Below are 55,814 nucleotides of genomic sequence, written 5' to 3' on the forward strand. Positions count from 1 at the left end.
CAATGGCTAATCCAGGCAGTCCTAGGATAGAATCGATGTGGGACATCGGTATGATCTCCATTAAAAATGTTTCTTCGCAAAAACAAGTTTAATGAATACCGTTGTCCCCCGTTAATGATGTAGAGCCTGATTCGATCTGCCACGAGCCCCGCACAGTGCGGGGCTTTGCGTTGCTACCTCTTGACTGCGACCCGTGGCCGCGACACCTAAAAGTCGTCTCAAACCCGGTTTGTCTCAAAACCTCATGACTTTTTGGGCGTCGGTTCAGAGGTTGGTCGCTGGTCATTTTGGCGAGAAAGCTGTGAACCTTGGTGAACGGAAGTTGGTGGTGCGGTGTGGTTTGTGGAGAAGTCGCGTAATTCCACGAACGGTCCTTATTGAGTCTAACCGGCTGCGCGAGCCCAACGCAGCCATATCGACCGCCAATTCCAGCCAACCTCGCGAGTCCTTGCCCGGCGGTCGATAGTTTTACGTCGACGTCTTGGGATGAGTTGATGAAAAGCTATCTGAAGCTGGTGTTTCAGTATTCAGAGTGTGCTGGCAAACATGCTGCGGTAAGCGATGTCAATAAATAGGATTTAGTACTTTGGCCGCCGCGATAGTATCTGAAAGTCTGCGCTGTGGATATGGGTCGAAGTCCGCGAGCGGTTTTTACTAAACTTATAAAAATCGATGGGTAACTTGCGGACTGATCGAGCGGTTTTTTATCTGGCATTGGCAGGCTAATACCCTTTAATTGGGCAATAAAAGTAATTAGCTGTGCGAATGCCGATGATGAACGTCTGGGAAATGTGCATGCTTGTGTTTGAGTTTTGTATGCAGGTGATCATGTGTGTGAGGCTCAACGCCATCCCATTCCACATCGTGGAGATGCTGGTGGTGCTCGTCATGATGGTGAGCGTGTCTATGAGAAAGTTCCTCATGGGTATGCTCATGCGCATGACGCTCGGTCAGATGCAACCAAACGCCAACCGACATCAAACCAGTAGCAATCCAAAAGGCCGTGCTGGTGTATTCACCAAACACGGCAATAGCGATGGCAGCTCCTACAAATGGTGCCGTTGAAAAATAAGCGCCGGTTCGCGCGGTTCCCAGTTCGCGCAGTGCCAACACAAATAAAACCAAGCTCAAGCCGTAGCCGAAGAACCCGATTAGCAATGCCGACGAGAGCAGCGGCAAAGCGGGCCAGCTTGCCCCGAGCGCAAACCCGAGGCCCGTATTGACACATCCTGCAACCATGCCTTTGCTCCCTGCTATGAACAAGGCATCAGAGGCTGAAACTTTGCGCGTTAAGTTATTGTCTATCGCCCAAGCAAGGCAAGCGCCGGCCAATGCAAGCGGCCCGATGCCAGAGACAACAGCTTCACCACTGGGCCATGCTAAGACGGCTCCACCCAAGACAATCAACGCCATACCCAAAACGATTCGGCGGTCGGTACTTTCTCTAAACACCAGCCAAGCCAGTACGGCTGTCAGTACTGATTCCAGATTCAAAAAAAGTGAAGCAGTGGAAGCTGTTGTGTGAGAGAGCCCTACCATTAGCAGCAGCGGGCCCAAAACCCCACCGAAAGTAATCGCACCCAACAACCAAGGCCACTCTTGGCGTGCAATGCCTGAGGGCTTCCAGCCTCGATCACGAATCAGCCGGATCAACGCCAAGCCCAAGCCGCTGCCCAAGTAAAGTAAGCCCGCCAGCAAAAATGGAAGGGATGGGCTCTGCCCTTCCCCCAGAAGTTGTTTCGCAAAGGGCGTGCTAGCTCCGAACAAGATGGCCGCCCCCAAGGCTGGCAGTGCAGCACGGTGTAGGCCGCTCATGCAGAAGCCTTTCGACACATACAGTAAATAAATTGCTGGTCGGTGCCAAAGGGTGTGTGGTGGAGCTGCACTTCGTGCTTGAGCAAGACAAATTCATTTCCGAATTCGGCATGCAATGCTTCGGGTGCATAGCGCATGACGGGTAAACCACTGCATTGGGTCAGCCCATTGGCACCGAAGGTGGCCATGATGACATGGCCTCCGGGCTTAAGAGCGCGGAGTACTTGTTTGACATACTTTTCTCGAGCTTCGTCAGTCGTTAAAAAGTGAAAGACGGCACGGTCATACCAAATATCAAAGCTGTGGGGTTCAAAGACCGCGAGGGTTATGTCAGCCACCATCCATTGAATACTGCTGCCGCGCGAGCCAAGACGGTATTCGCTTTCAGCCAGAGCCGCAGCAGATAAATCCAGCAAAGTGATATGGTGATAGCCATCGTCTAAAAGATCATCTACCAGGGTGGATGCACCTGCACCGACATCAATGATGGCTACGTCGCGACTCAATCCGGTTTCACGAATCAGTCGCATTGACGTTTCTGCATGCGGCTCAAACCAACTGACGCTATCTGCAGCTTTGGTTGAGTAAACCTGCTCCCAATGATCTTTGCTTTTCACGCTGACCTGCTTCACGGGCTTCAACCCAAGTGGGTATGACGTTCCGGTTTTTGTGACGTTTCCATGGCTGCTAGCCCCTGCAAAATGCCGCAATCATCCACCGCTTGTTCGGTCTGGCACCGTTGGCGTAATCCGGCCAGTTGTTCCTTCAGGTGCAAAAGTTCCTGGATGCGCTCATCTACATGGGCTATGTGCTGGTCAAAGACTGTGTTGATGGCACCGCATCCTTTGGCAGGTTGATCGGATAAGTCCAACAAGGTGTGTATTTCCTCATGACTCATGTCGAGCGCCCGGCAGTTTCGAATGAAACGCAAGCGCTCCAGATGAACTGGCCCATAAACACGAAAGTTGCCAGTAGTACGCACGGCTTCAGGTAGCAAACCCTTCTTCTCGTAGTAGCGTACTGTTTCCACCGTGGTCTGAGCAACCTGGGCTAATTCGCCGATTTTCATGGCATGTTCCAAATAGTTCTTGACTCTATAGTAACTTCAGGTTGCATGATAGGACAAATTTAAATGAAAGGTCCATCATGACTAAGCATCGCAATCACAATCACGAACACGCCGCAGATGCCTGCTGCAGTGCGTCGAATATGAATATTGCCTCACAACGCCGACCAGTACACGAAAAAAATGAGAGCGTCAGCTCGGGTGTCCAGACACTCATACGGATTATGCAGATGGACTGTCCGACGGAGGAGGCGCTATTACGCAAGAAGCTAGACGGCATGGCAGCCGTCACAGGGATGGAGTTCAACCTCATGCAACGGGTGCTTACCGTCACCCATGCCCCGCAGGCGACAAAGTCAATTCTGGAAGCCGTTAGGTCCTTGGGTTTCACGCCAGAGATTGTGGACGGTGAACATGAAGAACCCAAACAGGAGCCAGTCAAGCCATGGTGGCCGCTGGCCTTGGCTTGTCTTGCCGCCATCGGTTCGGAACTCGTGCATTGGCTCGAGTTTCCTGTTGTAGTGGCAGCTGCGCTCGCACTGATTGCCGTTTTGATGTGCGGTATCAGCACTTACAAGAAAGGCTGGATAGCCATCCGCAACGGCAATCTGAACATCAACGCTTTAATGAGTATTGCTGTCACAGGCGCCTTAGTATTGGGGCAATGGCCTGAGGCCGCCATGGTGATGGTCTTATTTACGATCGCCGAGTTGATTGAAGCGAAGTCTTTGGACCGGGCGCGCAATGCGATTCGTGACCTGATGCAACTCACACCGGAGACTGCCACCGTCCTGCAGAAAAATGGTGTCTGGCAGGAGGTACCAGCAAAATCTGTTTCCGTGAATGAGCGGGTAAGGATCAAACCGGGAGAACGCATCGCCTTGGATGGCACGATCGTTAGCGGACACTCGTCAGTGAATCAAGCACCCATCACAGGGGAGAGCCTACCGATAGACAAGCAGTCGGGCGACCCGGTTTTTGCCGGGACCATCAACACATCCGGCTCTTTCGAGTACCAAGTAACGGCCGCCGCAGGCGACAGCACTTTGGCACGCATTATCCACGCAGTGGAAGCAGCTCAAAGTACGAAGGCACCCACTCAACGGTTCGTAGACAAGTTTGCCCGAATCTATACGCCTACGGTGTTTGCCTTTGCTCTGGCCATCGCCATCCTGCCACCTTTGTTGATGGATGGTGAGTGGTTCAACTGGATCTATAAAGCCCTCGTTTTGTTGGTGATTGCATGCCCCTGTGCGCTGGTTATCTCTACGCCCGTGACCATCGTCAGCGGTCTCGCTGCGGCCGCACGAATGGGAATCTTGGTTAAAGGCGGCGTATACCTTGAGCAAGGCCGTAAACTGGAATGGCTGGCGTTAGATAAAACGGGCACGATCACCCACGGCAAACCAGCACAAACGGACTTTTTTACGTTGAACGGTTGGAATGAACGCGACGTCAGAAGTCTCGCTGCCAGCTTGGCCGTGCGATCAGACCATCCTGTCTCAATCGCGTTGACAAATGCAGCCAAGCTCGAGGGGATAGAACTGCGAAACGTAGAAAATTTTGAAGCGCTACCAGGCCGAGGCAGTAAAGGAGTAATCGACGCAAAGCTTTATCACCTGGGTAATCACCGCCTGATTCATGAACAAGGACGCTGCTCAGATGATCTGGAGGCACGCCTCTCAACATTGGAAGCTCAAGGTAAAACGGTGATTATGCTGACTGATGAGCAGAGCGTGCACGGTGTATTCGCTGTAGCGGACACTGTAAAAGAAAGTAGCTACCAAGCCATTACGGAACTACATGCACTGGGTATCAAAACCATCATGCTGACCGGCGACAACGTGCATACGGCGCGAGCCATCGCTAATCAGGTTGGGATTGATGAAGCGCACGGCGACCTGCTACCAGAAGACAAGTTAAAGGCTATTGAAAGTCTTCTCGGTAAAGCAGTTACCGTTGGTATGGTGGGTGATGGTATCAATGATGCCCCTGCACTCGCCATTTCAGACATCGGTTTTGCAATGGGAGCAACAGGCACCGGCACGGCCATTGAGACGGCAGACGTTGCGTTGATGGATGATGACTTACGAAAATTGCCACGCTTTGTGCGCTTATCACGCAACACCCATTCGATACTCGTTCAAAATATTGTTTTAGCCCTTGGCATAAAAAGCATATTTTTAACTTTGACCGTACTTGGTATGGGGACGATGTGGATGGCAGTCTTTGCTGATGCAGGTGCAAGCTTGTTGGTGATTGGCAACGGCTTGCGTTTGCTACGCGTTAACAACTGACAGAAACGATTTAGATTTAAATTTCTTAAAATGCCTGCCTACACAGTTACGTATCGGCAGGCGCTAATCATCAGTTACTTCAAAGTAAAACGAACATTGACGGGCGCTTTGCCCGGTTGAGACACTGTCACTACAACCTTTGCATTCGCAATCTTGAAAGAGCCTGTAGCCTCAAACCTAAGCCCAGCCGTTTTTAACTCCACCTCCTGCTTCTCAGCACCTTGCAGGATAGTCGCCTTGGCTGTCGAACGTGAAATGTCAACGGGTTTGCCGTGATCGCTGAGATACAGCAACAAAGAATCTGCTGTTGCAACAAACTCAAAGGTGATATCTTTGACTTCTGCTACTGCACCACCATATACAGGTTTTAAATCATGCCCACTAGCGGCATAAACAATGCCTGAAAAACTCATCACCAAAAAAGTAAATAATTGTATAAGCTTCATTTGCTTTCCTTTTATTGAAAAAAATTAAAGTGCTTCAACATCTTTGCTTAACATCAAACGCTCAGAGTCTTTACGACCAAACATCCAAAACATAACGGGGGTTAAAAAGGTATCCAATAAAGTAGAACTAATTAATCCCGAGAAAATTACTACCGCAACAGGATGCAATATTTCTGTCCCCGGACGCTCTGCTTCAAAAAGTAGAGGGGCAAGCGCAAAGGCAGTCACCAGGGCAGTCATCAACACAGGCGATAAACGTTCCATCGACCCGCGCAAAATCATCTTATGATCAAAGTTTTCTCCTTCAACTCGCATTAGGTTAATGTAATGACTTACTTTTAAAATGCCGTTACGCACAGAGATTCCGGCCAGTGTTATGAAGCCGATCAGAGCGGCGATTGACATTGGTTGCCCTGAAATCCAAAGACCCAAGACCGCACCCACAAGAGCGAGTGGGATATTCGACATGATTAGCACTGATAACGTGACGGATTGATAGCGGCTATAAAGAACAAGAAACATTAGGGTTAATGAAACAAGCGATAGCAAGCCAACTAAGCGGGATGACTCTTCCTGTGCTTGAAACTGTCCACCCAACGTTATGAAATAGCCTTCGGGGAGCTTGGATTCAGCGACGACCTTTCGAACATCCTCAATAATGTCTGAAAGAGCACGTCCTTGCGCGTTAGCAGAAAGAACAATTCGTCGCTTTCCATCATCTCGACTGATCTGATTGGGGCCGTCACCATCCTCAATCGTCGCGATTTTAGTTAGGGGGATTCTTCCATTTGGTGTTTCGATAAGAATTTTTCCAAGTCCATCGAAAGAGCGAGACGACTCTGGAAGTCGCAAAACCAGAGCAAAGCTTCTACTCCCCTCTACGATTTGAGCCAACTTCTCACCTTCAACCAGGCTTTGGAGAGTGCTTAAAACCTGAGGTGTAGACAAACCGTATTGTGCTGCTGCGGCATAGTCAATTCTGATCTTAATTTGTGGTGACAAAACTTGTTTTTCAATTTCAAGATCTGTCATGCCTGATATGCTACTTAACTTTGATCGCAACAAATCGGCCTGTCCCCGCAAAGTATCCAGATCATCGCCAAAAATCTTGATTGCAATTTGAGACCGTACTCCCGAAAGCATATGATCAATTCGATGAGAAATTGGCTGCCCCACAGATATAGCTGCCGGCAAATTGATCAGCTTAGATCGAATATCTGCAGATATTTCTCCCATTGAACGAGTCAGTTCGCCAGCCGGCTTCAAACCAATATCCAACTCGCTTACATGCACTCCTTCAGCGTGTTCGTCCAGTTCAGCGCGACCGCTTCGACGGCCTACGTGAATGACCTCCGGAACTTGTTTAACGAGCGTTTCAGCCTTTCGAGCGAGAGAGGAGCTCTCTGCCAAAGTCACTCCTGGATTAAGACGCAAACCAACCAGCAAAGTGCCTTCATTAAAGGGCGGCAAAAATGTCTTTGAAAAAAAGGGTAAAGCAACCATCGATGACAATACGGCTACGGCACCCACAATAATTGCCGACCTAGGATAATTGAGCACACCCTGCAACCAAAAGTAATACTTCTTTTTCAACCAAGCAAGCAATCTGGTGTCGCCATGATTCAAATTTTTCATACTAGGCAGTAAGTAGTAGGAAAGTACAGGCGTAACCGTGACTGACACCACCAACGATGCGAGCGTGGACACAATAAATGCAATGCCAAGGGGGACAAATAAACGTCCTTCCATACCCGGGAGTGCAAACAAAGGCAAAAACACAAGAACAATAATTACGGTTGCATATAAAATTGCTGATCGAACTTCTAGCGAAGCACGCACAACTAACTCGAGAATGTTTAGTTGATTTTGCGGATGCTTTGCCCGATCTTCTTTCAGTCGGCGCATGATATTTTCGACATCCACAACAGCATCATCAACCAATCCACCAATCGCAATTGCTAGCCCTCCGAGGGTCATCGTATTAATTGAAAGTCCAAAATATTTAAATACGAGCCCCGTGACAAAAATCGAAACAGGAATTGCTGTCAGAGCAATCACCGTTGGACGTAACGTCCCTAAAAAGAAAAATAAAATAACAGCAACAAATAGCGAGGCTCCAATTAACTTTCCTTGTAAGGTGTTTATTGACGCTTCAATAAAGCTAGCTTGACGGAATGTCACCTTGGGTGAGTCCATGCCAGCAGGTAATGACTGTTTCATGTCTGCCAGAGCGGCTTCGATCAAACGGGTCACTTTAATTGTGTCAGCTGTCGGTTGTTTTTGTACGCCCAAAATAACTGCTGGCTTGCCTTCGAAACCGGCATCTCCTCGCTTGATAGCAGGAGAAAAAGTAACCTCTGCGATTTGTTGCAATAAAATTAGCTGACCATTTAGACCGGGTAACGAAAGAGTCCTAAGATCTTCAAGGCGAGAAGTACGACCAAGGTTACGGATTAAGTACTCGCGACCATTGAGTTCAAGAAATCCTCCTGAGGTATTGGATGAAAATCCCTTGAGTGCCTTTTCTAGCTGCTCATGAGAAATTCCAAGTTCAAACATGCGTACTGTGTTGGGCTGGACTTGAAATTGACGGACTTCGCCTCCGATCGGGATAACCTGAGCTACGCCAGAAATAGCCATCAATCTCGGTCTAAGTACCCAATCCGCATACTCACGAACCTGCATCGAAGATATTTTTGCAGTGTCAATTGGGATAGCGATCTGCATAATTTCTCCCATAATGGAACTGATCGGCCCCATTCTTGGCACTACGCCTGACGGCAAACTCTGTTCCATTGAAGAAAGTCGCTCAGTCACCATTTGCCTTGCGCGAAAAATTTCAGTGCTCCAGTCAAAAGTGACGTAAATGAAAGATAGGCCAGCACTAGAGACCGAGCGAATGCTTTCAACTCCAGGAAGGCCATTCATGGTGGTCTCTAATGGAAAAGTGATGAGCTGCTCAACCTCTTCAGCAGCCATGCCTCCGGCCTCGGCCATGATGGTCACAGTCGGTTTATTGAGATCTGGAAATACATCTACCGGGGTGCGCGAAAGAGTGAAAGCACCGTAGACCATAAGAACGAGACTCGCAACAAGAACGAGCAATCTATTTGAGAGACTATAGACAAGTATCCACTTAAACATGTTATGGCATCCTTATCGAATCTGATTGATGAGTGTGGCGGCTCGCACAACGACAAGCTCGCCATCATTCAGCCCAGAAGTAATTGCTACGTTCGCTCCATCCAATGGTTCAACCGTGACCGCTCTTGGTTCAAATTGTTCGGGCGTCTTTTTAATCCAAACAATATTTTGATTGGCCGGATTTTTCATCAAGGCAGTCACTGGCAAGCGATACGCCTTAACTGTCTGGGTATTTTGTGCAAATACTTTGACAGGCTGCCCAATTGCCAAGCTTGTTGAGGGTATGCTGCTTAAGCTAAAAACAATTGGTACTGCTTGCCCACGCATCACACGGCCCACACCAATAAGGTTAAGCGGAATACTTTGATCAGCAACTTTGATGTACGCGTGAGCAATATCGTTTGCAATACTTAAATCAAATGTAAGGGCTTCGATCAGCAGCCGCGCTGGATCAACGATTTCAAATAAAGTTTCTCGCGAATCCACTACCTGACCAGAGACGACGTTTGATGAAGCAATGAAGCCAGTGACTGGTGATCGCACTTCCTCATTTGCTACCGCAGCCTCAGCTTCATCAATCACCTTGCGCGGTACCGTATCCGTTAACTGGCGAAGTCGTTGCAGACGAGTTTCTGCTAAAGACTTATTTGTTTGAGTGGCCTCTGAAACGACATAAACCAGTATGTCTCCTCTTTGCACTTTCTGCCCTAGTAGAGGGAATCCTTGCGGGCCGGGAGTCACGCGACCTGCAACGATTGTTTGTGCTTTTCCACCAAAATTAGGATCCATCACAACCGAAGCATTTAGCTCAACCGCCCGTGACAAATCATCCTTTGTGACTAGGGTTGTCCTGACTCCGATTTGCCTTTGCGTTGGCTTAGGGGCAAATACAGTCCCATCAGGAAGCCGCTTTGGACCTCCAGTATTTTCAGAGATAGGGGCCGCTCCGTGGTCGTGGCCTTCTCCTGCCAATCCGATCGTCGAGAAAAACAAAAAAAACAATACTGTCAACAACTTAGGGAATTGAATTTTCATGCGATATCTCCATTGCGATCATGACGTGAATGTCGCACCCGTTGAATCATCAGTAAGAGCAGTAAACAACCTACCGCCAAGGCTCCAAACCAAAAAACATATTGTTTCCAGTACGTGCTCGCTCCTTGCGATTCCAAGGCGTCTGGCGCATGCACATCAATTGTTCCGGTTAACAGATCGCTGACTGATCCGGCGATGACGGTTGCCAAGATATTTGTTGTGCCCTGGGGTAGTTCTTTCGTTAGTAGAACTTCGAACTCACCCTCGTCAATACGAGTGACGGGAACTTGTACGCCATCAATTTCAATATTGAGCTTTGCGTTCAATACCGGGCTACCGTCTTTGTGGTGATCCAAATAAAGGATAAGTTGCTTTTGATTAACCACGCCAACGAGTTCGAAATCCTCGGATATTGCATAGAATCGCAGCATATTCATGCTCGGTACTGCGGTTGGTGTGTTTCCGTGCGAATGACCTTCACCAGAAAAAGCCAGCGGGGTAATAAAGCTTAAAAAAAGTGTGCAAGTCAGGCTATAAAAAACTTTCATTAATTGCTCCTCAGTATCATTCTGGAAGTAAGCCAAGGTTTTGACGTAGCGTAGACACAGCTGCTGCTAGATCAATTCGGGCTCGGCTTGCACCGCGTTGCGCCTCTACAGACTCAAGCTCAATTCGTAGGCGGGTAGGTAAATCTGTTTCGCCAAGGCGGAAAGATTTCTCAAAGAAAACGCGTGACTCTTGTGCTAGTCGAGCGCGTTTTTCGGCAGCCACTAATTGCAAACGCGTAGACTCGACAAGAATTTTTGATGCTTCAAGATCGGCGGCAAGTCGCTCTTGCTCTAACCGCATCTGCGACTCTGATTCCAAAGCTTCCGCTTGAGCTTGTCCTATCCTTGCCCTGTTACGACTTCCTGAGCCGAACGGTATTCGTACGCCTAGCGTGATTGACTGTTGCCACGACTCTCCGTAAACCCCTCTTTCCCGTGTCGTACCAAGGAAAACTTCAGGATTTTTCCAGTTTTGTGCACTTGCAAGATCTGCGGTGCGGCGAGCAACCTGAGCGCGATCAAATAACTCCTTAACTGCAGGATGATTCGCATCGAGTTTAGTAAAGTCAGCTGGTAGAGCAGGCATCCGCTCTGGTGTTTGCTTTACATTTGAGTTTGGCAATACGCCAGTCAATGACCGAAGATGTTGGGTTGCACTCGCTAAGCGGCTTTCTGACTCTGCTTGGGCCACCTCAGCAGAGGCAAGTGCACCACTCGCTTGATGCTGATCAGATAGTGCAAGATCACCAGCGTTCACTCGACGTCTTACGTCAGCCGCCAGTTTCTTAGCGTTTACGACTCTGGCGTTGGCTAGTGCCGTCTCATCTCTTGCGCGTTGCCAGTCCCACCATGCGGTTCTAAGGTTCTGTGAAGTGCGAAGCTGTGCAGCACTGACACGACTGCTAACTGAACGCAGTTCAGCACCTGCAAGCTCACTTGCTCGCGATTGTTCACCTGGTAACCAAAGCGGTAGAGTCACGCCCGCCACGTACTCTCTTCGACCCTGATCACCAGTCACCTGGTCGGACTGTGTAAAGAGATCTAATGAAGGTGGTTCTGCAGTCCACGAGTTGGCAACCTCTTGCCTGGCTTGTGCGGCATTACGACGAAGTGTGGCTGACTTGGCTTCAGGTTGGCGATCCCACGCCAGTTCGAAGGCTTGTTTCAGGTCAAAGGGTGTATCAGTATTGTTGAACTGTGCTTGTTGAGCCCACAAAGCAGAGTTAAAAAATATACACAATATAAACATCCTAGCGATGTATCTGCCAGGGGAAGTAACTAAAGGATTTTTTTGACGCATCCGATTCTCCATTTAAAAATGAAATAAAGAGAATCGGCAGAGCAGAGCCCAAAAAGGGCCGTGTCGTCTGCTAGCCTGAAGCTACAGACGCTTAAAAAGCGCTAGGTGATTACGCCAGCTCTGCCGATTAAGCAGAGACGAGCCAGTTGGGGCGTTCAGGTTGAAGGCCTGGTGGCGAAGTAGCGTGAATGGATCGTGAGGAGTTGACAACGAGTGTAGCAAGCACGATCGTTGATGGTGCCAAAGTACTCAATGCAGCAAGACACCCTGTATGGCAAACCGTGCAATCGCTATCGCCAGTAGAAAATTTCAACTTAGATAATGACTGTTGATCATCTTTGTGTTCATGACCATGGTGGCCAAAGTGTTGTGCATTTGTTATTTCTTCATGCTGACAATAGGTCGCCGATACTGCCCAACTGGACTGTATCGGAAAGCATATCAAAAGAAGAATGAGAAACAAAAAACGCATATGAGAAACAAAAAATAAGTATTATTATTTTATCAGATAAAGTTTATTGTTAGATCCCTGGTGGGACTTTGCATCAAAGCAGGTGGATTCGTATACGAAGTGCAACTCGACTCTTCCAGCCGAAACAGAAATAGGGACGCTGATTGAATTTCATAAATATCGAATTGACCTGGCCATAAATCTGACATGTTAGTAAGTGATCCATAAATCCCAACCTAGGCACACGATAAAAACTGCATGACGCTCTCTTGCTGCGAACATAAAGTGAGCGGAACATTGGTTGGATTCCGCACCTTTCCACAGCCGTTATCAACAGCCCTTACCTCTTGAATTACCAACTTTTTTACTCAGCCACCACCCCACCACCTATTTTTCGACAAAAAAATGCGCCACCTGCCGATCCCAATCGAGCGGGAACGGCTCCATTAGGTCTTTCAACCTCAGATGCGCTGGGTATTTTCCGTCCAGGATGGCCTCGACGATCGTCGGTGACAAGTATGCCAAGCGAAGTACGCGGCTGACATAAGAAGCTGTGATTTTTTCTGCCCTAGACAAGTCATCGATTGAAGAGTGCGTACCGTCCAACAGCATTCGCTGCCAACGATACGCTCTTGCTATAACTTTTATCATCGAATTATCAATAATTGCCTCACGGCGTGCGATGGCGCGCTCGCCGTTGGGCAGCACGATTATGGCCTTGCCACTGCGTTTTTTGAAGCTCATCGGTATATCCGTGATGAAGCCGTCTGTGCCGTCACTCATCATGCTGCCTCCCGCAACGCATTTGACTCAAGGGTATCGCGAAGCAATTTGTTCAAGCCCTCGCCGCGCCATTTGATACTGATCCCGTTAGGGGCTACGGTGATGCGCTCAATGAGGGTACGCGCGATCTGCGACTGCTCCGCTGGGAAGAGTTGATCCCATACCGATTCAATAGACTGCAAGGCCTCGATTGCCTGCGCCTCTTCTGTGCCCGGCCGTGCAATACGTACCTCGCGAACAGCTTGTGCCAGGATCTCGGGTGAGCGCAGAACATCTCGCATTTTTTCAAGGACCAAGGTCTCGATCTCGCCCGCAGGTATGCGTTGAATCTCGCAGCCATCTTTGCCAAGTTTGATTGAGTCTGTGTTGACGTAGTAACGGTAAGTCTTGTTACGTTTGCGGGTCCAGCCAGGAGTAAAGGCGCGCCCCTGGTCTGAGAAAATCAAGCCCCGCAAAAGAGATTGTGCCGAGCCGCGCCCGGCGACTCTGGCTTTGCTCAACGGGGAGCCACTTTTTAGATGGCTCTGCACTTTGTCCCATAACTCTTGGCTAATGAGCGGCTCATGCTCGCCCGGAAAAGTCTGACCTTTGTAAGCGGCGAGGCCAAGATAAACAGGGTTATGAAACATTTTGTAAATGAGACCCTTGTCGATTAGCTTTCCTTGGCGCACCACCCCCTTGGTTGTGGTCCAGCATTTTGATGTGACCCCTCGGCTGCGCAAGTCATTTACTAATGTCGCCATTGAAGGGGTGGTTGCAAATCTGTTAAACAATTCTTTAACGATTAATGCCTCTGCTTTGTTGGGTATCAGTTTGCGATCGACCACGTCATAGCCCAAGGCTGGCATGCCGCCCATCCAGATACCACGTTGCCGAGAGGCTGCGATCTTGTCGCGCACCCGCTCGCCTGCCAGCTCACGTTCAAACTGTGCAAAGGAGAGCAAAATGTTAAGCGTTAGGCGCCCCATCGACGTTGTTGTGTTGAACGACTGGGTCACCGACACAAAGGTTACTTTGTATTCGTCAAAGAGTTCAACCAGCTTGGCAAAGTCGGCAAGTGAGCGTGACAGACGATCGATTTTGTACACCACGATCGTATTGACTAAGCCTTGGCGAACATCTTCCAACAGGCGCTTAATGGCTGGCCGCTCAAGTGTGCCGCCAGAAAACCCACCGTCGTCATACCGCTCGCGCAGCATGAGCCAGCCCTCTGATTTTTGACTAGCGATGTAGTTTTCGCAGGCATCGCGTTGAGCATCCAGGGAGTTGAAGTTTTGTTCAAGCCCCTCCTCAGTGGATTTGCGTGTGTATATGGCGCAGAGCACTTTGTCTGTTGCGTTCATTTAAGACCTCGTGCGCTGGAAAACCCAAAAAAGGTCCAGCCGTTGCGGTTGGTTCCGGTAATGACTCTGGCGATGCGGGACAGCGACTTGTAGCGCTGCCCTGCATACTCAAAATCGCTGAGGTTGACGACAACCTCGTGGGGCCGACCATTCCACTCCCGAATCAGTCGGGTCCCAGCAAGGGGGCGATCATCGACCCGACGCCTACGACTCTCGTCCTTGACCTCATCAAACTGCTCACTTAGTTTTTCAAGCCGCTTGATGGTTTCGCGTTTGAGCCCGCCCAGAGCAAGCTCCTGGATTCGATACGCCAGGCGAGTTTCTAAGAAGCGGCGGTTAAAGGGTGGGGCCTCGCGTTGAAACATTTCTTGCCACATTTGCTTGAGATCTGCGACGGGTGAGTTTTTAAGCGCTGCCACACGCGCAATCATTGAGTCATTCATTGGTGTCCTCCTTGGTAATCAAGACAGGTACATGAACGCTCTCTTCAGCGCCTATAGCAAGTTGAAGAGCACGATTCTGGCGATCCAGGAGGCGAATCACGCCCTGAGCCAGAATTGAGCCAATAACGGCTACAGGGGTGGTCTTGGCGGAGGCGGTTCGGGGGCGGGGGCGAGGTTTGGTCATGTAAGTTAATACCGCCGCAGGGGGGATTTTTCTCAGGGATCTCGCTTTAAAACCAAGCATTTACAAATTGCTTGCAAACAATTACGTCGTTGCGCTATAATGCAACGACGTAATGACAATCAAGGACTTTTATGAATCCCTTCGGCACCTTTGTGCGTACCAAGCGAGAAGCGGTCGGCATGACGCTGACAGAGTTCGCTCGGCAACTGGAGATCAGTCCTGCCTACTGGTCTCGCATTGAAACCGGGCGCGAAAACCCACCAAAAGATGAGTTGATTGAAAAAGCAGCCGTCATTCTTGGGGTGAGTGAGGACGATTTGTTTATTGAAGCGTCTCGTTTACCACCAGATATGCAAGAGGAAGTCGCAGAGGTTGTGCGTCTGTACCGCTCTAAAAATCCAAAACTATAAGCACATTTGACATGGCCGCTCTCAAAATTCACTACCGACATACGCAACGTTATGAACCTGCCTACCCTCGTCATGCAGATGTCGAAAGTGTTGCAGCTGATGTCAGGCGCCAACTCGGACTCTCGAGGCAGAGAGCGTTGACAGTAAAAGATCTTGAAGCCATTCAAGAACTGAACGTTAACGGGGTTACCTTTGACGTTTGGGTGGACCTGGAACACGAAGTGCACGATGAGCATCAGAACCCAGTATTTGGTGTGTTTGAATTCACGCCTGCAAGTTCAGTTGATGCGGTGTCGGTTTGTGTTTCACCAACAGGCATTGATATGAGCGAACAATTGCAATTGTCAACACTCGCCCATGAAATGGGTCATGCGATCTTTGATGGCCCAGCCTTAGTCGCCCACCATCAAAACCAGCCGTTAGTCGATTTGACGGAAGCGGGAACGGTGCGCGCATTTAGGCTGGTGACAGAGTCACAAGCGCAATTACAAAAAGCCGATCACACATTACCAGCTCACATAAAGTTTGCAGAGCTGCGAGCCAATGAGTTCATGGGTTCTTTGCTGGTGCCACGTGATCTACTTTGGGAAGCAGTGATGGAAGAAGCACCAAAACATGCTCTCGAAATACGCTACGGGGAAGATACCCTTTTTGCAGAGACGCCGGATGGTGAGAAAAAAATTGTCTGGTCAGAGGTCACATATGACATGGATAGCTGGTCGTTTACACGGGCTCTGGCACCGCACTTTGGGGTTACCCCGGCGTTCATTGAAGTGCGCATGATGCGTTACGGAATGATTCCCTCAGAGACCAAGGCAAACTGAAACAAGGCGGAACGAATGCGGGCACCTGCGGGTGCCTTTTCTTAAATAAAGTCGTTAACTATTGACTAAACGCGCAAAGGCAAAATTAGATGAAAAAGCCATCCATTGATCAGACCTACCTCGACGCTGCTCTGGCTGCGGCAGCAACCCGAACCTATCGCCTTGCGGCGCGCCTTGGTCTGCCCAGCGCAGACAGGGAGGACATGCAGCAGGAGTTATTGCTTGACTTGCTTGAGCGCGCGCCGGGCTTTGACCCACAGCGCGCAAGCGCCAACACATTCACCGGAGTTGTTTCTGGGCACCGCGCTGTCGAGGTGCTTGATGCCTTGATGAAAGATCGCGGTCGGATGTCCTTTTTCTCAGGGGTAAGTGACGCTGCCAATGATTCAGAAATGAACGAGCCGCATCAGTTATACGACGACGATGTGGTGCCCATGTGGGCGGATGAAACTGACGAACTTAGCATGAGCATAGGGTTGAGGGACATGCAAAGAGCCTATGAATATATGACCGATGAGCAACGGGATTTTTTTGACTTTCTTGACAGTCACCTAGATCTGACCAGCGCCTGTAAAGCCTCTGGCGTGTCAAGCGCAACGTTCTATCGGCGCGTCGCTGAGATCCAAATGCACTTGCGAATGTTTGGAATTCGATCTGCTGCCTGAGCAAGTTGTCTTAGATCAGAGTGGCCTGAGAAAAATTATGACCTCGATCAGTAAGAACCTACATATCGCGTGAAAAGCTAAGGGCAACCAACTCAGCCATCAGCGCGAATGCAAGACCTGGCAGTACCACCCACTGGGGAAGTGCTGCCAATTAAACAACACGCTGATGGAGTCTGAAATTGTTAACACTTACAAAAAATATCGATATAACACCGGCCAGTTCCGGCTTAACGCCACACGTAGTAACAATCATGCAAGTCTGTGACGTCTATGTGCCCCCAATTGCCTTGAATGAGGCCAACCTCTGTGACTGGATCGCCAGCGCCTTGGACGGTCACTGTATTCAGTATCACGAAGGCCTGCTGCTGCGAGATCGATCCGAAAGCAGCAGCGGGCTACCCACCAAAGAGCGCGCCCGAATTAATTCGTTGGCCCGCCGCGCATGGATCGCCTGTGAACTTGGTCTGGTTCAGCTGTTTAGCCAGAAAGTTGACGATAACCACTACCGCTACCTCGCTATGCGTTCGCGCACCACCTTAAAGCCCGCAGAGATCCGGACCCAACTGCGCATTGCACGGCCTGCGCCCACTCGCCACAACCCCAACTGAAAAGAGAGAACTCATGAATCCCCAAACCGATGTTCTAGATGAAATTGGTCAACTGTATATGACTGAACTCGATAAGCTACCGCTGCAAGAACTTGACCGGCTGATTAAGCTGGTCACGGCTACGAAAGATGCAGCCGCGTTGTACCTCAGCACCTTGCAGTCGACGCTGCACGGCCGCTTAGGTGGTCATGCCCAGAAACTTCGCCAGGAAGCTGGCAAGTCCACTGGAACGGTGCGCTTTGAAGTCGATGGCTTTCTTGTCTCAGCAGATCTGCCTAAGCGCCCCGAGTACGACCAGCACAAACTCAAAGAAGCCGTTGAAGCCTTACGCAAGTGGGGCGAAGATCCTGACAACTATGTCGGGATCGAGATCAAGGTGTCAGAAGCCAAGTACACAGCATGGCCACCAGGCATTCGTCAATTATTTGAACCTGCCCGAACGCTCAAAACAGGTAAGCCCATTTACAAGTTAGAGCAAGTCACAGCACCTGGTAGCCAAGTCGCAACCAACGACAGCAACTTTGGCGAGGTCGCGTGATGGCAATCTCTATCTCACAACTCACCCGTGCAAATCAGCCTAAGCCACCTAGGATCACCATCCATGGCGTGGCGGGCGTTGGCAAGACCACGTTCGCAGCTCAAGCGTATAAGCCAGTATTCATCCAGACCGAAGACGGCCTAGGTACCTTGAGTGCGAACCATTTTCCCTTGGCCCGAACCTTTGAAGAAGTGCTCGACGCACTGGCTGCGCTTTATACCGAAGAGCACGACTTTAAAACCGTCGTTATCGATAGCGTGGATTGGCTTGAGCCCTTGATCTGGGGTAAGGCCTGTCGCGATAACGGTTGGGCGTCAATTGAGGATGCGGGGTATGGAAAGGGGTACGTGGCAGCGCTAAATCTTTGGCGTCAATATTTCGAGGGGCTCAATGCTTTGCGCGATGACCGGGGCATGACGGTCGTTCAAATTGCCCACACCGATATCAAGCGCTTTGATAGCCCTGAGCATGACCCCTATGACCGCTACGTGGTCAAGCTACACGCTCGCGCCTCGGCGCTGCTGCAAGAACACTCAGATGTCGTGCTCTTTGCAAATTATCGGATCAGTACCGTCAAAGCCGATGTCGGTTTTAACAAGAAGGTAAACCGCGCCATGGGTTCAGGCGAGCGGGTGATTCACACAGCGGAGCGCCCAGCCTTTCTTGCAAAAAACCGCTACGGGTTACCTGAAACCTTACCCCTGGACTGGCCAAGCTTTGTCGAAGCCATGCCCGACACACTCAAAGTAATGCTTTTACCAACCTCAACGACTAACGCTTAAACGCAGGAGAACTAACCATGGCTTCACTAGGACAAACTTTCGATGCATCTGCAGTTGAACCTTCTAACAACTATGACGTACTGCCACCCGGCAAATACCTGACTCAAGTTATCGCCAGCGAAATGCGTGCAACCAAAGACGGACTCGGTCAGTACCTTTATCTCGAGCTTGATGTGCTCGAAGGGCAATACACCGGTCGAAAATTATTTGACCGTCTGAATTTAGTTAACGCGAATCCAGATGCTGTGGAGATTGCAAAGAAAACGCTTTCGTCGCTGTGCCGAGCCGTCAATAAGCTGCAGGTCAGCCATTCTGAACAACTACATCTCATCCCCTTTATCGCTGATGTGCGCGTGCGCCCACCAAAGGGCATGTATGGCGAAAGCAATTCAATTCGCTATCAGTCACGTTCGCAAGCACCAGCAATGCCAACGACCTCGGTCGCACCGCCCATGACCACCGTGGCGCAGCCCCAAGCGCCCGCGGCTAATGGTTTGCCCTGGAAGCGTCAGGCCTGATGTGTGCGCAAAAAGGAGTCGATCATGAGTGAGCTCAATTTTGCACCAGAGGGGTTGTCGTTGCCGCAGACGGCTGACGCCTGCCGCACTCGACTGGTGAGCCTGCAGGCTGAGGTGGCCTCAATCCGGCTTCAGATTGCAACGACTGACATTCGGCGTCAGACCGAGAAAAAAGCGCTTGATGCGTCCGCGTTTCATCGTGCGAAGACAGCCCTACGTCTGAAGCAGTATGAGCTTGGGCTCGTCTCTGCACACTTGGCCAAGCTCGCGCAAGGCGAACCCAGAGGTGCTTTTAAAGACACGCTCATTGAGTTGGTCCGCGAACAATTTGATGACAGTCAATGGACTCAGCTTGTCTCGCGGGCCAAGGCAGCACATCACCTCTCGGGAGAGCAGCATGGCTGAGTTACCCCACGCAAGCTGTCCGACCAGAGATGCGATTTACGCAGCCTACGAAAAAGACTCAGGCGATGGTTTTCGCTCGCACCTCGGGGCCTCGATTATCGGCAAAGAGTGCGCGCGTGCGCTCTGGTACGACTTTCGTTGGGTGACGCAAGCCAAGCACCCTGGTCGTTTATTGCGTCTCTTTGAAACCGGACAGCTTGAAGAGGCTCGCTTGGTATCGAATCTGCGCGCAACGGGTGCAACGGTTTTAGAGGTTGACCCCGAGACAGGTAGGCAGTTTCGGGTGGCAGCCCATGGCGGTCATTTCGGTGGCTCACTCGATGGCATTGCACTCAATCTGCTTGAAGCACCTAAAACCTGGCACGTACTCGAGTTTAAAACGCACTCGAAAAAAAGCTTCAACGACTTGCTTAGCAAGAAAGTTCAGGCTAGCAAGCCGCAGCATTACGCACAGATGCAAATTTATATGCATTTAACGGGGATCAGCCGCGCGATGTACTTGGCGGTCAACAAAGACACCGACGAGCTCTACGTTGAACGGCTTGAGGCGGATCGCGCTTGCGCTGAAAACCTTCTCAGTAAAGCGCAGCGGGTCATCTTTGCCACAACCCCACTGCTAAGAATAAGTGAGGATCCGAGTTGGTATCAGTGCCGGCTGTGCGACCACGCGCCCGTCTGCCATGGCCAGACAGCGCCAAGCGTGAATTGTCGGACGTGCCTGCACGCGACACCTGTTGAGAGCGCTTGGCACTGTGCTCGTCTAAAGCAACCTATTGGGGAGAGGGAGCAGCGCGCTGGGTGTTCGCTCCATCTCTTTGTGCCTGACTTAGTACCCGCGCAGCAAGTCGATGCTGGCGAGGACTGGGTGGAATACCTGTTGCCGAGCGGCGAGCGCTGGCGCGATCAGGGCTTTGTTAAACGTATGGAGAACGTCTCATGTCTTTAAAGTTACGCGCATATCAAACAGCAGCCATAAATGGTATTTACAACTATTTCGATGCTGAAACTGGAAACCCCTTAGTGGTGATTCCAACCGCCGGGGGCAAATCCTTGGTCATGGCAAGTTTTATTGAGGGTGTTTTAAAAAGTTATCCGGATCAGCGCATTCTGATCGTGACGCACGTGCGTGAGTTAATCGAGCAAAATCACGCCGAACTCATCAAGCTTTGGCCCCAAGCACCTGCTGGGATTTACTCGGCTGGGCTAAAAAAGCGTGAAATCAGTGCACAGATTTTATTTGCTGGTATTCAGTCTATTCACAAGCATGTCTACGGCGTGCAGCAATGCGATCTGGTGCTTATCGATGAAGCGCACTTAATTCCACGCTCCTCGAACACGATGTATCGCAGCTTTTTGGACGGGCTCAAGCGCCTGAATCCTATGCTCAAAGTCATCGGTTTGACTGCCACCCCGTACCGCCTGGACTCAGGGCGGTTGCACGAAGGCGAAGAGGCGATTTTTACCGATATCGCCTACGAGGTGACGGTGCGTGAGTTGATCGATGACGGGTACCTGTCGCCGCTCATTTCTAAACGTATGGCCACCGAGCTCGATGTCTCTGAGGTTGGGACCCGTGGGGGTGAGTTTATTGCCAAGGATCTGGAAGCGGCGATCGACCAAGACGCGATCACGCAAAGCGCTGTCGATGAAATTTTCTCGTACTCAGCCAACCGCAAAAGCTGGTTGATCTTTTGCGCAGGCGTGGATCACGCGTATCACGTGCGAGATGCTGTGCGTGCCCGAGGCGTCACCTGCGAGACCATCGTGGGTGATACACCAAGCGCGCAGCGCGAAACCCTCATCAAGGACTTCAAAGCCGGACGCATTCAGTGCCTGACCAATGCCAATGTGCTGACCACTGGTTTTAATGCACCTGCTGTGGATCTGATCGCCATGTTGCGCCCGACCAAATCGGCTGGCTTATATGTACAGATCGTGGGCCGTGGTTGTCGGCTCGCACCGGGTAAGACAGACTGCCTGGTGCTGGACTTCGCTGGCAACATTGCGCGCCACGGTCCTATCGATGCGATTAAGCCCAAGACCCCCAAGGCAGGGGAAGAGGGAGAGGCGCCCACCAAGGACTGTCCAGACTGCAACAGCATTGTGCACGCGGCGGTGCGCGAATGCCCCGACTGCGGTCACCTGTTTCCTGAACCACAAATCAAGATTGAGGCGCGCGCAAGCAACCTGGACATCTTGTCTGGTGGCCCACCGCAGTGGGTGCCGGTCAATGGGGTGAACTACGCCCGCCATGAAAAACCAGGCAAGCCGCCCTCCCTGCGCGTGGATTATCAGTGTGGGCTGAACTCTCACAGCGAGTGGGTGTGTTTCGAGCACGACGGCTATGCGCGCCAAAAGGCGGCAAGCTGGTGGGCAAATCGCGCGCCCGGCAAAGGACTGCCCAAGCGAGTCGATGAAGCTTTGGCACTGACACAAAGCTTGAAGTGCCCCTCACAGATCGCAGTCAAACCCAACGGGTGCTTTGTTCAGATCGTTGGTGCACGCTTCTGATGCTGTGCGCCGTATGCAGGCGCGAGGCCCGAGGGTTTGGGTTCTCGCCCCGTTTTATCCACGCAGAGGCACCGAGACTGCAGCTGTGCTCGATGCTCTGCCAAAACATTACAGCAAGGTTAAAGGCAATGATCGATCCAAAAAAACATGAAGTTCAGGCGCTGTCTGTGGCCTGCCAAAGCGGTGGCGAGTATGTCGAGTCGCTAGGCAAGACTGATCTTGCAACATTTACGGGAGAAGAGTGGGCAACGCTCATCGAGGTTGCCGTGACCGCGTTTCAGAACCACCTGCGCACCGCCTACGCCAATGAGCCACCACCATTTTGAGTAAGAACATGACAACGAATAATTTCATGGCTCAACTCGGGGCCACACTCGTCGATCGTGGCTACGCCATCTTACCGATCCAGCCCAGCACCAAGAAGCCCGGGATGTACCGCCTGGGGGCCTGGCAGGACTACCCGAAGTGGAGCCGTCACTGTGAGCGCGACACGACCGAGAACGAAGTCGATATTTGGGGCGATTGGCCCGAGGCAGGCATTGGCATTGCCGCAGGCCGTGTTATTGGCATTGATATCGATGTGCTGCAGTCTCAAGACCTCGCGGTGCAGATCGAGGGTTTGGCCAAGAGGCTCTTGGGTGACACGCCAGCGGTGCGCATCGGTCATGCCCCTAAGCGTTTGTTGGTCTATCGCGCAGCACAGCCTTTTAGTGGCTTTAAGTATCCGCCGATTGAAGTGCTGGGCTTAGGTCAGCAGTTCATTGCCTACGGCATTCATCCCAACACGGGTCAGCCCTATGTGTGGCCAGTACAGACCCTGGCTGACATTGCAATTGAAGAGTTACCCGTAATCACCGAGGCGCAGGCGCGGGAGTTTGCGCGTCAGGCCTACGAGATGGTGCCGCTCGCCTTACGCCCTAAGAGCTTAGGTGTTGGCTTAAAAGCTCCGGCAGAGTTTGCCAACCTTCCCGAGCAGCGCGGCACCTTTGAAGCAGTACAAGACGCGCTCTTGTTTGTTGCGAATCAAGATCTGGACTACGACAGCTGGGTGCGCATTGGTATGGCAATCAAAGGGGCGCTGGCCGAAGCGGGCTGGCCACTTTTTGAGGCGTGGTCAGCGAGTTCAGTTAAGAACGATGTCAAGACGACCGCAAAAAGCTGGTCAAGCTTTGCGCCTCAACGCATTGGTGCAGGCACCATTTATAAGTTGGCGCTTGACCAGGGCTGGGTGCCCGCGCAAGACTTGCAACTCAACGGTGAGGTCGTCATGAACGGTCACCACCCAGCCGAGGAGTTGCTACAGGCCCTGCAGACTCAAAGTCCGATTACGTTAGACGCTTCAAGCGCTGCGCCTGTATTGCCGCCTCCCAAACCACTGCCTTCGGGTTGGGATCAGGTGGGCGGTGTGATCGCTGACATGATGGCGCTCATGGCCACAACGGCCAAGCGTCCGCAACCGGTGCTGGCGTTGGGTGCAAGCCTGTGTGCGGTCGGTGCGCTCATGGGGCGCAAGTACCGAACCGAGAGCAATACGCGCTCAAACTTGTATGTGGTGGGGATCGCTGAGAGTGGTGCGGGCAAGAACCACAGCCGCATGGTGATCAACGAGTTGTTTCGCCGCGCGGGGCTCTTGCAATACTTGGGTGGCAACAAGATCGCCTCAGGCGCGGGTCTGATCGCAGCGATCCAGCGCCAGCCTGCGAGTTTGTTTCAGCTAGACGAGTTCGGCATGTTCCTGTCCGCGGCAGCCGATCGTAAAAGATCCCCGCGCTATATCTGCGAGATTCTTGATCTCATGACCGAGCTTTACACGACCTCTGGCACGACCTACTTTGGTGTGGAGTATGCGAGCACGCAGAACAATAATGCGCACCGTGCGATTCACCAGCCGTGTGCTTGTATTTACGGCACCACAACGCCTGTTCACTTTTGGCAGGCGTTACAGGCGTCTAACGTTGCCGACGGCTCGCTAGCGCGCTTTCTGATTCTGCAAAGCGAGCGCGACTTTCCCGACAGCAACGAGGTCTTTGGTGTGATCGACCCGTCGCAGGCTTTGATTGACCGCTTGGCGCTCATCCATCAGGGTGGGGGTCAGCTCGGCGGCAACCTCGCCGACGTAGGCGCGATTGACGAAGTGCTGGTTGAGCCACGCGTGGTGCCTGCGAGTGCTGCTGCGCGCGCGGCGTTCAAGGAGCTTGACCAGTCGATGCTTGAACGTCTGCGTGCCTCGCAGGGGACGGGGTACTCGTCGATCCTTGCGCGCATTGAGGAAAACGCAAGCAAGCTCGCGCTCATTCGCGCGGTTTCAAGAGATCCGGTCACGCCGCAGATCGAGGATCACGATGCGCACTGGGGGATCATGCTCTCGCGCCATTGCGCAGAGCTCACTATCCGCGAAGTTCGCGCACGCGTCTCAGAAAACCAAGTCGAGTCTAATCACAAACGTGCGCTTCAGATTGTGCGCGATGCGGGTGGTCGGGGCTTGTCTCGAAGTGAGTTCACGCGTCGTACCCAGTTCATGGATCATCGCCAGCGCGATGGTGTGCTGCATACCTTGGCCGAAGCACGACTGATCGAGGTGAGCACTATCCCAACCGGGGGCCGGCCCAGCCAGTGGATCAAATTGCCAGAAATCGAGGAGCCCTACGTTTGAAAACCTTATTTCAACTATTGCCTTATTTCAAGGGGGGTGCCTCTATATACATATATATGGGGGGCCCTAGAGAGAGTGTGTGTCTCGCGCGCGCGTGCGCGCGCAGACGGTGACAACTCTGAGAGAGAGAAATAGGTATATATATTGAAATATGAAGTATTTAAATAACTACCCTGCCACACCCACTAGGCTTGAAAGATGAAGTATTGAAGAAAGGGTCGGTCTCGTACCGGCCAGCCCACGCACCCGAAAGTTACTCGGGCATGAAGGAGCCACACTTGCCCTGACACGGCGCGTGGCGCTGCTCCTCCAGGCCGCACAAGAACCCTTGTACGCTCCTTGGAGGTTGCTTTGAAGATCACTGAACTTGCCTCACCACGCCTTGCCTCACCCCGCACCACGATTCTCGCCCTCGACTTGGGCACGACCACCGGTTGGGCACTGCGCGCACCCGCCACGCCAATCACCCACGGCGTGATTAGTTTTAAAACGCAACGCTTCGAGGGCGGCGGGATGCGCTACCTACGCTTTGGTCGTTGGCTTGCCGAGATGAAGGCGGTTGTGGTTGCACCAGAGGGCATTGGCGCTGTTTATTTCGAAGAGGTGCGCCGACACCTTGGTGTGGATGCTGCCCACGTCTACGGCGGTCTGATGGCCACGCTTACCGCTTGGTGCGAACAGCATCAGATCCCTTATCTGGGTTTACCTGTAGGTACGATCAAGCGCCACGCCACGGGCCGCGGCAACGCAGGCAAGGCTGAGGTGATCTCTGCCATGAGGGCTCAGGGCTATGCGGTCAGGGATGACAACGAGGCTGATGCGCTGGCGTTGTTGCACTGGGCTTTGGCACAAGAGGCTGCCACGGTCTTGGGTGAGGAGGTGCGCCGTGGCTAAAAGGAAAATTGCACAAGCACCAGCGCAAGCATCAACACGTGTGCCAGAACCAACGGTAGCCCTTGAGCCAGGCGCGCTGGTCGACTTGCCTGGTGGTCGGGTGGGTGAATGGGTGAGCATTGAGGAGGAAGGTACGACCTTTCGCACGGAGCATTTTCGAACGGTGGACTCACTCGGTCTGTTGCTGCGTCACGGCGCGATCACGACACCGATGCACGATGCGGGTCAGGACTTTGCGAGAAACTTTGTGTTTGCGCAACTCAACCCCGTCGGTGCGCCAGCCTTGGATCGTATCCCCGGCGGACGCTGGCAAGATAGCATGACCGAGCGTTGTGCTTGGGCTCGAAAAAGACTCGGGCAGGCGCTCGACGCAGTGGGTGGCCTCACAAGTCCAGGCGGGTGTGCGGTCTGGCACGTAGCCGGCTTAGGGCAAAGTGTGAAGGAGTGGTCAACGCTTGAAGGCTGGAATGGCAGAACACTGAATCAGTATGAGGCCAAGGGTATTTTGGTTGGCGCGCTTGGGGTGTTGGCGGTCCATTATGGGTATAGTCATTAAAAACCGCTTGTCAGGACGTTGTCCGGACGTTATGATGGGGTAACTTTTTAAAAACGAGACTGCCATGACCGCTGTCATTCATCCTAAATCTGAGCGCATTGATGTGCGCGCCAGTACGCCTGTGAAGCAATTGCTTCAGGAAGCTGCGCGCGTGGCGCACAAAAATGTGAGCGAGTTTTTGCTGGATGCAGGCATTCTCGCTGCCAACCAGACCCTGGCAGATCGTACCCGCTTTGAACTGAGTGCTGAGAAGTGGCTGGCGTTTCAGACTGCTCTGGACCAGCCCGTGAGCGCTAAGCCTAAGCTCAAGAAGCTTCTCTCTGAGCCTGGGTTGCTTGGTTGAGCTCGCAGGCTTATGAACCAGTTCGTAAACTGGCCAATGCAGATGTCGTCGATTCCTTCGATTGTGGCCAGCCTGCGCTGAATCAGTTTTTGCAGCGTTACGCGCTGGTCAATCAAAAATCGAATAGCGCCCAGACCTACGTGAGTTGTCATTCAGGGTGTGTTGTAGGCTTCTACAGTTTGGCTGTTGGTAGCGTTGATCCGACAACGGCCGCGCCACGAGTGATCAAAGGAATTCCCCAACATCCAGTTCCTGTAATGCTTCTGGCCCGCCTTGCGGTGGATGTGCAGCATCAACGAGTAGGGCTTGGCAAAGCGCTGCTCAAGAATGCCTTGTTACGCACAGCACAGGCAGCAGATATCGCTGGAATTCGCGCGCTGCTGGTGCACGCTAAGGACGAGTCAGCAAGGCAGTGGTACCTTAACTGGGAGTTTGAACCCAGCGCCTCGGATCCATTTCATCTGTTCCTTTTGACCAAGGACCTCAAGGCAATGATCAGCAAATGATGATGTAGAAAGTTACCTTATTTGCCTGTTTTAAAAATCGTACGAAAAGCTATTGACACGGTATATATCGAAGCACTATCATTTTGTTAATCACTCAAATCACGCCCACACAGCCTATGCCTTGTGGGCGTTTTGTTTGGGGCAAGCCCCCACATCTTTAGTGAGCAGGTCCGTCAAGTAGACAGCGACTCTCGCACACACCAACACCGAGAATTTTTATGACACCCGAGATCCGAATGGTCGCGGTGGCTTCGCTCATCCCGTATGCGCGCAATGCCCGCACGCACAGCGAAGACCAGGTAGCGCAGATCGCCGCCTCAATCGCTGAGTTTGGTTTCACCAATCCTATCCTCACCGACGGTGAGCGAGGTGTCATTGCTGGGCATGGACGTCTAGCTGCGGCACGCAAGCTTGAACTGACCGAGGTGCCAGTCATTGAGCTGACTCATCTCTCGGCGATCCAGAAGAAGGCTTATATCCTGGCTGATAACCGTATCGCTGCCAACGCAGGATGGGATGACGAGTTGCTGGGCGTTGAACTGACTGAGTTGAAAGAAGCTGGGTTTGATCTAGAGCTGATGGGCTTTGGCGATGAGGAGCTTGAGCGCTTGCTTAACGGCGAGGGTGACAAGACAGGGCTTACCGAAGATGATGCCGTGCCAGACTTACCCGTCGATCCCGTTTCTAAAACTGGCGACATGTGGCTCTTGGGGCAGCATCGTTTGTTGTGCGGTGACTCTACTGTGCTCACAGATGTTGAGCGCGTAATGAATGGTCAGCTCGCCGACATGGCGTTTACCGATCCACCTTACAACGTGGATTATGGCAACAACGCCAAGGACAAAATGCGCGGCAAAGACCGTCGCATCATGAACGATGCCTTGGGTGATGGCTTCTATCAGTTTTTGTACGACGCGTGCGTAAACTTGCTCCTCGTCACCAAGGGTGCCTGCTACGTATGCATGAGCTCCTCAGAGTTGCATACGTTGCAAAGGGCTTGGCTGGAAGCGGGTGGCAAGTGGTCGACCTTTGTCATCTGGGCCAAGAACACTTTTACGCTTGGGCGCGCAGATTATCAGCGCCAGTACGAGCCTATCCTCTACGGATGGAAAGAAGGTACTAAACATTTCTGGTGTGGTGATCGTGATCAATCAGATATCTGGAATTACAACAAGCCGCGCGTCAACGACCTGCATCCAACGATGAAGCCAGTTGAGTTGGTTGAGCGCGCGATCAAGAACTCTTCTAAGACTCGCGACATCGTGCTCGATTTGTTTGGCGGCTCGGGTACGACCCTCATTGCCTGCGAGAAAACCAATCGCCAGGCGCGCTTAGTTGAGTTAGATCCCAAGTATGTTGACGTCATCGTCAAGCGTTGGGAAGACTACACAGGACTCAAGGCCAGCCGAGAGTCGGATGGCCAAGCCTTCGCAGAGCTAACGCCTCAGGCTCTAAGTGAGGCGCAAACAGTTGTGATGGGTGAGACTCTGTAGACGCGCTCACCGCCCGTCTCTTTGACTGAGTCGATGAGCAGGCCAAGCTTTTTCTTTAAGGCCCCAGCTAAGCAGCCGCGCACCGTGTGTGCCTGCCAACCCGTGGCTTGAACCATCTGCGCAAGGGTCGCACCTTCGGGGCGGCTCATGAGCTCGATCAAGAGGGCTTGCTTACTCACCTCACGCTTGAGTACAACCGGCGGTTGAACACCGATCGCTTGCAGTCCTTCAGTGGTGATTGCAAATTGTGTGTTGCCAGAGGCAGTTTTGCTGTGGGGTTGGATCAAGCCCTGGTTGCCAAGGCTTGTGAGTACTTTGATCAGTGCTCCGCCTTTCAAGTTTGCTGGGAAGTCTGTCAGTAAGCGCTGCGGGTTACAGGCCGCGGCTTCAAGGAGTTGGCTTTGGCTCGGTGTCAGTGTTGTTAGTTTCATGGGGTGCTCCGGCAGGTTGATTGATAAGCGTCTTTGAGACGTCTGTATGAACGCTCTGAAGACGCAACAAGCCAAGCACTATCTGCAAGAACTTTGCTTGAATTTGATAAAAAGTTGGAATAAAGCGCTTATGCCACGAAGTGCCCCCACACCGTGCCGTCACCCCGGCTGCCCAGAGCTATTAGCAACGCCTGGCTCCTGCGACAGACACCTTGCGCTGGTGCACCGTGACTATGGCCGAGCTCGACGAGGCTTTGACTCCGAACGTAACTTTTATCAGTCGGTGCGCTGGCGCTCGGTACGCGCAGCCTTTCTGCGTGAGCACCCGACCTGCAAGGCTTGCAGTGTGCTTGGTTGCATCGCTCCTGCTGTGGTGGCTGATCACGTTCAGCCCCTCAAGGAAGGCGGCGATCGTTTTGGTTGGCAAAACCTACAACCGCTTTGCGTGTCATGCCACAACCGCAAGACCGCACGCGAGACTGCAGCCAAGCGCTACACCCCCTAGGGGGTCTAAATCTCTACGGTCTGAAAGTAGTGAGGCGTGGCCTTAATCAAATTTTTGCGCGTGCAAATTGAAACAAGGGGGGATCCCCCCAATTGGAATATTTATGGCTGGTCGCAAACCACTACCCACGACGGTTAAGAAAATCAGAGGGACGTTACAGAAGTGCCGCACCAATCTGAACGAACCAAAGCCTCAGGGTGAACTGGTTGACCCGCCAGACTACATGGCCGAGGGCGCGAAGTCAGCCTGGCGCTATGCACTTCAGTGTGCACCGCCTAATTTATTGAAACGCTTGGATATGTCTGTGCTCGAAGTCTGGGCCTGTGCCGCGGATCTGTATCGCAAAGCTCAAACGGGCATTAATAAGACCGGTCTGCTTGTAAAAGCCCCAAACACCGGTGTGCCAATGCAGTCACCGTACCTTGCGATTGCCAATAAGCAAGCTCAAATTATGACCAAGGCAGCAACAGAGATGGGGTTTACTCCTGCGTCGCGCTCACGGGTATCGCTACCCATGGAAGCTGCTGATCAAGGCATGGATCCTTGGGCCGACATTGCGGGCTAAAGCCAGCAGCTGAACAAGCGCATCAGTAGTAATCGTCTTCACGTTGATGACGAACCGCAGCGATCACGACTTCCTGCTCACCGAGTATCTCAAACAGGGCTACGTACCCGGTTGCACCAAAAGAGATGACCAGCTCGCGCAGAAACGGGCTGTCACCCGCCTTTCGACAAGTGAAGGGCATAGCGCGCAGCGTATCAAATACGGCACGGATTGCTGCTAGAGCTCGCTCGGCGATCTCGAGGTCCCCTGTGTGGCTTGCCAATTCACGCTCGATGATGAAATCAAAGAGCCGCTGCAGATCGGCCTGCGCCTGCCGCGTCAGTCGAACCCGATACGTCACTTGCGGCGCTTGGCGAGGGTTGCCTTGGCAGCGTCAAGCTTGCGTTGCAAATCGTCGATGACGACGACTGAATCGACGTAGTCCTCGGTTTGCCGCGCGGCATTGAGCGAGGCCAGTCCGCGCGCAACGAACTCGTTCTGATCGCATCGGCGTTGTATGGCTGAGCGAACCGATTGTTCGACGAATTCAGACAAGGTCTCGCCCTCACGTAGCGAAGACTCGACTTGCTCGCGAAAAGCGGGAAGAACCCGGATGGCTGGAATGGTGGCTGTTTTCATGGAAATTATTGTAGTGCAAATGAATTACAAAGTCACCTAATGGCAAACGAAACCTATTCGACTAAGGCACGTCGATACGCCGAGGCCGTGATCGCCGGCGATATTCTCACGTGCAGCTGGGTACAAAGGGCGTGCAAGCGCCAGTTAAACGATCTGGCGAAGTTCAAGGGTAAGGCTAGTCCCTACCGCTTTAATCCAAAACTCACAGATAAAGATGGCCGCAGCTTTGCTCCTGCGGATAATCTCTGTGGCTTTATTGAGCGACTGCCCCACGTTAAAGGGCCTCTCGCAGGAGAGATGATCAAGTTAGAACCTTGGCAGGTATTTATCCTGACCACGGTGTTCGGCTGGGTTAAACCGGATGGCAAACGCAGGTTTCGCAGATCCTACATTGAAGTGCCGCGCGGTAACGCCAAGTCAACCTTGTCATCGGCCTTGGCGCTGTATATGCTTGCTGCTGATCGCGAGGGTGGCGCTGAGGTCTATTCCTTAGCCACCACACGCGACCAGGCGCGTATTGTCTTTGGTGATGCGCAGACCATGGCGCGCAGAAGTCCGGGGTTTCGCAATCGCTTTAACGTAAATGTCGGCGCACACAACATGAACGTGCTGGCCTCGGGTTCTAAGTTTGAGGCACTCTCGGCCGAGGGCTCAACCCTTGATGGTCTGAACATTCACTTCGGTTGCGTCGACGAGTTGCATGCGCACAAAACGCGCACGGTCTACGACGTAGTAGAGACCGGTACCGGCAAGCGTGACAATTCGCTCTTGTGGGTGATCACAACCGCTGGCTCGAATCGATCTGGTATTTGTTATGAAGTGCGCAGCTTTGTGACCAAGCTGCTCGATGGCGTGTTTGAGGACGACAGTCAGTTCGGAATCATCTACGGGCTTGACGATGGTGATGACTGGACAAGCGCAGAGTCGCTCATCAAAGCCAACCCGAACTGGGGCATCTCGGTGCGCTCAGAGATTCTGGGACCCTTGCAAGCTAAGGCCATGCAGTTGCCCAGTGCGGTCAACAACTTTAAGACCAAGCATCTAAACGAGTGGGTCAACGCCGATACCGCCTGGATGGATATGCGGTCGTGGGACGCGTGCGCCAACCCTGACTTAGACATTGAATCCTTTGTGGGTCAACCCTGCTGGATTGGTCTGGACCTGGCCAGCAAAACGGACATTGCAGCGCTTGTGATGGTGTTTCAGCATCCCGAAATTGCCGACGCCTATGCCGTGTTTGGCAAGTATTACTTGCCCGAAGATACGGTGAACGCCGCCGGCAACAGTCAGTACTCGGGCTGGATGCATACCGGGCGCTTAACGGTAACGCCTGGCAACGTGATTGATTTCAGTTGGATCGAAGCCGATCTCTCTGATCTTGTCTCAAGGTTTGCGGTGCAGGCCGTGGCCTTTGATCCCTTTCAGGCCACGCAGTTATCCACCAGGATGCTTGCCGAGGGGCTGCCAATGATTGAACTGCGTCCGACAGTATTAAATTTTTCTGAACCCATGAAAACGCTGGAAGCCCTCGTGCTCCAGAAGAAACTCATCCACGATGGTGACCCGGTGCTTGGCTGGATGGCCAGCAACGTTGTGGCCCACCTGGATGCCAAAGACAATATTTATCCACGAAAGGAGCGAGCTGAAAACAAAATCGACGGCATCGTGGCACTGATCATGGCGATTTCGCGTGCGATCAAACCGGGAGACTCGGTGATGCTGGGTGCGGACTACGAATTGTTGATGCTCTGATTTGATGGGGATACTCAGTTTTTTTGATCGCTTCCGAGCCTCGAGCGGTGACAGGTCGCCCTGGGGGGACTTCTTTTTTGAACCCCTGTCAGCTCGTGGCAGCAGCGGCATGCGTGTCTCACCCGACAGCGCGCTTCGCTTAGCGGCAGTGTATGCCTGCGTGCGCGTGCTGTCGGAGACCATGGCCTCTTTGCCGCTGGTCGTCTACCGCGCACGCCCCGATGGTGGCAAGGATCGCGTAACCGACCACTGGCTCTACCGCCTGCTGGCCAAGCGCCCGAACAGGTTTCAAAACCCGTTCGAGTGGCGCGAAATGCTCCAAGGACACTTGGCGCTGCGAGGCAACGCCTACAACCAGATCATCACCAACCCGCGCGGTGAGGTGACTGAGTTGATGCCGTTGCACCCAGACCGGGTCCGGCTCGAGTTGCTGCCTAGCGGCGAGTTTCGTTATCGGTTCACCGACCGGTTTGGTTGCGAAAATATCCTTTCACGTGGTCAGGTCTGGCACCTGCGAGGGCTCTCCTCTGACGGGCTAATGGGGCTAAGCCCGATCGATTTGGCACGAGAGAGCCTGGGTATGGCGCTCGCCGCCCAAGACTACGGCGCTCGTTTCTTTGCCAATGATGCCAAACCCACCGGTGGTTGGATTGAGTTCCCTGGATCCTTTAAGGATAACGAAGCGAAGAAAGTATTTCGTGATTCGTACCAGCAGGCCCAGTCAGGTGCGAACCGAGGCAAAGTACTCGTGCTGGAAAACGGTATGAAGTTTCACGAGGTGGGCGTCACCAACAAAGATGCTCAGTTTCTTGAACTTCGAAAATTTCAGATTACAGATATTGCCAGGCTCTTTCGGGTGCCGCCGCACATGATTGCGGATCTGGATCGAGCGACATTTTCTAACATCGAGCAGCAAAGTCTTGAATTTGTCATGCACACCATGACGCCATGGGCTGAACGCTGGGAGGCCTCGATCGAATCTGAATTGCTGCTTGAGGGCGACGAGTTGGAGGTCGAGTTTGATTTTACAAATTTGATGCGAGGCGATGCAGCCAGCCGCGCCGCGTACTACCAAAGCGGCATCCAAAACGGCTGGCTCACACGCAATGAGGCGCGTATCGCTGAAAACTTAAATCCGCTTGAGGGCTTGGATGAACCGCTCAGACCCTTAAATATGGTTGAAGAAGGTGACGCGGTCACGCAAACAACTGCCCCAGGCGCCGATCAATCAAACAATATGGAAACCAATGATGAAGACTGAGTTACTGATCGCCGAGTTTCTGTCTACCCCTTGGGCGCTGATGCCTGAGCGCTTGAACGCAGTATCTGCTGTGATGGCACGTTGGTCGAGCCATGCGCCTGCTACGACGGAGGTACTTGCCGGTATAGATGTCGATAAAGTCACCCGCGAGGCTCGCCGTCAGAATGCAACTTCAGTCTCAGGTGGCGGGATTGCGGTCTTACCTCTGTACGGTGTAATCACTCAACGTGGCAACATGATCGAAGATGTGTCTGGTCCGGGGAGCGTTAGCACGCAGAAGTTTGCAGCGGCCTTACGTCAAGCATTGGCCGATGAGTCGGTGAGTCAGATCCTCATCGACATAGACAGTCCAGGTGGCAGCGTCTACGGCGTTGCAGAACTAGCAGATGAGATCGTGGCCGCGCGTGCACAGAAACCAATTATTGCTATTGCCAATAGTCTCGCCGCCTCAGCCGCCTACTGGATCGGATGCTCGGCATCTGAGTTTTACGTGACACCGGGTGGTGAGGTGGGATCGATTGGGGTCTGGCAAGCGCACTTTGATTATTCGCAGGCGCTCGCCGCTGAAGGTGTAACTCCAACACTCATTTCGGCTGGTACTTACAAAGTAGAAGGCAATCCCTATGCACCGCTTGATCCTGAGGCACAAGCCTTCATGCAATCGCGGGTCGATGATTATTTTCTTGCTTTCTCAAAAGCTGTTGCAAAAGGACGTGGCGTGCCAATCGCTCAGGTGCGCAACGGCATGGGACAAGGTCGAGTGTTAGGTGCAGACGCGGCACTCGAACAGAACATGGTCGATGGGATCGTGACCTTGGACGAGACGATCCGAAAAATGCTGCTTAAGGCAAGAGCAAAGGCAAAGACAAAAGGCTCAAGGATTGGCCTGGCAGCCCAACGTCTTGCGCTTGCCGAACTGTGAACAATAAACTTAGCAGATACAACGTACGTTGATGTTACTCACACAGATATCTTGTAATTCGTGGACACGACTGCTGAGAGTTGCTTTTCATTTTGTAAGCATTGGTCTCCCAGAAGATGACATTAGACGAAAAATGTTTTTAATCCGCTCAGATGCGACGGCAGATTGGTCTAGGCTGATCATGCCGATTGGGATTTCATGTTTTAGCTGTTGCACCATGTTAGAACCTAGCAATAAAGCAATTTTTTGCTCTTCTTGGCATTCGCCGCGCAGTAAACGTCGAATGCCCCCTGCGAGAAGATCTGCTACTTGAACTCCAGGAGTAGTGTTCGAATCTACAAGTTTGAAGTCTTCTTGAATCATCTTGCCAATATTTGAGCCTTCTCCGCTTTTCATTCCGTACGTATCTTTCAAGTACGTTGGCTCCTCTCCAGGTTCATAATCAAATCGAGAAAAGTGACGATAGTTAGAACCCACCAACATGATCATTGGATCCGTCAATGACATCGTCTGAAGTACTGCTGGCAGGATTTTGCGAAATGCCTCTTCGTACGCAGTGGGAACTTTTGCTTTTCGATCTAACCGCCATCTAAAGTGGCCTAGTGCTGGAGGATGTCGTTGTACAAAATATAATGGCGCCCTTTTCAAGATATTGTGAAATAGTTCTAATTGACAAATCAACTGAGTGTAAAGCTGAGGTGGCAGATCACGAATTTCATGCGACAAGGCATCAAGACTTTGTCGTCCTGATTCATGAATCATCTTATCCCTGTGTTCAACGATCTTATCAGCCTGCCTATTCCTATGATGGATAAGTGCCTCTGGGCGGTGCAGTCCTACGTCGACCGCTACTGCGAATGCTAAGCCGTCCAGTTTTCGAATCTCTGTTAGAAACCAAATATATTGATCATCAGAAAGATTCTTTCGTTTAGTCTCCGCGCCGCTATTTCCGATAGATCTCGTTTGACGAATCAGTGCCTCAACTTCTTTCCTTCTATGTTCAGGTGTTACGTAAGCAGCAACAACACACCACGAGTCAAGTTTAGTTGAATGGGTAAAGGTTCCAGACTCATCAACAAATATATACATATCAAATCTTCTCCATTACCTCGCAGTAAGAATTATGTTGGTTTTAGGGGAGTTGAGATCAAATTTCAGTTATTAAAATTCATGTGATGTGCGCGACTAATGCATCTTGAGCTTTTAAGTAATGGGTAAGTAAGTTATCAATAGCAGCTTGAAATCACTCGTTGTAAAGTCGATTGGAGCGTATAAACCGTCTAAATTATCACAGCTCGCCCCGTCTTTGATTGCAAGCGATTCTCGAAATTTTCCCCTCGTTTAGATATTCAAGGACACCTCAACCACCCGTTGTGGAGGAATCCTCCACAACACTGACACTGCCACTAATTTTCTATCTGTATTACCCATTCACCCGCCTAGTGCGGGTTTTTCTTTTTGGAGATTCAAAAATGAGTAAACAACTTCGCGAGCATCAGGCCCGCAAAACTGCGCTCGTCAAAGAGGCTCGCGCGTTGACTGACCTGGTCGCATCCCAAGATCGCGACATGACCGATGAGGAGGTCACAGTCTTCGAAGCCTTGCGTGCTCGAATTGACGCTGCATCCACAGCTATCGACCGCGAAGCTGCATTAATCGCGGACGAGTCACGTATTGGTCTGGCAACAATCGCCGGGCCAAGCGTCTCGGATAACCGTGAGCTGGATCCTCTGCACGGCTTTCGCACTGCGGGGGAATTCATGCAAGCGGTCTACCAGGCTGAAAAACCTGGCAAATCACTCGACGAACGCTTGCTGATTGGTGGCGGTTCACGTGGCGCAGCCTTACCCGGTTCATTTAGCAATGAGTCCTCAGGTCAGGATGGTGGCTTTCTTGTGCCTCCCCAATTCTCACAAGAGATCTTTAAATTGTCTTTGGGCGAGGACTCCCTGCTGCCTCTGACCGACAATGTCGAGATCACCGGCAATAGCATGGCTTTCCCTAAGGACGAAACAACGCCCTGGGGTACCAACGGTATCCGTGCCTACTGGCAGGGTGAAGCCGGTGCAGCGGTGGCCACAAAACCAGTGCTCGGACTCTCGACTCTGCGACTGAAGAAACTAATGGCCTTAGTGCCAACGACCGATGAGCTGCTCGATGATGCCAACGCACTGACCAGCTACCTTCCTGAGAAAGTTGCGCTCTCAATTCGCTGGAAAACCAACGAGTCCATCCTCTTTGGTGCAGGTAATGGCGTACCTGTTGGAGCCTTAAGTGCAGGTGCCACAATCACTGTTGCTAAAGAGTCCGGTCAAGCCACACAAACCCTTGTACCGCAGAATCTGGCCAAGATGATTTCGCGCCTGCCTGCGGGTTCCTTCGCAAACTCGGTCTGGATTGTGAATAACGATGTGTTGCCTGCGCTCTTTACTCTGACCCTCGGCAATTATCCAATTTACATCCCAACGGGGTTGACCGTGGGTGGCATGCAAGTCTCGCCCTACGGCACGCTCTTAGGGCGTCCGGTCTTTGTCTCGCAGCATGCCAATACCTTCTCGGCGCAGGGTGACATCTTGCTGGTCGATCTCAAGTACTACCAGACCATCACTAAGGCGGGTGGTATGCAGACCGCGACCTCGATGCATTTGTATTTTGATGCCGATCTCACCGCGTTTCGCACAACCTTCCGTATGGATGGCCAGTCAAAGATCACGACTCCGATCGCGCCTGCCAAGGGAAGTACCACCATGTCGCCCTTTATTCAACTCGGTGCACGCTAAGCGTTCTGCAGTCTCTTCACCTCACAACCTAGGAGTTACATCATGTATCCCAATGCAAAAGGTAGCGAGTTACTCGCGATTCTTGCAACCCTTGACCCAGCCTCGCAGGCGGCTGGCACCGCCACAACTGAATGGGTGTCCATGACCGAGTTTCACGATCTCTTAGCGATCGTGCAAACCGGTAGCCTTGGCACCAATTCAACGGTTGAAGCAAAGTTGCAGCAAGCTAAAGACGCCACTGGCACAGGTGCCAAGGACGTCGTGGGTAAGGCGCTCACGCAAATTGTTAAAGCAACCGGTGAAAACAAGCAGGCGCTGATTAACTTTTGTCCTGATAACTTTGATCTGGCTAACGACTACGCCTTTGTTCGACTTTCCGTGACAGTTGGAGTAGCAGCCTCACAGATCAGTGCTCAGATTCTGGGTGTTAATCCGCTTTACAGCCCAGCTGACGCTGCCAACCAGGCTGAAGTTATTCAGGTTCTTTGAGCACTAAGTGATGGCTTTGCAATTACTCACTCCACCCTCAGAGGAGCCAGTATCTCTTGCTGAGGCAAAGCTTCACTTGCGGGTGGATTTTGACGAAGATGATGCGTTGATCCTAGCGCTTATCTCTGCAGCTCGTCAGGCAGCCGAGACCCTCACTGGGCGGCAGTTCATCACGGCGCGCTGGAGGCTGGTGCTTGACCGGTTTCCCGTGCCACACGGTATGGCGTGCTCGCCTGAGGATAGCTTTTCTCTGCCAGACCACGCGTTTCTATTGTTTAAGTGTCCCGTGCAAGCGGTCGTTTCCATTCAGTATCTGGATATGGGTGGTCTGCAGCAAACACTCGAATCCAATCTCTACACTTTGGATGCCGCTTGCGAACCAGCTCGCATCACTCCGATATTTGGTGCGACCTGGCCCGTGAGTTTGCCGCAAATTGGCGCGGTGAGGGTCACGTTCGATGCAGGCTACGGTTCGGCCTCGGACGTACCTGAAGGGCTTAAGAGCTGGATCAAACTAAGGGTGGGAAGTTTATATGCCCATCGTGAAGAGATGTCTGTGCTCAGTCGTGGGCGAATTGACCCGTTGCCATTTATAGACGGTTTGCTTGATTCCTTCAAGGTCCCCTTCGTATGAGCGTGTTGAGCGCAGGTCAGTTGAATTGTCGTGTCGTAGTCAAGCGCCCGAACACTGAGCTCGACGCATACGGTAGTGTCGTGCCAGGGTGGGTTGAGGTAATGACCGTCTGGGCAGGCATTCAGCCCCTAACTGGGCGCGAGTTGGTAAGCGCACGACAACTAGCAAGCGAAGTCTCGCATCAACTCACGGTGCGTTATCAGCCCTTACTTGCCGATATCAAGCAGGTCGTGGGCTATCGCGCCTGCTACAAGGGCCGTGTCTTTAACCTTCACGCGGTACTGAATGAAGACGAAAGCAACGTGCTACTCACGCTCCTAGCCTCAGAAGGACTAGACCGTGAGTAACCCAATGCTACAGGAGATGTTGAGATGGCTACCGAAACAACTCTAGAAGTTCTCGGGCTCAAAGAGCTTGATGAATTACTCAAAACCTTGCCTGCCAAAATTGAGGGTAATGTTATCCGCGGAGCGATGCGGGCGGGTCAAAACGTGATTGGCGCTGCAGCCAAGAAAACACTCGCCGCCAACGGAAACATTCATACGGGCGCGCTACAAAAGAGCATCCGTGTTCGTTTTGTTAGAAAGAGTGAAAAAAAGTATGGTTGGGTGCGTGCCAACCTGATCGCAGGCAATAAAGAGGCCTGGTACGCTCACTTAATTGAATTCGGAACTGGTAGCTTTTATGCTGGCCATGGCACAACGTCCAAGAAGCAACCCTACGAAATCAGACCCAAATACAGAAAGAGTCTATTTTTTTCGGGACTCATGCGAGAGGTCATCGTACACCCCGGGATCAAGCCACAGTCATTTATGCGTAGTGCTTTCGATGCAAATAATGAACGTGCAGTGCTTGCCTTTGCAGACTACATTCGTACACGATTACCTCGCGAGATCAAAAAGGTAAACCAATGAGCGCAGAGCTAATTGTGGCAGCCATGCTTGATACATCTGAGATTGTTGCCTTAGTTGGGTCACGCAGAGCTTTGGCGCAGCTACCCCAAAACACCGCGATGCCTGCGCTTGTCTACACCCTGATTGATAGTAAACCAGCACCCAATGTGGCCTATCACCTGGGCCCACAACGCGCACAAGCGCGAGTACAAATCAATCCGCTTGCCACAACGATTGGGAGTGTAAAAGCCATCCATGAGGCGGTGCGCGTAGCACTTGATTTTAAGCACCAGGTGAGCTTTAACGGGCAATTGGTGATTTCCTGTCGGCTCGAAATGATGGGGCCAGTCGAAAAAGATCTTGAGGCAGGTGTCTGGACTCAACCCTACGATTATTTGTTGCATTACATAGAAGCTCCTACTGACTAACACTACTAGTCAATATTTCAAAATTCCCCTTGTCCGCAGTCAGCATCTGGTGCGGAATTTTTTATTTCTAGCCCGCAAGTAAGGTTTTTTTATGAGGTCGTTACCATGACAGTTCGTACCAGTGCAGGGACCATTTTTAAAGTATCGGCGGCTATTCCAGCCTCTTTTGATGCAACAGGCTATGCAGCGCTTACCTATACCCCAGTGGGAGAAATCACAGATCTCGGTGAGTTTGGGCGCGAGTATTCGCTTGTTACACATCAGCCGGTTGGCTCGCGTGGCACACAAAAGTTTAAAGGCTCCTTTAATGAGGGATCAATCACACTATCGATTGGTCTGGATACGGATGACGCAGGCCAAATCCTAATGAAGGCGGCAAGTCTCTCGGATAACAACTACACGTTCCGTGTGGAAACGCAGAACGGTGATAAATATTTCTTTCAAGCCAAAGTCATGTCTTGGAAAGTCAACATTGGTTCGGTGGACAGCATCACGACAGCCTCATGCTCACTTGAAGTCACCACGAGCGCTAATGGTACGGGCATCGTTGAAGAACTCTCGGCCTGATGACTGTGCCCAAGGGTCAAGTTAGCGTTAGTTTGCAATTACCTCGCCAACCGAAGAACGCAGGCTTGAATCTCTCTCTAACCGATCAAGGAAAACTAATGACCAAAACCGAAGATTTCTCAGACTTCTTTCTTGCCGAAACCTCCGTCGTCGCACTAGACCTGCCCGATGGCGAGCCGATGCTCTACCAGGGTGAGCCTGTGCGCGTACATGTCTATGGCCCGGCTACCGTTCGCTTCACTAAAGCAAACGAGGCTATGCAAAAAGAGGCCGCCAAGCGAGTAATGGCTGCCATTGGCAATAAAAACAAAAAGGAAGCTGAGGATAAAGATGCCGACGCCAAGTTCTTAGTAGCCATAACAGAACGGATTGAAAACTTCCCATATCCCGGTGGGGTTGAGGCGGTCTATCGCGAGCCAAAGCTCAAGTACATCGCTGATCAGGTACGTACCTTCGTGGGTGATACGGGAAACTTCTTTGGACCTGGCGAGAAAGCCTGATTCTCTATGCCCGGCAATTGGGCTGGATGCACTCCACACCGCAAGAGAAAAATACTCAACAAAAAAATGTCCCACTACAAGACGAGGAACAGCCAAATCGTGCAGAGCGGATCATTGCTGTGGGTGGTGAACCTGTTTTGCCTGAGGTTGGCGAGTCTGTGTATCTACTGCGCTACTGGCAAGACCTGGGCCTAGTCGGGATGGGGGCCATGGGGCCTGTCAGATTAAGTGCACTCGAGGTTATTGCTTGGCAACAAGGCAGTGGCATTGCGCTAGCACCGTGGGAGTTTAGTGTCTTGCGTGAAATGTCTGCTCATTACATCAGTAGCCTTCGGGCTGGCGCCAAAGCCGAGTGCCCACCGCCTTTCGGAGATCCGGTCAGTCAGTTTGATCGAGACTTAGTTCAAAGGAAAGTTGTGAGCCAGTTCAAAGCATTCATCTTGTCTTCATCAGGTCCTAAAGGTTAATCATGCAAGTCGCAAATCTTGTCATTCAGATGGCAGCCGATGTCGCGCGGCTCAAGACTGACATGGACTCGGCACGCAGAACCGTTGATCGCGTAATGACCGACATTCGAAAGAGTGCCGACATGGCCACCAAGGCACTAGGTGCGATTGGTGTTGGTTTCTCAGTAATGGCCTTTGCGAATTGGATAAAGGGAGCCATTGATGCTGCAGACAAGATCAATGATTTGAGTCACGCCTCAGGGATTGCCGGTACAACCCTTTATGGTTTGCAGTATGCGGCCAAACTTTCAGGGACTACGCTTGAGGATACTGCGAGCGCAATCAACAAGTTATCTGTCTCAATCAGTGGTAACGCAGCCAAATATCAGGCGCTTGGCATTAGCGCCAAAGATCCGGTCGAAGCCTTTAAAGAACTGGCAACAATCTTTGCAAAAACAGAGGATCCACAGCAACGCGCGGCTCTTGCAGCCGAGGCCTTAGGAAAATCCTGGCAAGGAGTTGCTCCCTTGCTCGCCGAAGGTGCAGATGGTATCCAACGCCTCATTGAGGAAGGGATCGCCTTGTCAGGCGTCACCCCAGAGGTTATCGACAACGCAGCAAAGTTTAACGATCAGTTAGATATTTTGGCCATGCGCTCTCAGGGCGCGGCACTCACCCTTGCAGGCCCGTTCTTATCTTCTGTGGTTGATGCGATGGAGGAAATGTCCGCAGCCACAAAGATTGCCGGCGGTTTCTGGAATGCCTTAGTGACCTTTGGCACCATGAATCCCTTTGGCACGCTTGAGGAAGGTGTCAAAAGCTATACCGAAGAAGTCGCCTACCTGGAGCAAAAGATTCAAAAATATAACCAGTCAAACTCAGATACGAGAGCTCTGGAAGAGGCGTTAGCCACGGTTAAGAAAAAGCTCGAGTTCTCGCAATTCAGACTGAATCAGGAAATCTCCGCGCAAGCCAAAGCGAGCAAAGAAGCCACAGCGGCAACAGATAGCCACATCCTTGCTTATAACAAGATGAAAATGTCGGCTGATGAGCTCATCGCCAACATGGAGCATGAGTCGCTCCTGATGGGGATGACCAACGGGGAGCGCGAGAAATCGATTGCACTGCGAAAGCTAGAGGAAATTGGTATCCGAGCAGGTTCCTCTGCTTTAGATGAGTATTTACCAAAGATCGAAGCCATCGTGGCTCAAAACGAGGCGACGCGGGCGCGTATTAAAACCGAGCAAGATGCGCAGGCAGCAGCCAAACTCGCACAAAGCGAAGCCAAGCGTCTGGCCGAGGAAAGACTGCGCAGTATCAAAGCCATCGAGGATGAGATCGTACAGCTCAAGTTCGATACCGAGGCACTCACCATGGGCAACGTGCAGAAAGAACAGACTATCTTTCTGCAAAAGCTTCAAAATGCCGGCATCAAAGAGGGCTCAGAGGAATGGAAAAAATACGCTGATTCCTACAGCGCCGCTTTGCTCGATCAACAAGCCGTGCAGTCAATTATTGATAGCAATAAAAAGATCGAAGAAGATCGGAAAAAAGCTGCAGAGAAAGCGACAGCTGATCGCCTTAAGACCGAGCAGGAGTTTGCCGACGAGATCAAGAGTATTAACAACCAGATTGGGCAAAGCCTGACTGATGCACTTATGCAGGGGGGCTTAAACGCCAAAGAGTTTCTGGTCAATATGTTTAAGACTATGGTCTTGCGCCCTGTGCTGCAGCCCATTATCAAGGGATTTGTTGGCGCCTTCACTTCGAGCGCTTTAACCGCTGCCGCTGCAAGCGCAGATGGTACATCTGAGGTAGCCGTTTCAGGTGGATCCGTTTCAAACTCACTTGGGCTCACGAGTGCTGCGAGCACCCTCAAAACTGCTTATGAAATGGTTACCGGCGGCTTTACAAGCTTGGGGGCCACGGTCACGAGCTTTGTGTCTGAAGTCGGTGCTACCGCTTTTATGACGGCTGAAGCCGGGGGTGCCATGCAAAGCGCTGGGCTTTCAATGATGGAGGCGGCTGGCACGATCGGGAGCGTCGCTTCCTACGTGGGTGGTATTGGTGCAGGGCTTGGCCTTGGAAACCTAATCTCGGGCGGTAAAGCTGTTGGCGGAAGTTCGTGGCTGACGGTTGGTGGTGGTACTGCGATTGGTGCCATGGTGGGTGGGCCGCTGGGCGCAGCCATAGGTGGTGTCGTGGGTGGCCTGGTCAACGCGGCCTTCGGGACTGGCAAGAAGGAAGTCGAGGACACGGGTATTAGCGTGCGCTTTAACGCCATGAAAACCACCGTCGATGCCTACGAAGAGTGGAGCAAATCCGGCGGGTGGTTTAGCGGTGGCGATAGTGGTACCGAGATCACTCAGGTCGATGCCAAAATCCAGAAGTACTTTGATAACGCGGTGGGACTCACTGCCCTAAAAGTCAAACAATACGCAGATATTCTGAAGTTACCCGCACTAAACATTGCCGACTTTAGCTTTGAGGTCAAACAAAGTCTCAAGGGCTTGTCTGCCGAGGACGCTCAAAAGAAGATCAATGAAATTATTGCAGCCTACGGGAATGCGTTAGCGTCGTTTGCCACAAGCGAGATCGGTGCGGTGCAACGCGAGGGTGAGCAGGCGGGCGCAACACTTACCAGACTTGCAACGAGCCTAAATACCGTAAACAGTGTGTTTGATACGCTGAATATTAGTCTCATGGAGACGAGCGTCTACGGCGCCGATGCGGCAAGCAAGCTCGTTGAGCTATTTGGTGGTGTTGAGCAGTTCGTCAAAACAACAGACTACTACTATCAGAATTTCTACAGCACCCAAGAGCGTGTGGCAAAAACCACCGAGCAACTCACAAAGGTCTTTGCACAACTCGGGTTTGCTCTGCCTCAAACCAAGCAAGCTTTTCGTGCCTTAGTCGAGTCTGCCCGTGCCGCTGGTAACAATCAGCTATTAGCAAACCTTCTACAACTTGCCCCCTCGTTTAACGAACTGGTCACGGCAAGCGATCAGCTTGCACAACAAACGATCCAGGCCGCTCAGGCCAGCAGTAAACAAACAATCGCTAGTCGCGTACAAACTGCGGCAAGTCAGGATCAGGCCACAGCCATTGAAACCGTCACGCAGGCGATAAATAACTCAGTCATTTCCCTTGAACAACTCTCAAGCATGACGGATCAGGCTTTCGCAGGGGTGCAGAGTGCCATCAGTAATGAATTAGAGTCAACGCTCAAAAGACTCTCCGATAGATTCGATGCATTAAACAAGAATCTTGAGCAGCAAAAGAAGGCTGCTGAGGCGATCAAACAAGTAGCCTCAGAAAGCATCTCCGCTATTCAGGGGGTTTTTGATCTGCTGGGTGGCAAGATCAAAGATATTTTGCAGATCGCAGGCTTAGGTCAAACCCCTGCGCAAGGGGCAGCTTTTATCACCCAAGCGCTCGAGGCTGCCAAGAGCACGGGCTACTTGCCTGATCAGAATGCATTATCGGACGCTATTGACGCTGCGATGTCAGGGCTATCTGCCGATAACTATGAGTCAGCCTTTGAAATGCGTAAGGCTAATTTGAAGGTCGCAACTGATCTTCAGGCCTTGCAAGTCATTGGCGCAGAGCAGATGTCCTTTGCGCAACAACAACTCGTCATTGCAGAAAACCAACTTGCCACACTTGAGGCTCAAACCGCTCAGGCGCAAGCCCAGTATGACGCGGAGGTTGAGCGCACCCGATCCTATTACGACTCGCAGCTTCAGTACGCACAGCTGCAAATCAATGAGCTCAGAGGTGTAAACGCCTCAGTCATTTCTGTGGCACAAGCCATGGCGGTGCTCGGCGTATCTATTGCCGCAGAACGGGCTGCGGCAAGTGCTGCAGCAAATAGCGCGAGCGCTGAGTCACCCAATAACCGCGAGTCATCAATTACACAGATGTATCGAGATCTGTTGGGGCGCGAACCCGACTCAGGTGGCCTCGCAAACTGGGTAGGCAGCAGCTTAAGTCTTTCCGAGGTGCAGCAAGGCATTCTTGGTAGTCAAGAGTACCAAGCCCGCGGCTATGCAACCGGTGGCTTCTACCCAGGCGGTTTGGCCATGGTGGGTGAGCACGGTCCCGAACTAATCAACTTTAAGAACCCAGGCATGGTCTACACCGCTGAGCAAACTAGTGGACTGCTCACGGGGGGCAGCAAAATAGCTGAAGAACTGCGTAGTTTGCGTGAAGACAATCGGGCACAAGCCCGCTCAGTGGTGCAGCTTCAAGCTCGGATGACCCGGTTACTTGAGCGCTGGGATGGAGATGGGATGCCTGAGCAAAGGGTGGTGAGCGCATGAGTTCTGATCCTAACGCACTTGTCGTGGTCAACCCGATCAAGATAACCGATGCCATGGTGCATGTCGCAAGTAACGGTTCATCCACTACAGCTCCGATAACTAACGTCCCCGAGTCTGTGTACCCAGCGTGGGGTGCCTCCACCACTTACGCGCTAGGTGCGCGCGTCATGCTCACCAGCACGCATAAAGTGTACGAAAGCCTGAAAGCCGTCAATCTGAATAAGAACCCCTTGTCCGAACCTCTCTGGTGGATCGAAGTCTCACCCACCAACAGATGGGCGCTCTTTGACACCTCGGTCAGTACCTCTACTGCACAGCCAAATAACATCACCTATGTGTTGGAGCCTGGGCAGGTGATCAACACAATAGCTGCGCTAAATCTTTACAACGCGACCGAAATTAGAGTCACGATGTATAGCGCAATCTCCGGCGCACTTGAGGTGGTGTATTTCAAAAGCATTGATCTCTCGGCCCTTCCGACGGGCTCTGACTGGTGGTCCTGGTTCTATAGCGCTCGCACCGTTCCGACCCAAGATATTCAAACTGACTTACCTTCTTACGGCGATTGCGTGATCAAGTTTGAATTGCTCGGCGGCTCAGAGCTTTCTGTGGGCGTACTGCTCATCGGCCAAGAGCGCTCCTTTGGGCTGGGTGTTCAGCTTGGCGCGCGCGTTGGGATCCAGGACTATTCGCGAAAAGAAACGAATGACTTTGGCGACACGATTCTCGTGCGTCGAGCCTTTGCTAAGCGCGCCAATTTCAATCTGTTGATTGAAAAAAGTGAGGTCGATGCGTTTCAGTTATTCCTCACCGAAATACGGGCTACACCATGCTTGTGGATTGGGAGCACTGAATACGAGTCCACCACGATCTTTGGATTTTATAAAAACTTTGAGGCGCTGATTAGTTACCCCGACTACGCAGACTTTGAATTAGAAATTGAGGGTTTGACCTGATGTCTATCACCGCACTTCCATCCGCGCCGCTTCCGACAGACGGAGCCTCGGAATTTAACCGTAAGGCTTTCGCACTGATCGGTGCGCTAGATGCCTTTGTTTCTGAAACAAATGATGTTGCCGAGCTTGTTGATGCACAAGCAGCGGCAGCGGCTTCAAATCAAGCAACTGCTGCCACGAGTGCAACAAATGCAAACACCAGTGCAAGCTCAGCTGCGGCAAGTGCGACGCTTGCAACAACTAAAGCAACAAGTGCTACCGCCAGTGCTGCGAGTGCCTTGACCAGTGCGGCACAAGCATCACAAAGCGCAATCAACGCTCACACGAGTGAAACTGCAGCCGCACAAAGTGCACTTGAGGCAGCTTCAGCGGTGAGCGCCACGCACATGCCATCTTCGCTTATTGGGCAGGCACTCAAAGTGCTCAAGGTCAACGCAACGGAGACGGGCTACGCGCTCTTTGAGTCTGCCGCCTTACCGAGACTTTATGGATTTGCCCTTTCAGCAGATGGTTCTGAGCTCATGTTCACGGATGCCAAAACGGGAAGCTTTGCCGCCTCTAATTTTGTGAGCTGGCTTATTGCTGAAAACCTGACCTTCTCGATTAACAACAATGAACTGGTGATTGCCCTATGAATATAGAAATTAACAATTTGGGCTATCGCTGGAAAGGGGTGTACTCCCCGTACCTGAGCTACCTGAACAATGACGTGGTCTACAAAGATGGTGGTGCCTATGTGATGCGTAATGGCGTAGCAACCCCCTTTGCTTTAGGTCAACAGGATGCAGTGCTTGCAGGTCATGTTTTGACGGGCGGGGTTTCAGTTGGTGGGCTCGCCAATATGGTGCTGCACTCAAACGGCGCAAGTGGGATGGAGTTCCGATTCATGGGTGGTAGAAACGGCACTATTGCCACAGCACTCATGTCAACTGAGCGCGCCAGTTGCTCAGGCTATGGGGTCACGAACTACTACATGGGATCCATCATAAGCGATGGCTCGGTTCGGATGCTGGGCTTGCGCCAGTACGGTCAAACCGGTACGGGCGTCTACGGAGGCGATCCTGCCTGGAACTACACCTTTCCCTCAACCGTGGCTTTCCCTCCAGGCACCCCTCGCATTACGCAGGTGATTTCTGCCTTTAACGATACTTATTACCTCGATGCGAGTGGTGCAGTATGGCACTCCGGCTCCAATCAGGGCGACACGATGTCTGGTCGCAATACGACGAGCTACGTCCCGGTGCCACAGAAAATTAATGGGTTTGGTGATCTTGGTTCGAACACAATTGTTAAAAAGATTTATATCGGTCGCTGCTACCACGGCTACCCGTCAGTCTGGTTGCTAGACAATCAGGGGCGCGTCTACTCCTGGGGCTATAACCAATACGGCCAACTGGGCAATGGCAACAGCACGAACCAAAACGTGCCAAAGCTAGTCCCCATGTCTGTCACAACCCCAATCAAAGACATCTATGTCACAGGAGGCATTTACGCGGCCTCCTTTTTGATTGGTACCAACGGTATTTTGTATGCGGCAGGCGAGACGAACTCCTCGCTTCTGACCTCAAACGCATCTACCCATCAGCCCGTCATGCCTTGGGGTTGGAATAAAACCGTTAAAAAGATCTTCTCCTGCGAGACGCCAGGCACATGGGAAGGTGCTGGCACCTACCGTCGGTACGGTGCAGTGCTTGACAATGGCGAGCTCTGGATGTGGGGTGATCAGGGCGGTTATGTCGGAGACGGCTTTGGCATTGGCTACGGTCCTGCATCGTTTCAGGGAAATACGATATTTCCAATCAAGTGCCTGGATGGCGTCAAAGACGCGCAGGCCGTTGCTGCGGGTTATCACATGAGTCTTGCACTCATGAATGACGGAACAGTGAAGTGGACTGGATACAACGGTCAATACATTGGTGGCAGTTCCGGCATCTCTAGAACAACCTGGGAAACACTGGGTGCAAGTTACCTCACCAATGTCACAAAACTTCGTCTCTATGGCTATTCCACTTATCAGACCGCTGTGGCTTTGCGAAGCGATGGAAAAGTTGTGGTCTGGGGCTTTGGTGGCTCTGGACAGGTTGGCAATGGCAATAACCTCACGCCGAACGCGCCGAACTCCTTTTTGCTACTGGACAAAACGGTCGTTGACTTTAGCGTCTCAGGATATTTCGGTGCAGGCTCGGGTGCCCTTTATTGCCTGACCTCTGACGGTCAGGTCATGGTCAACGGGTACGGCGCGCACTCCATGGACGGCGATGACGATCAGGAAAGTCGTTTTGCCCCCTCACCCGTCATTTTTTAAAGGAATCGAGACATGACAACCATATCTCTTGGGAAAGTCGCCTTCACGTGGCGATCGACTTACAACGCCAGTAGCACCTATATGAAGCAAGATGTTGTTTCCTATAACGGAGACAGTTTTGTCTGCGTGCTGGATAACACGATGGGGGTGACACCCACGGACGCTTCGGCTGCCTGGGACCTCTTTGCGCAGGGAACCGCTGGGATTTCAAATAGTTCCGGGCAAATTATCTATAACAATGGCTCGGGACTCGTGGCACTGCCTGCGGGCGCACTTGGGCAAGTCTTAACGGTTGGCCCAACGGGTCTGCCTGTGTGGGCAACACCTGAAATCCGCTCCGGTACCAAGGCATTAAGGTTTCCAGAAAACACGGCCAATACCCAATCGAACCTGTACCGCACGATGGGTGTCATCATGACCGATGGGAGCGTGCGCGCTTGGGGGCAAAACTCAAATTTTAGGATTGGAGACGGAACCGAGTATTCGCGCTCTTACCCCGCGCGCGCAGCGTTTCCACCGGGCTTTCCCGGGGCATCCAAACTTTATTACACGGCACAGACTCACACCTACTGCATCGACAATAACGGTCAGCTCTGGATCTGGGGCTACAACGATTACGGGCAGTGTGCCAATGGCAACACCGCTGTGCAACGCGTGCCGTTTAACGCAAGCGCTGATTCAGCCAACTCTATTTATGGAAAAACAGTCACACAAGTAGCACTTGCGTGCGGCGAGCAAAATGCCAATAGCTCTCTGGTGCTGTGTAGTGACGGCACTGTTCACTCCTGTGGCTACAACGGTTATGGACAACTGGGTCACGGTGATACGACCTATCGTTCACGTTTTGTGCAACTGCCCGTGCTCTCTGGCATTACCCAAATTGCCGCTGGTCGCGAAGCGTATCAGTCCTGTTATGCAGTGAAAAATGATGGAACCCTTTACTCGTGGGGATATAACGGTGACGGACAATTAGGCGATGGCACGACCACCAACTCCACCATTTCCATGCCCCGATCGGGCGGATCACTCAGTGGGAAAGCAGTTGTCAAGGTGTTTGCCGGACAAAACTACGCCATGGCACTTGATAGCTTAGGCAATTTGCATGCGTGGGGAACGAACGCATACGGGCAACTTGGCAATGGCAATTACGCCCAACAGTTAACACCTGTTTTAGCGGTAGGTACTGGCGTTGCAGATGCCTACCTTGGAGGGTACGACTACCCGGTCACATACATTAAGAAAACAGACAACACACTCTGGGCATGTGGTTATGGGGAGTACTGGGCAAATGGCGTCACACCAGCAGGCACAAACTCTGCCACATTTACGCAAATCCCTCTCGGTGGAACCCTGGTCAAAGCAATCCGCGGAGGCTCAGGTACTTACAACTTTGGTGCAGCCCTACTTACCAACGGCCAAGTCAAAGTCTGGGGCTACAACGGCAACGGCGCGCTGGGAGTAGGCGACACCAACACCCGATCCTCTGTAAACATCATGCTGACGGGCAACCGTCTGGTCACAGATATCTGTGCACTAGGTACTAGTAGCCAGCAAGGTATTGCGCTACTCATGGATGACGGACAGGTCTGGCAAACGGGATACGCCGGTGGCTCTCAGTTGCCTGAAGATGATTCAGAGTCCACTTGGACGCCAATGCCTGTTGTGTTTTGAGTCAACGCGCACGACAGCTTTTTTCCCCCCTAGCCACTTCTTGTGAGGCGCAGCATGGCTGAAGAAATTACACACAAAGAGATCTATGAGCGCCTTGTCTCAGTTGAGGATAAGGTCGATCGCATTGATGAAAACACCAAAGAGGTCACCACAGCCTTTGCAGCTGCCAAAGGTGCCTTCATCGTTCTTGAACTGATCGGCAAGATTGCCAAGCCCATTCTCTGGATCGTTGGTGTCTGCTCAACAATTGCACTGCTCTGGCAGGAGTACTGGAAAAAATGATTACTTTTGATGAAGCCTTTGATCGCCTGATCTCTCACGAAGGCGGTTATAGCGATGACCCACGTGATTCAGGTAACTGGACGGGTGGCGCGCAGGGGGTCGGACAGTTAAAAGGGACCAAGTTTGGGATTGCTGCCTGCTCCTACGGCTACCTCGATATCAAGAACCTGCGCCTTGAAGATGCCAAGGCCATTTATCGGCGTGACTTTTGGGAGGTCTGTGGAGCGGCGCACCCAGCGATCAAGTTTCAAGTGTTTGATGCTTCGGTCAATCACGGTCGGGGTAATGCCATTCGCTTTTTGCAACGGGCCGTAAAAGTTGCTGATGATGGTGAGTGGGGCGTAAAGTCTCAGGCAGCGCTTGAGTCGATGGAAGCCAACGATGTCTTGTTGCGCTTTCTTGCCTATCGCCTGAAGTTTTGGGCATCACTGCAAAAGTTTGACATCTACGGACGCGGCTGGACCAATCGAGGTGCGGACAACCTTCTGTTTGCTGCCGAGGATAACTAGATGACCGAGCCCGCCGATCGGTGGCGCAATCGTAGAAAGATGGCCTGGCTCTCTATGCTTGCTGGGCTTCTTTTTCCGCTGCTTTTATTAGTGACGGAATCCGCTCAGCTCGGCCAGATTGCCACACCCTTTTATGTTTTCGTTGGAATGGTGGTGACGGCTTACATAGGTGGTGCTGTCGTCGATGATCACTGGCAACAGGAGATGAAATGATTTGGCTACTGGCAAACCGATATGTTTTGGTTGCAATTGCCCTTGTCGCGGCAACGTCGGGCCTTTGGGCCTACGGAAAGTATCAGTACCACATTGGCTACCAAGCCGCTGAAAACGTGCGCCACGTGGCCGACCTTGAGTCGTTTAAGTCCGAGTCCCTTCGCCTGCAGGGGCTCTCTCAAAACCTCGAGCTGCAGCTCACGGCGCTGCGCGAAGCTCAGCCAAAAATCATTGAAAGGTTTAACCGTGTCATCATCGAAAAGCCACTGCCTGCTGATTGCGTTATTGATTCTGACCGGCTGCGCGAGCTCAACGCCGCCATCTCGACCGCCAATACCAGCCAATCTGGCAAGTCCCTGCCCGGCGGTCGATAGTTTTACGTCGACGTCTTGGGATGAGTTGATGAAAAGCTATCTGAAGCTGGTGTTTCAGTATTCAGAGTGTGCTGGCAAACATGCTGCGGTAAGCGATGCCTGGGATTAGGTACGCTAAGGGATGATGCCTTTTAGATTTTGCGGTTTACTCAAAATTGCCTGAAACATCTTGAAGTGTAATTTTTCAAATTTTACTATTAATTATCTTGTTTGTTGGTGCCGGTGGCACACTAAGCCGTGGGCCAACAGGCCAAGCAAATCAAGCTCTTTCATACCATTGCTTAGAATTGTTCACTACATAAACCACCAACAGCATGATGGGAACTTCTATAAGCACACCCACGACGGTTGCCAGGGCGGCACCCGAATGTAAGCCAAACAAGCTAATCGCTGCTGCGACGGCAAGCTCGAAGAAATTAGAGGCACCAATCAACGCAGATGGACACGCTACGTTGTGTTTTTCGCCAAGTACACGGTTTAGCCAATACGCCAGTGCTGAGTTAAAAACAACTTGTATCAGGATGGGTACGGCGAGAAGCGCAATCACTAGTGGTTGTTTAAGAATCGCCTCGCCCTGGAACGCAAACAGCAATACTAAAGTGGCTAACAAGGCGGCGATTGACCAAGGTCCGATCGTTTCCAGTGCTGCATTAAAGACAGCCTCGCCTTTTTTGAGTAAGGCCTTACGCCAAAGCTGAGCCAGAATCACCGGCACCACAATATAAAGAACAACCGAAGTCAAAAGTGTGTCCCAAGGCACCGTGATGGCAGAGATACCAAGCAAGAGGGCAACGAGCGGTGCAAACGCAACAACCATTATTGAATCGTTTAGCGCGACTTGTGAGAGCGTAAATAATGGATCCCCACCTGTGAGCCGACTCCAAACAAACACCATTGCGGTGCAGGGAGCTGCAGCCAAGAGAATCAAGCCAGCGATGTAGCTATCGAGTTGATCAGGCGGCAAAAGGTCGGCGAATAAATGACGGATGAACAGCCAGCCCAGAAATGCCATAGAGAAGGGCTTGACGAGCCAGTTCACAAAGAGCGTGACGCCGATACCCCGGCTATGCCGACGCACTTCGCTTAAGGACGAAAAGTCCACCTTTACAAGCATCGGAATGATCATCACCCAAATCAACAACCCCACCGGTAGATTGACCTGTGCAATTTCGATTTGGGCGATCGACTGAAACACGTTTGGAAAAAGCTGACCCAGCGCAATACCCGCGACTATGCAGAGAAAGACCCAAATAGTTAGAAATCTTTCAAAAGTGCTCATCGTGTCGCCGACGGTTTTCTTGGCTCTGGTATTGGCTGTAGTCACCATTGTGCGCTATACCTCTTAAATTTTAACGGTGCCAATTGTGTCCAATTCGCGCTTTAACGAAAGACTATCAAGCTTATCAATTGGTAAAGAGGTGAACAAAGAAAGACGGCGGTGCAATATTCGGAACGCCGTAGAAAACGCCTTTCTCTTTTCCTCCTCAGTACCCTCAACGGCGGACGGCTCTTCGACGCCCCAGTGTGCAGTCATGGGTTGGCCGGGCCAGACGGGGCAAACTTCCCCGGCTGCTTTATCGCAGACCGTGAAAACAAAATCAAGCTCAGGTGCGTCTGGCTGAGCACACTCATCCCAACTCTTGCTTCGTAAGTGTTCATGAGGCAAGTCATTACTTTTAATAAGATCTAACGCGTAAGGATTTATTTTTCCCGAGGCATGGCTACCGGCGCTGTAGGCAATGAACCGGCCGTGGCCGAGGTTGTTAAGAATAGCTTCAGCCATGATGCTGCGTGCCGAGTTACCGGTGCAGATAAACAATACGTTATAAATTTTCGAGACCATTGATAGCTCCATTAGTGTGCACGAGTGTTAACGCAAATTTTGTGGTGTGAAATATCTTAGGGTTGATCTTTTTAGCCTTTGCAAGTTGTCTTCAAAACAAGGCAGAGTTCGCCCTGACAGCAATTTTCAGTCAAGTAGTCGATCAAGCTAGCCATATGATTGATGCGTGTGCTGTAAATCAGGCTTCGGCCCTCTCGGGTTTGCTCAAGTAGCCCAGCATTGAGCAGTTCTTTCAGATGGAAAGACAAGGTTGCTGGCGGTATGTCCAAGCTTTTGCCAAGCGCTCTGGGGGTCAAGCCTGAGTTGCCCACCTCGACGAGTTGGCGAAAGATGCGTAATCGGCTTGGCTGCGCTAGCGCGGCGAGTGCGGCAATTGCGTCTTTTTCTTCCATGATTCAAATAATTCCATATGTCTAGAATAATGGAATTATATTTCTGAATGATGACAAGTTGTCAGCGGTTATGCACCTTAGAGCATACGCCGAGGTCGATTTGTTTCTGCGGATCGTTGGCTCGTGCCTAAAGAGGCAATCGATGGGCCATCCACACAGAAATACTGCATCAGTTTGAATCAAGTACGTTTGATATTGCCCACCTTGAATCCTGGCGGCGAGATTTTGCTACGACTCGAGAGTAATAGGGTTAGTATCCCTCCCGCAGACCAAAAGCAAAAAATCTAAGATTTCAGCACCTCAGGCGGTTTGTGATGTTGTCAGTGTTGCCCCGCCAGCGCACAGTTCAACTCAACTGCCTAAAAAATAACGTTCCTCGAACTCCCTGATTTCCTGTGAGTAACTGAGCGTCATCCCCACGGCATCCAGCCCTTTCATCAGCATATCGCGTTGCCACGGATCGAGATTGATACCCAATGCAACGCCATCCCCGAATGAAGTCACAGTTTCTGTCGCCAAATCAACCTGAATTTCGCATCGGTCAGGATGTTGGACGAGCGCCATCAAACGATCAATTTCCTCGACTGGCAAACTGAGTGCCACCACGCCATTACGCAAACAGTTATCGCTAAAAATTCCCCCAAAACTCGTACCCAGAAACCCACGGATACCGAGCTCCCTGAGCCCCCATACCGCATGCTCTCGACTTGAACCGCAACCAAAGTTCGGTCCCACGATTAAAAAGCGGGCATCAGACCAAGGCGGCTGGTTCAACACAAAATCGGGGCGAGGTTGACATGAAGAGTCAAAACGAAGTTCATACAGAGCACCTTTGGACAACCCATGACGATCAATGCCGCGTAAAAACTGTTTGGGCATGATCTGGTCTGTGTCCAAATTTGGGAGCGGTAACGCTGCCGCAAAACCCTTGACGCTGACAAATGCTTCCATCATGGCACCCGCTTAGTTAAGAGCTTGCGTACATCCGTCAAGGCACCTTTGATCGCCGCTGCGGCCACCATGGCAGGACTCATCAAATGGGTGCGGGCGCCGGGACCTTGGCGACTCTCGAAATTACGATTTGTACTTGAGGCACATCGATCACCTGGCGAGAGGTGATCGTCGTTCATGGCTACGCACATCGAACAACCTGATTGACGCCACTCAAAACCGGCCGTTTTAAAGATGCGATCCAAACCCTCGGCTTCCGCCTGAGCGCGCACCGTGGAGGATCCTGGCACGACCAAGGCACGTACATGCGGAGCGACACGATGACCTCGCAAAACTTCTGCGGCTGCGCGCAAATCATCCATCCTACTATTCGTGCAGGATCCGATGAATGCATGACTGATGGGCAAACCGTCGAGGCGCTGACCGGGTTCAAGCGCCATATATTTCAATGCGCGCTCCATGCTGCTGCGACGCGTCAGATTTGCTTCATGTTGTGGATCAGGCACCACTCCATCGATCGCAACGCCTTGATCAGGACTCGTCCCCCACGTGACTCGGGGCAACAAGTTTGACGCATCAAACTCCACCTCTTGATCAAACACAGCCCCGGGCTGACTGCGAAGCTCCCGCCATCGTGCGACACT

The 55,814-nt window shown here is 51.9% G+C and carries 64 protein-coding genes (1 of these 64 running past the window's edge); 43 read left to right on the forward strand and 21 right to left on the reverse strand.

Annotated elements, in window-relative coordinates:
• Positions 1-377 precede the first annotated feature (377 nt).
• Complete coding sequence (gene lysC, locus QWY30_RS15960) at positions 378-575, forward strand: Rz1-like lysis system protein LysC (RefSeq protein WP_435433350.1); 198 nt, start codon at positions 378-380, stop codon at positions 573-575.
• 178 nt (positions 576-753) lie between these two features.
• On the opposite strand, the gene QWY30_RS02455 is transcribed toward lysC (QWY30_RS15960), so the two are convergent.
• Genes QWY30_RS02455 through cadR form a run of 3 tightly spaced genes read right to left on the reverse strand, consistent with a single transcriptional unit; the run spans position 754 to position 2,884 of the window.
• On the reverse strand, positions 754-1,815 hold the full coding sequence (locus QWY30_RS02455) for a DMT family transporter (protein ID WP_290237963.1): 1,062 nt from the start codon (positions 1,813-1,815) through the stop codon (positions 754-756).
• Positions 1,812-2,432 carry a class I SAM-dependent methyltransferase gene (locus QWY30_RS02460; RefSeq protein ID WP_290237964.1) on the reverse strand — a complete coding sequence of 207 codons (621 nt, stop codon included), beginning with the start codon at positions 2,430-2,432 and terminating at the stop codon, positions 1,812-1,814. Before QWY30_RS02460 ends, QWY30_RS02455 begins: the two co-directional genes overlap by 4 nt.
• A gap of 20 nt (positions 2,433-2,452) precedes the next feature.
• Positions 2,453-2,884 carry a Cd(II)/Pb(II)-responsive transcriptional regulator gene (cadR, locus tag QWY30_RS02465; RefSeq protein WP_290237965.1) on the reverse strand — a complete coding sequence of 144 codons (432 nt, stop codon included), beginning with the start codon at positions 2,882-2,884 and terminating at the stop codon, positions 2,453-2,455.
• 41 nt (positions 2,885-2,925) lie between these two features.
• Between cadR and QWY30_RS02470 the strand changes: the two genes are divergently transcribed.
• The gene (locus tag QWY30_RS02470) at positions 2,926-5,178 is read left to right on the forward strand and encodes a heavy metal translocating P-type ATPase (RefSeq protein WP_435433351.1); all 2,253 of its coding nucleotides are present in this window, start codon (positions 2,926-2,928) and stop codon (positions 5,176-5,178) included.
• 74 nt (positions 5,179-5,252) lie between these two features.
• On the opposite strand, the gene QWY30_RS02475 is transcribed toward QWY30_RS02470, so the two are convergent.
• The 9 genes from QWY30_RS02475 to QWY30_RS02515 all read right to left on the reverse strand — a co-directional run bounded on the left by QWY30_RS02475 (position 5,253) and on the right by QWY30_RS02515 (position 14,855).
• Positions 5,253-5,624, reverse strand: coding sequence for a hypothetical protein (locus QWY30_RS02475; RefSeq protein WP_290237967.1), 372 nt, complete (start codon positions 5,622-5,624; stop codon positions 5,253-5,255).
• 24 nt (positions 5,625-5,648) lie between these two features.
• Positions 5,649-8,768, reverse strand: coding sequence for an efflux RND transporter permease subunit (locus QWY30_RS02480; RefSeq protein WP_290237968.1), 3,120 nt, complete (start codon positions 8,766-8,768; stop codon positions 5,649-5,651).
• Between the two features lie 12 nt (positions 8,769-8,780).
• A complete protein-coding gene (locus QWY30_RS02485) occupies positions 8,781-9,803 on the reverse strand; it encodes an efflux RND transporter periplasmic adaptor subunit (protein ID WP_290237969.1) in 1,023 nt (340 codons plus the stop codon).
• A complete protein-coding gene (locus tag QWY30_RS02490) occupies positions 9,800-10,351 on the reverse strand; it encodes a hypothetical protein (RefSeq protein WP_290237970.1) in 552 nt (183 codons plus the stop codon). Before QWY30_RS02490 ends, QWY30_RS02485 begins: the two co-directional genes overlap by 4 nt.
• A gap of 16 nt (positions 10,352-10,367) precedes the next feature.
• Entirely contained in the window at positions 10,368-11,600 is a 1,233-nt protein-coding gene (locus QWY30_RS02495) for a TolC family protein (protein WP_435433363.1), read from the reverse strand.
• An 889-nt stretch (positions 11,601-12,489) separates the two neighbouring features.
• Positions 12,490-12,888, reverse strand: a complete 399-nt coding sequence (locus tag QWY30_RS02500) for a hypothetical protein (RefSeq protein WP_290237972.1) — start codon at positions 12,886-12,888, stop codon at positions 12,490-12,492.
• Positions 12,885-14,228, reverse strand: a complete 1,344-nt coding sequence (locus QWY30_RS02505) for a recombinase family protein (RefSeq protein ID WP_290237973.1) — start codon at positions 14,226-14,228, stop codon at positions 12,885-12,887. Before QWY30_RS02505 ends, QWY30_RS02500 begins: the two co-directional genes overlap by 4 nt.
• Positions 14,225-14,671 (reverse strand): DUF2924 domain-containing protein, encoded by a 447-nt coding sequence (locus QWY30_RS02510; RefSeq protein WP_290237974.1) that lies wholly within the window; start codon positions 14,669-14,671, stop codon positions 14,225-14,227. Before QWY30_RS02510 ends, QWY30_RS02505 begins: the two co-directional genes overlap by 4 nt.
• Complete coding sequence (locus QWY30_RS02515; RefSeq protein ID WP_290237975.1) at positions 14,664-14,855, reverse strand: hypothetical protein; 192 nt, start codon at positions 14,853-14,855, stop codon at positions 14,664-14,666. The genes QWY30_RS02510 and QWY30_RS02515 overlap by 8 nt, the downstream gene beginning before the upstream one ends.
• A 131-nt stretch (positions 14,856-14,986) precedes the next feature.
• Between QWY30_RS02515 and QWY30_RS02520 the strand changes: the two genes are divergently transcribed.
• The 17 genes from QWY30_RS02520 to QWY30_RS02600 all read left to right on the forward strand — a co-directional run bounded on the left by QWY30_RS02520 (position 14,987) and on the right by QWY30_RS02600 (position 28,561).
• Positions 14,987-15,265 carry a helix-turn-helix domain-containing protein gene (locus QWY30_RS02520; RefSeq protein WP_290237976.1) on the forward strand — a complete coding sequence of 93 codons (279 nt, stop codon included), beginning with the start codon at positions 14,987-14,989 and terminating at the stop codon, positions 15,263-15,265.
• 11 nt (positions 15,266-15,276) lie between these two features.
• Positions 15,277-16,089, forward strand: a complete 813-nt coding sequence (locus tag QWY30_RS02525) for an ImmA/IrrE family metallo-endopeptidase (RefSeq protein ID WP_290237977.1) — start codon at positions 15,277-15,279, stop codon at positions 16,087-16,089.
• 89 nt (positions 16,090-16,178) lie between these two features.
• A complete protein-coding gene (locus tag QWY30_RS02530; protein ID WP_290237978.1) occupies positions 16,179-16,754 on the forward strand; it encodes a hypothetical protein in 576 nt (191 codons plus the stop codon).
• Between the two features lie 179 nt (positions 16,755-16,933).
• Positions 16,934-17,362, forward strand: coding sequence for a hypothetical protein (locus QWY30_RS02535; protein WP_290237979.1), 429 nt, complete (start codon positions 16,934-16,936; stop codon positions 17,360-17,362).
• A gap of 13 nt (positions 17,363-17,375) precedes the next feature.
• Positions 17,376-17,900 carry a hypothetical protein gene (locus QWY30_RS02540; protein ID WP_290237980.1) on the forward strand — a complete coding sequence of 175 codons (525 nt, stop codon included), beginning with the start codon at positions 17,376-17,378 and terminating at the stop codon, positions 17,898-17,900.
• Entirely contained in the window at positions 17,900-18,682 is a 783-nt protein-coding gene (locus QWY30_RS02545; RefSeq protein WP_290237982.1) for an ATP-binding protein, read from the forward strand. Before QWY30_RS02540 ends, QWY30_RS02545 begins: the two co-directional genes overlap by 1 nt.
• A 17-nt stretch (positions 18,683-18,699) precedes the next feature.
• A complete protein-coding gene (locus QWY30_RS02550) occupies positions 18,700-19,200 on the forward strand; it encodes a DUF669 domain-containing protein (RefSeq protein ID WP_290237983.1) in 501 nt (166 codons plus the stop codon).
• A gap of 24 nt (positions 19,201-19,224) precedes the next feature.
• Complete coding sequence (locus tag QWY30_RS02555) at positions 19,225-19,605, forward strand: hypothetical protein (RefSeq protein WP_290237984.1); 381 nt, start codon at positions 19,225-19,227, stop codon at positions 19,603-19,605.
• Positions 19,598-20,551: a PDDEXK family nuclease gene (locus QWY30_RS02560; RefSeq protein ID WP_290237985.1), complete on the forward strand. Its 954-nt coding sequence runs from the start codon at positions 19,598-19,600 to the stop codon at positions 20,549-20,551. The genes QWY30_RS02555 and QWY30_RS02560 overlap by 8 nt, the downstream gene beginning before the upstream one ends.
• Complete coding sequence (locus tag QWY30_RS02565; RefSeq protein ID WP_290237986.1) at positions 20,542-22,116, forward strand: DEAD/DEAH box helicase; 1,575 nt, start codon at positions 20,542-20,544, stop codon at positions 22,114-22,116. The genes QWY30_RS02560 and QWY30_RS02565 overlap by 10 nt, the downstream gene beginning before the upstream one ends.
• A gap of 128 nt (positions 22,117-22,244) precedes the next feature.
• Positions 22,245-22,442 (forward strand): DUF6511 domain-containing protein, encoded by a 198-nt coding sequence (locus QWY30_RS02570; RefSeq protein ID WP_290237987.1) that lies wholly within the window; start codon positions 22,245-22,247, stop codon positions 22,440-22,442.
• 8 nt (positions 22,443-22,450) lie between these two features.
• The gene (locus QWY30_RS02575) at positions 22,451-24,769 is read left to right on the forward strand and encodes a PriCT-2 domain-containing protein (RefSeq protein ID WP_290237988.1); all 2,319 of its coding nucleotides are present in this window, start codon (positions 22,451-22,453) and stop codon (positions 24,767-24,769) included.
• A 351-nt stretch (positions 24,770-25,120) separates the two neighbouring features.
• A complete protein-coding gene (locus QWY30_RS02580) occupies positions 25,121-25,663 on the forward strand; it encodes a hypothetical protein (RefSeq protein ID WP_290237989.1) in 543 nt (180 codons plus the stop codon).
• Positions 25,656-26,219, forward strand: a complete 564-nt coding sequence (locus QWY30_RS02585; RefSeq protein ID WP_290237990.1) for a hypothetical protein — start codon at positions 25,656-25,658, stop codon at positions 26,217-26,219. The genes QWY30_RS02580 and QWY30_RS02585 overlap by 8 nt, the downstream gene beginning before the upstream one ends.
• A 64-nt stretch (positions 26,220-26,283) precedes the next feature.
• Positions 26,284-26,562, forward strand: a complete 279-nt coding sequence (locus tag QWY30_RS02590; protein ID WP_290237991.1) for a type II toxin-antitoxin system TacA family antitoxin — start codon at positions 26,284-26,286, stop codon at positions 26,560-26,562.
• Positions 26,559-27,068 carry a GNAT family N-acetyltransferase gene (locus tag QWY30_RS02595; RefSeq protein WP_290237992.1) on the forward strand — a complete coding sequence of 170 codons (510 nt, stop codon included), beginning with the start codon at positions 26,559-26,561 and terminating at the stop codon, positions 27,066-27,068. The genes QWY30_RS02590 and QWY30_RS02595 overlap by 4 nt, the downstream gene beginning before the upstream one ends.
• 218 nt (positions 27,069-27,286) lie before the next feature.
• A complete protein-coding gene (locus tag QWY30_RS02600) occupies positions 27,287-28,561 on the forward strand; it encodes a site-specific DNA-methyltransferase (protein ID WP_290237993.1) in 1,275 nt (424 codons plus the stop codon).
• Here the strand turns inward: QWY30_RS02600 and QWY30_RS02605 are convergent.
• Positions 28,513-28,992, reverse strand: a complete 480-nt coding sequence (locus QWY30_RS02605; RefSeq protein ID WP_290237994.1) for a DUF3489 domain-containing protein — start codon at positions 28,990-28,992, stop codon at positions 28,513-28,515. The genes QWY30_RS02600 and QWY30_RS02605 overlap by 49 nt on opposite strands.
• A gap of 46 nt (positions 28,993-29,038) precedes the next feature.
• Between QWY30_RS02605 and QWY30_RS02610 the strand changes: the two genes are divergently transcribed.
• Complete coding sequence (locus tag QWY30_RS02610) at positions 29,039-29,497, forward strand: HNH endonuclease (protein WP_290237995.1); 459 nt, start codon at positions 29,039-29,041, stop codon at positions 29,495-29,497.
• Between the two features lie 103 nt (positions 29,498-29,600).
• A complete protein-coding gene (locus QWY30_RS02615; RefSeq protein WP_290237996.1) occupies positions 29,601-30,062 on the forward strand; it encodes a phage terminase small subunit P27 family in 462 nt (153 codons plus the stop codon).
• A gap of 22 nt (positions 30,063-30,084) precedes the next feature.
• Here QWY30_RS02615 and QWY30_RS02620 read toward each other — a convergent pair whose 3' ends face one another.
• Positions 30,085-30,402, reverse strand: a complete 318-nt coding sequence (locus QWY30_RS02620; protein ID WP_290237997.1) for a type II toxin-antitoxin system RelE/ParE family toxin — start codon at positions 30,400-30,402, stop codon at positions 30,085-30,087.
• Positions 30,399-30,680, reverse strand: coding sequence for a YlcI/YnfO family protein (locus QWY30_RS02625; RefSeq protein ID WP_290237998.1), 282 nt, complete (start codon positions 30,678-30,680; stop codon positions 30,399-30,401). Before QWY30_RS02625 ends, QWY30_RS02620 begins: the two co-directional genes overlap by 4 nt.
• 39 nt (positions 30,681-30,719) lie before the next feature.
• Between QWY30_RS02625 and QWY30_RS02630 the strand changes: the two genes are divergently transcribed.
• From QWY30_RS02630 to QWY30_RS02640, 3 genes are all read left to right on the forward strand, one after another.
• Positions 30,720-32,432, forward strand: a complete 1,713-nt coding sequence (locus tag QWY30_RS02630) for a terminase large subunit (protein ID WP_290237999.1) — start codon at positions 30,720-30,722, stop codon at positions 32,430-32,432.
• Between the two features lie 109 nt (positions 32,433-32,541).
• Positions 32,542-33,693 carry a phage portal protein gene (locus tag QWY30_RS02635; RefSeq protein ID WP_290238000.1) on the forward strand — a complete coding sequence of 384 codons (1,152 nt, stop codon included), beginning with the start codon at positions 32,542-32,544 and terminating at the stop codon, positions 33,691-33,693.
• The gene (locus QWY30_RS02640; RefSeq protein WP_290238001.1) at positions 33,680-34,615 is read left to right on the forward strand and encodes a S49 family peptidase; all 936 of its coding nucleotides are present in this window, start codon (positions 33,680-33,682) and stop codon (positions 34,613-34,615) included. The genes QWY30_RS02635 and QWY30_RS02640 overlap by 14 nt, the downstream gene beginning before the upstream one ends.
• An 87-nt stretch (positions 34,616-34,702) precedes the next feature.
• On the opposite strand, the gene QWY30_RS02645 is transcribed toward QWY30_RS02640, so the two are convergent.
• Positions 34,703-35,704 carry a DUF3800 domain-containing protein gene (locus QWY30_RS02645; protein WP_290238002.1) on the reverse strand — a complete coding sequence of 334 codons (1,002 nt, stop codon included), beginning with the start codon at positions 35,702-35,704 and terminating at the stop codon, positions 34,703-34,705.
• Between the two features lie 383 nt (positions 35,705-36,087).
• Here QWY30_RS02645 and QWY30_RS02650 point away from each other — a divergent pair, with 383 nt between their 5' ends.
• The 19 genes from QWY30_RS02650 (at position 36,088) to lysC (QWY30_RS15965) (ending at position 52,093) form a co-directional block, all read left to right on the forward strand.
• Positions 36,088-37,395 (forward strand): phage major capsid protein, encoded by a 1,308-nt coding sequence (locus QWY30_RS02650; RefSeq protein WP_290238003.1) that lies wholly within the window; start codon positions 36,088-36,090, stop codon positions 37,393-37,395.
• A 42-nt stretch (positions 37,396-37,437) separates the two neighbouring features.
• Positions 37,438-37,884 (forward strand): hypothetical protein, encoded by a 447-nt coding sequence (locus QWY30_RS02655; RefSeq protein WP_290238005.1) that lies wholly within the window; start codon positions 37,438-37,440, stop codon positions 37,882-37,884.
• A gap of 10 nt (positions 37,885-37,894) precedes the next feature.
• Positions 37,895-38,518, forward strand: a complete 624-nt coding sequence (locus QWY30_RS02660; RefSeq protein WP_290238007.1) for a head-tail connector protein — start codon at positions 37,895-37,897, stop codon at positions 38,516-38,518.
• Positions 38,515-38,865, forward strand: coding sequence for a phage head closure protein (locus QWY30_RS02665; protein WP_290238009.1), 351 nt, complete (start codon positions 38,515-38,517; stop codon positions 38,863-38,865). Before QWY30_RS02660 ends, QWY30_RS02665 begins: the two co-directional genes overlap by 4 nt.
• A 24-nt stretch (positions 38,866-38,889) precedes the next feature.
• Positions 38,890-39,432 (forward strand): HK97-gp10 family putative phage morphogenesis protein, encoded by a 543-nt coding sequence (locus QWY30_RS02670; RefSeq protein WP_290238011.1) that lies wholly within the window; start codon positions 38,890-38,892, stop codon positions 39,430-39,432.
• Positions 39,429-39,839, forward strand: coding sequence for a tail completion protein gp17 (gene gp17, locus QWY30_RS02675; protein ID WP_290238013.1), 411 nt, complete (start codon positions 39,429-39,431; stop codon positions 39,837-39,839). The genes QWY30_RS02670 and gp17 overlap by 4 nt, the downstream gene beginning before the upstream one ends.
• 105 nt (positions 39,840-39,944) lie before the next feature.
• Positions 39,945-40,406, forward strand: coding sequence for a hypothetical protein (locus QWY30_RS02680; protein WP_290238014.1), 462 nt, complete (start codon positions 39,945-39,947; stop codon positions 40,404-40,406).
• A 98-nt stretch (positions 40,407-40,504) separates the two neighbouring features.
• Complete coding sequence (locus tag QWY30_RS02685) at positions 40,505-40,906, forward strand: hypothetical protein (RefSeq protein ID WP_290238015.1); 402 nt, start codon at positions 40,505-40,507, stop codon at positions 40,904-40,906.
• A 26-nt stretch (positions 40,907-40,932) separates the two neighbouring features.
• Positions 40,933-41,373: a hypothetical protein gene (locus tag QWY30_RS02690; RefSeq protein WP_290238016.1), complete on the forward strand. Its 441-nt coding sequence runs from the start codon at positions 40,933-40,935 to the stop codon at positions 41,371-41,373.
• A 2-nt stretch (positions 41,374-41,375) separates the two neighbouring features.
• Entirely contained in the window at positions 41,376-45,674 is a 4,299-nt protein-coding gene (locus tag QWY30_RS02695) for a hypothetical protein (protein WP_290238018.1), read from the forward strand.
• Positions 45,671-46,630, forward strand: a complete 960-nt coding sequence (locus QWY30_RS02700) for a carbohydrate-binding protein (RefSeq protein ID WP_290238020.1) — start codon at positions 45,671-45,673, stop codon at positions 46,628-46,630. Before QWY30_RS02695 ends, QWY30_RS02700 begins: the two co-directional genes overlap by 4 nt.
• Positions 46,630-47,265, forward strand: a complete 636-nt coding sequence (locus QWY30_RS02705; protein WP_290238022.1) for a hypothetical protein — start codon at positions 46,630-46,632, stop codon at positions 47,263-47,265. The genes QWY30_RS02700 and QWY30_RS02705 overlap by 1 nt, the downstream gene beginning before the upstream one ends.
• Complete coding sequence (locus tag QWY30_RS02710) at positions 47,262-48,935, forward strand: RCC1 domain-containing protein (protein WP_290238024.1); 1,674 nt, start codon at positions 47,262-47,264, stop codon at positions 48,933-48,935. Before QWY30_RS02705 ends, QWY30_RS02710 begins: the two co-directional genes overlap by 4 nt.
• A gap of 12 nt (positions 48,936-48,947) precedes the next feature.
• Positions 48,948-50,606 carry an RCC1 domain-containing protein gene (locus tag QWY30_RS02715; protein WP_290238026.1) on the forward strand — a complete coding sequence of 553 codons (1,659 nt, stop codon included), beginning with the start codon at positions 48,948-48,950 and terminating at the stop codon, positions 50,604-50,606.
• 54 nt (positions 50,607-50,660) lie between these two features.
• Positions 50,661-50,888: a hypothetical protein gene (locus QWY30_RS02720; RefSeq protein ID WP_290238029.1), complete on the forward strand. Its 228-nt coding sequence runs from the start codon at positions 50,661-50,663 to the stop codon at positions 50,886-50,888.
• Positions 50,885-51,397 carry a glycoside hydrolase family 108 protein gene (locus QWY30_RS02725; RefSeq protein WP_290238031.1) on the forward strand — a complete coding sequence of 171 codons (513 nt, stop codon included), beginning with the start codon at positions 50,885-50,887 and terminating at the stop codon, positions 51,395-51,397. Before QWY30_RS02720 ends, QWY30_RS02725 begins: the two co-directional genes overlap by 4 nt.
• On the forward strand, positions 51,398-51,610 hold the full coding sequence (locus tag QWY30_RS02730; RefSeq protein ID WP_290238033.1) for a hypothetical protein: 213 nt from the start codon (positions 51,398-51,400) through the stop codon (positions 51,608-51,610).
• Positions 51,607-51,984: a hypothetical protein gene (locus QWY30_RS02735; RefSeq protein ID WP_290238035.1), complete on the forward strand. Its 378-nt coding sequence runs from the start codon at positions 51,607-51,609 to the stop codon at positions 51,982-51,984. Before QWY30_RS02730 ends, QWY30_RS02735 begins: the two co-directional genes overlap by 4 nt.
• Positions 51,896-52,093 carry an Rz1-like lysis system protein LysC gene (gene lysC / locus QWY30_RS15965; protein WP_435433364.1) on the forward strand — a complete coding sequence of 66 codons (198 nt, stop codon included), beginning with the start codon at positions 51,896-51,898 and terminating at the stop codon, positions 52,091-52,093. The genes QWY30_RS02735 and lysC (QWY30_RS15965) overlap by 89 nt, the downstream gene beginning before the upstream one ends.
• Before the next feature lie 150 nt (positions 52,094-52,243).
• On the opposite strand, the gene arsB is transcribed toward lysC (QWY30_RS15965), so the two are convergent.
• From arsB to leuC, 5 genes are all read right to left on the reverse strand, one after another.
• A complete protein-coding gene (gene arsB / locus QWY30_RS02740; RefSeq protein WP_290238037.1) occupies positions 52,244-53,263 on the reverse strand; it encodes an ACR3 family arsenite efflux transporter in 1,020 nt (339 codons plus the stop codon).
• A gap of 63 nt (positions 53,264-53,326) precedes the next feature.
• Positions 53,327-53,827, reverse strand: coding sequence for an arsenate reductase ArsC (locus QWY30_RS02745; protein ID WP_290238039.1), 501 nt, complete (start codon positions 53,825-53,827; stop codon positions 53,327-53,329).
• Positions 53,828-53,898: 71 nt separating this feature from the next.
• Positions 53,899-54,219: an ArsR/SmtB family transcription factor gene (locus tag QWY30_RS02750; protein WP_290238041.1), complete on the reverse strand. Its 321-nt coding sequence runs from the start codon at positions 54,217-54,219 to the stop codon at positions 53,899-53,901.
• Between the two features lie 351 nt (positions 54,220-54,570).
• The gene (leuD, locus tag QWY30_RS02755; RefSeq protein WP_290238043.1) at positions 54,571-55,173 is read right to left on the reverse strand and encodes a 3-isopropylmalate dehydratase small subunit; all 603 of its coding nucleotides are present in this window, start codon (positions 55,171-55,173) and stop codon (positions 54,571-54,573) included.
• Positions 55,170-55,814, reverse strand: the 3' portion of a protein-coding gene (gene leuC, locus QWY30_RS02760; protein WP_290238045.1) for a 3-isopropylmalate dehydratase large subunit. 789 nt of this gene lie beyond the right edge of the window; only the last 645 of its 1,434 coding nucleotides appear in the window; its start codon lies off the right edge, out of view — the gene reads right to left on this strand; the stop codon is at positions 55,170-55,172. Before leuC ends, leuD begins: the two co-directional genes overlap by 4 nt.

It is taken from the genome of Zwartia panacis (assembly GCF_030410395.1).
In the GTDB taxonomy this organism is placed as follows: domain Bacteria; phylum Pseudomonadota; class Gammaproteobacteria; order Burkholderiales; family Burkholderiaceae_B; genus Zwartia; species Zwartia panacis.

Coding starts and splice junctions, on each gene's coding strand:
- QWY30_RS02695 (WP_290238018.1), top strand. CDS start 41,376: ATGCAAGTCGCAAATCTTGTCATTCAGATGGCAGCCGATGTCGCGCGG.
- QWY30_RS02615 (WP_290237996.1), top strand. CDS start 29,601: ATGGCTGGTCGCAAACCACTACCCACGACGGTTAAGAAAATCAGAGGG.
- QWY30_RS02645 (WP_290238002.1), bottom strand. CDS start 35,704: ATGTATATATTTGTTGATGAGTCTGGAACCTTTACCCATTCAACTAAA.
- QWY30_RS02635 (WP_290238000.1), top strand. CDS start 32,542: ATGCGTGTCTCACCCGACAGCGCGCTTCGCTTAGCGGCAGTGTATGCC.
- QWY30_RS02715 (WP_290238026.1), top strand. CDS start 48,948: ATGACAACCATATCTCTTGGGAAAGTCGCCTTCACGTGGCGATCGACT.
- QWY30_RS02590 (WP_290237991.1), top strand. CDS start 26,284: ATGACCGCTGTCATTCATCCTAAATCTGAGCGCATTGATGTGCGCGCC.
- QWY30_RS02500 (WP_290237972.1), bottom strand. CDS start 12,888: ATGATGAGTGACGGCACAGACGGCTTCATCACGGATATACCGATGAGC.
- QWY30_RS02745 (WP_290238039.1), bottom strand. CDS start 53,827: ATGGTCTCGAAAATTTATAACGTATTGTTTATCTGCACCGGTAACTCG.
- QWY30_RS02520 (WP_290237976.1), top strand. CDS start 14,987: ATGAATCCCTTCGGCACCTTTGTGCGTACCAAGCGAGAAGCGGTCGGC.
- QWY30_RS02680 (WP_290238014.1), top strand. CDS start 39,945: ATGACAGTTCGTACCAGTGCAGGGACCATTTTTAAAGTATCGGCGGCT.
- QWY30_RS02655 (WP_290238005.1), top strand. CDS start 37,438: ATGTATCCCAATGCAAAAGGTAGCGAGTTACTCGCGATTCTTGCAACC.
- QWY30_RS02630 (WP_290237999.1), top strand. CDS start 30,720: ATGGCAAACGAAACCTATTCGACTAAGGCACGTCGATACGCCGAGGCC.
- QWY30_RS02565 (WP_290237986.1), top strand. CDS start 20,542: ATGTCTTTAAAGTTACGCGCATATCAAACAGCAGCCATAAATGGTATT.
- QWY30_RS02475 (WP_290237967.1), bottom strand. CDS start 5,624: ATGAAGCTTATACAATTATTTACTTTTTTGGTGATGAGTTTTTCAGGC.
- QWY30_RS02510 (WP_290237974.1), bottom strand. CDS start 14,671: ATGAATGACTCAATGATTGCGCGTGTGGCAGCGCTTAAAAACTCACCC.
- QWY30_RS02650 (WP_290238003.1), top strand. CDS start 36,088: ATGAGTAAACAACTTCGCGAGCATCAGGCCCGCAAAACTGCGCTCGTC.
- QWY30_RS02730 (WP_290238033.1), top strand. CDS start 51,398: ATGACCGAGCCCGCCGATCGGTGGCGCAATCGTAGAAAGATGGCCTGG.
- QWY30_RS02720 (WP_290238029.1), top strand. CDS start 50,661: ATGGCTGAAGAAATTACACACAAAGAGATCTATGAGCGCCTTGTCTCA.
- QWY30_RS02455 (WP_290237963.1), bottom strand. CDS start 1,815: ATGAGCGGCCTACACCGTGCTGCACTGCCAGCCTTGGGGGCGGCCATC.
- QWY30_RS02550 (WP_290237983.1), top strand. CDS start 18,700: ATGGCTTCACTAGGACAAACTTTCGATGCATCTGCAGTTGAACCTTCT.
- QWY30_RS02640 (WP_290238001.1), top strand. CDS start 33,680: ATGATGAAGACTGAGTTACTGATCGCCGAGTTTCTGTCTACCCCTTGG.
- QWY30_RS02600 (WP_290237993.1), top strand. CDS start 27,287: ATGACACCCGAGATCCGAATGGTCGCGGTGGCTTCGCTCATCCCGTAT.
- QWY30_RS02515 (WP_290237975.1), bottom strand. CDS start 14,855: ATGACCAAACCTCGCCCCCGCCCCCGAACCGCCTCCGCCAAGACCACC.
- QWY30_RS02495 (WP_435433363.1), bottom strand. CDS start 11,600: ATGTTTATATTGTGTATATTTTTTAACTCTGCTTTGTGGGCTCAACAA.
- cadR (WP_290237965.1), bottom strand. CDS start 2,884: ATGAAAATCGGCGAATTAGCCCAGGTTGCTCAGACCACGGTGGAAACA.
- QWY30_RS02660 (WP_290238007.1), top strand. CDS start 37,895: ATGGCTTTGCAATTACTCACTCCACCCTCAGAGGAGCCAGTATCTCTT.
- QWY30_RS02685 (WP_290238015.1), top strand. CDS start 40,505: ATGACCAAAACCGAAGATTTCTCAGACTTCTTTCTTGCCGAAACCTCC.
- QWY30_RS02545 (WP_290237982.1), top strand. CDS start 17,900: ATGGCAATCTCTATCTCACAACTCACCCGTGCAAATCAGCCTAAGCCA.
- QWY30_RS02570 (WP_290237987.1), top strand. CDS start 22,245: ATGATCGATCCAAAAAAACATGAAGTTCAGGCGCTGTCTGTGGCCTGC.
- QWY30_RS02490 (WP_290237970.1), bottom strand. CDS start 10,351: ATGAAAGTTTTTTATAGCCTGACTTGCACACTTTTTTTAAGCTTTATT.
- QWY30_RS02525 (WP_290237977.1), top strand. CDS start 15,277: ATGGCCGCTCTCAAAATTCACTACCGACATACGCAACGTTATGAACCT.
- QWY30_RS02485 (WP_290237969.1), bottom strand. CDS start 9,803: ATGAAAATTCAATTCCCTAAGTTGTTGACAGTATTGTTTTTTTTGTTT.
- QWY30_RS02530 (WP_290237978.1), top strand. CDS start 16,179: ATGAAAAAGCCATCCATTGATCAGACCTACCTCGACGCTGCTCTGGCT.
- QWY30_RS02480 (WP_290237968.1), bottom strand. CDS start 8,768: ATGTTTAAGTGGATACTTGTCTATAGTCTCTCAAATAGATTGCTCGTT.
- QWY30_RS02575 (WP_290237988.1), top strand. CDS start 22,451: ATGACAACGAATAATTTCATGGCTCAACTCGGGGCCACACTCGTCGAT.
- QWY30_RS02725 (WP_290238031.1), top strand. CDS start 50,885: ATGATTACTTTTGATGAAGCCTTTGATCGCCTGATCTCTCACGAAGGC.
- QWY30_RS02540 (WP_290237980.1), top strand. CDS start 17,376: ATGAATCCCCAAACCGATGTTCTAGATGAAATTGGTCAACTGTATATG.
- QWY30_RS02710 (WP_290238024.1), top strand. CDS start 47,262: ATGAATATAGAAATTAACAATTTGGGCTATCGCTGGAAAGGGGTGTAC.
- QWY30_RS02690 (WP_290238016.1), top strand. CDS start 40,933: ATGCACTCCACACCGCAAGAGAAAAATACTCAACAAAAAAATGTCCCA.
- QWY30_RS02700 (WP_290238020.1), top strand. CDS start 45,671: ATGAGTTCTGATCCTAACGCACTTGTCGTGGTCAACCCGATCAAGATA.
- QWY30_RS02555 (WP_290237984.1), top strand. CDS start 19,225: ATGAGTGAGCTCAATTTTGCACCAGAGGGGTTGTCGTTGCCGCAGACG.
- QWY30_RS02735 (WP_290238035.1), top strand. CDS start 51,607: ATGATTTGGCTACTGGCAAACCGATATGTTTTGGTTGCAATTGCCCTT.
- QWY30_RS02625 (WP_290237998.1), bottom strand. CDS start 30,680: ATGAAAACAGCCACCATTCCAGCCATCCGGGTTCTTCCCGCTTTTCGC.
- QWY30_RS02670 (WP_290238011.1), top strand. CDS start 38,890: ATGGCTACCGAAACAACTCTAGAAGTTCTCGGGCTCAAAGAGCTTGAT.
- QWY30_RS02605 (WP_290237994.1), bottom strand. CDS start 28,992: ATGAAACTAACAACACTGACACCGAGCCAAAGCCAACTCCTTGAAGCC.
- QWY30_RS02610 (WP_290237995.1), top strand. CDS start 29,039: ATGAACGCTCTGAAGACGCAACAAGCCAAGCACTATCTGCAAGAACTT.
- QWY30_RS02505 (WP_290237973.1), bottom strand. CDS start 14,228: ATGAACGCAACAGACAAAGTGCTCTGCGCCATATACACACGCAAATCC.
- arsB (WP_290238037.1), bottom strand. CDS start 53,263: ATGAGCACTTTTGAAAGATTTCTAACTATTTGGGTCTTTCTCTGCATA.
- gp17 (WP_290238013.1), top strand. CDS start 39,429: ATGAGCGCAGAGCTAATTGTGGCAGCCATGCTTGATACATCTGAGATT.
- QWY30_RS02705 (WP_290238022.1), top strand. CDS start 46,630: ATGTCTATCACCGCACTTCCATCCGCGCCGCTTCCGACAGACGGAGCC.
- QWY30_RS02750 (WP_290238041.1), bottom strand. CDS start 54,219: ATGGAAGAAAAAGACGCAATTGCCGCACTCGCCGCGCTAGCGCAGCCA.
- leuD (WP_290238043.1), bottom strand. CDS start 55,173: ATGATGGAAGCATTTGTCAGCGTCAAGGGTTTTGCGGCAGCGTTACCG.
- QWY30_RS02665 (WP_290238009.1), top strand. CDS start 38,515: ATGAGCGTGTTGAGCGCAGGTCAGTTGAATTGTCGTGTCGTAGTCAAG.
- QWY30_RS02560 (WP_290237985.1), top strand. CDS start 19,598: ATGGCTGAGTTACCCCACGCAAGCTGTCCGACCAGAGATGCGATTTAC.